Raw genomic sequence first — 53784 nt, 5'->3', positions numbered from 1 at the left:
CATCACCATGCGGCTCTGCCCCGCCCCCGTGAACCACGGGATCGTCTTCCACCGTACCGATGTCCACGACCACAACCCGGTGATCGCCGCCCGCTACGACAACGTGGTCGACACCCGCCTGTGCACGGTCCTGGGCAACGAGGACGACGTGCGCGTCGGCACCGTCGAACACCTGATGGCCGCCTTCGCCGGCTGCGAGATCGACAACGCCGTGGTGGAACTCGACGGCCCCGAGGTGGCGATCATGGACGGCTCGTCCGAGCCGTTCGTGTTCCTGATCGACTGCGCCGGCATCGCCGAGCAGGACGCGCCGCGCCGCGCCATCGAGATTCGCAAGCCGGTCACCGTCGACATGGACGGCAAGCGCGTGACGCTGAGCCCGGCCGACAGCTACGCCATCGATTTCGAGATCGACTTCACCAGCAAGGCGATCGGCAAGGCCTCGCTCGGCGTCGAGATGGTGAACGGCACCTTCCGCCACGAGATCGCCCAGGCTCGGACCTTCGGCTTCCTGCACGAGGTCGAGTATCTGCAGGCCGCCGGCCTCGCCCGCGGCGGCAGCCTGGACAACGCGGTCGTGGTCGACGGCGACCGGATCATGAACGAGGAAGGCCTGCGCTTCCCGGACGAGTTCGTGCGCCACAAGGTGCTGGACTGCGTCGGCGACCTCTACCTCGCCGGGGCGCCGCTGATCGGCCACGTGGACGCGGTCAAGGCCGGCCACCAGATCAACAACGCCGCGCTGCGCGCGCTGTTCGCCGACCCGAGCGCCTATGCGATCGTCGATTATGACGACGTCTATGCCGGTGAGATGCTGCCGGCGACGGCCTGATCCGCCGCCCCGAGTCTTTTAGACACCCGCCTCCCAATCCGCCAGGAACGCCGCGAGCGCTTCGCCGCACGCGTGCCCATGCGAGAACGGCAGCCCGTGGCGGGCATGCGGGAAGATCTTCAGCCGTGAGTTCGGCAGGCGGCCGTGCAGATCCGCCACCAACGCCGCCGAGACGAACGGACTGGAATCCCCGTGCAACAGCAGAACCGGCAGGTCCAGCTCGGCGACCCGCTCCTTGAGATCCAGGTTCTGAAGCTCGCGCAGGATGCAGACGACCGACTCGCCCGTCGTCGTCGCCTGGCGGTTCAGATACCACTGCGCCATCGGCGCGCTGAGCCCGTCGGGATGGAACCGGTGCGGCATCATCTCCTCCGCCCAGCCCGCCATGCCGACCTCGTCGATCAGCCGCTGCCACCAGTCCACGCTGGCGATCGACGAGCCGACATGGGCCGTCGTGACCGCCGTCAGCGTCAGGATGCGTTCGGGCGCGGTCAGCCCGGCCAGCAGGGCGACCGTGCCGCCATAGGACTCGCCGACCAGATGGAACAGATCGGCCCCGACCGCGTCCGCCAGCGCCAGGATATCCCGCACCCGGGCCTGGGGGCTCCAGTCCTTGGCGGAGCCGTCGGCCTCCGACTCGCCACAGCCGTACATGTCGAAGAGGACCACCCGGTGAGTATTCACCAGCGCGGGCAGCCAGTCGCGCCACATCTGCCGGTCCATGGCGACGCCGTGGTGGAACAGGACCGTGCGCTGCGGGCCGGACCGCCACGGGGCGGTGATGTCGATGACGTCGTAGACGATGCGTCGGTTCTCGACCTCGAGAACCTGCCCCATGCCGGTCATATGCGTCCGCGCTCCCTCGTCTGCCCCGTCGCGCCAGTCGGCGCCGCGGCGGCCGGTTGATCGGTCTCTCTATGGGGACCGTGACCGCCAGCTTGGGCAGCGGTACCGGCCCTGTCCACCCGGATACCGGCGCGGCACCGCGTCGGGACCGTCAGGCGGCCTTGACGATCCGCTCGACCTCGTCCACCGGCATGGAGGTCAGATCCTTGTCGATCTCGCCCACCAGCCGGCGCGAGACCTCGCTGTGGTATTTCGGGCGGATCGTGCCGAGGGTCTTGGGATCGGCGCAGATCAGGAGTTCGGAGAACCGGTTCTTCAGCGCCCAGTTCTTCAGCCGTCCGGCCACGTCGCCGGCGAAGTTGGCCTTCTCCAGGGCGTGCCAGTCGGTCTGCTGCACGGCGCTGCGCCCCAGGCCGGCATCGGCCATGCGGCCCGGCCTCTCGGTGCCCTGATCGTGGGTCGGCGGGTTCTCGATCTCGTCGTGCTCGACCACGCGCAGGTCGAGAATTTCCGCGTCGCCGCGGTTGTGCAGCAGCAGGTACTTCTCGCCGTCGAGAACCATCACCCAGGCTCCATGCGATAGATTCATAGCCGTCTCTCTCCCGTTGCAGGTTCCGCCGGACCACGGACTGTCGCCCGGCATTTGCAGGAGAAACGCATCACCCCCGGCCGCCGTTCCGTCGCCAGACCCGGCCGTCGCAAGCGTGTTCCGGCGTCCGCGCGAAACGAAAACGGCCGCCCGAAGGCGGCCGTGTCGGTTCCCGTTACGGGAAATGGTGCAGCGGTCGGCCCTACTCGGCCGTTGGCTCTACTCGGCTGCCTGGGCCGCCGAGGACGGCCGACGCACCAGGGCGTCGTAATCCTCGACCATATGACGGGTCAGTTCGCCCGGGTTGAACGTGTAGTCGGCCACGGAGCCGACCGGGGTCACCTCGGCCGCCGTACCGGTCAGGAAGCACTCCTCGGCATCGGCCATCTCTTCCGGCATGATGTGCCGCTCGACGACCTCGACGCCGCGCGCCTTCAGCAGGTCGATCACCGTGCGCCGGGTAATGCCGTTCAGGAAGCAGTCCGGGGTCGGGGTGTGGACCCGGCCGTCCTTCATCACGAAGAACACGTTGGCGCCGGTCGCCTCGGCCACGTAGCCGCGGTAGTCCAGCATCATGGCGTCGTGGAACCCGTCCTTCTCGGCGCGGTGCTTGGACAGCGTGCAGATCATGTAGAGCCCGGCCGCCTTGGCATGGACCGGCGCGGTGTCCGGCGCCGGACGGCGCCACGTCGACAGCGCCAGGCGGATGCCCTTCATCTTGGCTTCCGGATCGAAATAGGACGGCCATTCCCAGGCCGCGACCGCCAGATGAATGGTGTTCTGCTGGGCAGACACACCCATCATCTCGCTGCCGCGCCAGGCGACCGGACGGAGATAGCCGTCGACGATTCCCATGGAGTCGAGGACCGCCCGCTTCGCCGTCTCGATCTCGGCGGCCGAGAACGGAATCTCGAAATCCAGGGTGCCCGCCGACTTGATCAGGCGCGCGGTATGCTCCTCGGACTTGAAGATGTTGCCGGCATAAACGCGTTCGCCCTCGAAGACGGAACTGGCATAATGCAGGCCGTGAGTAAGCACGTGCACAGAGGCTTCGCGCCACGGAACCAACTGGCCGTCAAACCAGATCGACCCGTCACGATCGTCGAATGGAATCAAGGACATGGTATCGTTTCCTACCTGAAGCCGAAGGGTTTTCGCCGTTACAAACCATCGCGAAGCCCAGCGGTCGTGTACTTTTGTTACCCCTATCAGGCCGAACGACTAACATTCGGAAGAAAGTAAGTCAACATGGTTGACGTAAAAAGCGTCGCGAATCCGTTGTTCCTGCGGGAAGAGGAATTGCGCCAGGCAATCGAGATGCTGTTCTTCGCCTACCGGGACTTCACCGGCGGACCGGACGAGATGCTGGCGGAGATCGGACTCGGTCGGGCGCACCACCGGGTGATTTATTTCGTCGGTCGCAATCCCGGCATCACCGTCTCCGAACTCCTCAAGATCCTGCGCATCACCAAGCAGAGCCTCAGCCGGGTCCTCAGCCACCTGGTGGAGGAAGAGTTCATCATCCAGACGCCGGGCGAGCGCGACCGCCGACAGCGGCTGCTGACCCTGACCCAGAAGGGTGTCGAGCTGGAGCGCCGCCTGACCGCCGATCAGCGCGAGCGCATCGCCGACGCCTTCCGCAAGGCCGGCGCCGATGCGGTCCAGGGTTTCAAGCTGGTCCTGCACGGCATCATCGACGCGCCGGACCGCGAGCGTTTCGACGTGTCCGGCGGTCCGACCCACGCACCGGCCGCCCGCGTCGGCAATAAGATTGCCGGCGACAAGATGACGGGCACCAAGATCGCCGGCATCAAGCGCTAGGCCGGTGCGCGAGGAAACCCCTCATATCCTGGCGGTCGACGACGATGCCCGCCTGCGCAACCTGCTGCGCCGCTTTCTCATGGAGAACGGCTTCCGGGTCTCCGTCGCGGCCGATGCGGCAGCCGCCCGCGCCCATCTCCAGAACCTGGTCTTCGACCTCATCGTCCTCGACGTGATGATGCCCGGCGAGAACGGCGTGGAGTTGACCCGCTCCCTGCGGGCGGAGTCCCAGGTGCCGATCCTGCTGCTGACGGCGATGGGCGAAGGGTCCGACCGCATCGCCGGGCTGGAGAGCGGTGCGGACGACTATCTCACCAAGCCGTTCGAGCCGCGCGAACTGGTACTGCGGATCCGCACGATCTTGCGCCGCTCCACCCAGCCGCTCCCCCCCGCCCCGGAACCAATGCCGGTAGGCGAGATTACTTTCGGCGAATTCCGCTTCGATCCCGTCCGCAACATGCTGTGGCGCGGCGAGGAGCCGGTGCGGCTCACCGAGTCCGAAGGCGCCCTGCTGGCGGTCTTCGCCGCCTCTCCGGGCACCGTGTTCAGCCGCGAGGACCTGGCCGAGGGTGAAGGGGCGGCCACCGAAAGCAGCGGCAATGCGCGGACCATCGACGTGCAGATCACCCGACTGCGCCGCAAGATAGAGCCGGACCCGAAGTTCCCGCGTTTCCTGCAGACCGTGCGCGGCCGCGGCTACGTCCTGCGGCCGGACAGCTGAGAGCGACCAAAGGTCCCGCCTGCAGGGTCGCCGATTGCGCCGAGGGACAGGGGGCGTCAGACTGCGCTCACCCCTCCTCTTCGAGTTCGGTCGATCCCATGACCGCAGGCACCCAGGCCCCTCACTCCCCGGCAGCTCCCAGCACGCTGGAACTCTTCACGCCGAAACTGTTCACCGTCTTCCGCGAGGGATACGGCGCCGCCCAGTTGCGCCGTGACGCCATCGCCGGTCTGACTGTCGCCATCGTTGCCCTGCCACTCTCCATGGCGATCGCCATCGCCTCGGGCGCGACCCCGGCCCAGGGGCTCTACACCGCCATCGTCGGCGGCTTCCTGGTCTCCGCCTTCGGCGGCAGCCGGTTCCAGATCGGCGGACCGGCCGGCGCCTTCATCGTCCTGGTCGCCGCCACCGTGCAGACCCACGGCATGGACGGCACGATCCTCGCCACCCTGATGGCCGGCGTGATCCTCGCCCTGATCGGGCTGCTGCGGCTCGGCACCTTCATCAAGTTCATCCCGTATCCGGTCACGGTTGGCTTCACCGCCGGGATCGCGGTGATCATCTTCGCCAGCCAGATCCGCCCCCTGCTCGGCCTGACGTTGCCCGGCAGCGAGCCTGGACCGCTGGCGGAGAAACTGCCGGCTCTGGCCGGCGCCATCGGCACCGCCGATGCGGCGGCGATCGCCCTGTCGCTCGGCACCGTCGCGGTGATCGTCGCCCTGAAGCGGTTGCGCCCGGACTGGCCCGGCATGCTGATCGCCGTGGCCGGATCGGCGCTCGCAACCGCGCTCTTCGGCCTGCCGGTGGAAACCATCGGCAGCGTGTTCGGCGGCATCCCCCAGAGCTTCCCCATGCCGTCGCTGCCGGAGGTATCGCTGGAGAAGATGCAGGCCGTGCTGCCCGCCGCCATCGCCTTCGCGCTGCTCGGCTCCATCGAATCCCTGCTCTCCGCCGTCGTGGCCGACGGCATGACCGGCCGCCGCCACCGCTCCAACTGCGAGCTGGTGGCCCAGGGCGTGGCCAATATGGGCTCGGCCCTGTTCGGCGGGATCTGCGTCACCGGCACCATCGCCCGCACCGCGACCAACGTGCGGGCCGGTGCCCACGGACCGGTGTCGGGGATATTGCATGCCGTCTTCCTGCTGGCCTTCGTGCTGATCGCCGCGCCGCTGGCCAGCGACATTCCGCTGGCCGCGCTGGCCGGGGTGCTCGCCTTCGTGGCCTGGAACATGGTGGAGAAACACGCCTTCCTCACCCTGTTGCGGGCCTCGCGCGGCGATGCGGCGGTCCTGCTGGCGACCTTCGGGCTGACCGTGTTCCGCGACCTGACCGAGGCGATCGTCGTCGGCTTCGCGCTCGGTTCGGTGCTGTTCATCCACCGCATGTCCAAGGTGACGGCGGTGGAAAGCGCGGTTCCCTTCGTCTCCGAGGACGAGCGCGACGACCGTCCCGACTATGACGACGCGGCCGCCGCCGACCGGGATACGGTGGTCTATAGGATCAGCGGCGCCTTCTTCTTCGGGGCGGCCGCGTCGATCGGCTCGGTGCTCGACCGGATCGCCGACAGCCACCGCCGGCTGATCGTCGACCTCGCCGCCGTGCCGTTCATCGACAGCACCGCCGCCAACACCATCGAGAGCCTGGTCGCCCGGGCCAAGCGCAACGGGGTCGAGATCGTGCTGACCGGCGCCTCCGACGACATCCGCCGGGCACTCGCAGTCCACGGGATCGCGGCCCCGGCGGTGACCATGGCGCCGACCATCGAGGCCGCGCTCGCCCGCCCGCTGACCGCAAAGGCCGATCCATGACAGACGACGACCTGCCGATCATCGACGCCCATCACCATTTCTGGAAGCTGGGCAGCGGCCACCACCCCTGGCTGGAGGGTGCGCACGACATCCCGTTCCGCTACGGCGACTACAGCGCGATCAAGCGCGACTATCTGGTCGACGATTTCCGCCGCGACCACGGCCGCCACAACGTCGTGAAGTCGGTGCATATGGAGGCGGAATGGGACCCCTCCGACCCGGTCGGCGAGACGCGGTGGCTGCACGAGCTGCACGACCGCACCGGCTGGCCCCATGCGGTGATCGGCCAGGCCTGGTTCGCCCGCGACGACATCGCCGGGGTCCTGGCCGGCCATGCCGCCTTCCCGCTGGTCCGCTCGGTGCGCCAGAAGCCGGCCGCCGCGCCGTCGCCGGACAGGTTTGTCGCCGGCGCGCCCGGGTCGATGGCCGATCCCGCCTTTCGCGCCGGCTACCGGCTGCTGGCCGAGCACGGGCTGCATTACGACCTGCAGACACCCTGGTGGCATCTGGGAGAGGCGGCGGATCTGGCGCGGGACTTCCCGGACACGCAGATCATCCTCAATCACACCGGCCTGCCGTCCGACCGCTCACCGGCGGGAATCGACGGCTGGCGCGAGGGGATGGAGCGTCTGGCCGCACAGCCGAACACGGCGGTGAAGATCTCCGGCATCGGCGTGCCGGGCCAGCGCTGGACGCCCGAGCTGCAGGGCGAGGTGGTGCGCGAGACCCTTCGGATCTTCGGCGCCGGGCGCTGTATGGCGGCAAGCAACTTCCCGGTGGACTCGCTGTGCGCCAGCTACGACGAGATCTTCACCGGGCTGAAGGCGATCACCGCGGACATGCCGCAGGGCGACCGCAGGGCGTTCTTCCACGACAACGCGCTACGGATCTACCAGCCGGCCTGAGCTACCGTCAGTTCAGCAGGGTCTGCGGCAGCCAGGTAATCACCTCCGGCCAGATCATGAAGACGGCGATGGTGATGAAATCGGCCACCACGAACGGCCCGACACCGCGGAACACCGTGGTGATCGGAATGTCCGGGCGCACCGCCGAGACGACGAAGCAGTTCAGGCCGATCGGCGGCGTCACCAGACAGACCTCCGCCATCTTCACCACGATGATGCCGAACCAGATCGGGTCGTAGCCGAGCGCCATGACCGCCGGATAAACCACCGGCAGGGTCAGCAGCAGCATCCCGATCGCATCCATGAACATGCCGAGGATCGCGTAGCCGATCAGGATGAAGATCATCACCACCCAGGGCTCGAACGGCAGCGAGACGATGAAGTTGGTGAACTGCTCCGGCAGCCCGGCGAAGCCCAGGAACCGCACGAAAGCCAGCACGCCCCAGATCAGGCTGAAGATCATCACGGTGAGCTTCGCCGTATCCAGCAGCGACTCCTTGAACGCCCCCCATCGCAACCCGTTGGCCACGGCCATGAGGAACACGACGAAGGCCCCCAGGGCACCGGCTTCGGTCGGGGTCGCCCAGCCGTAGTACATGGCGCTGAAGATGATGATCACGACGGCGATCACCGGGAAAGTCCCCGGCAGCGACCGCACCCGGTCGCTCCAGGTGTACCCGTGGATGCCAGGTCCGATCTTCGGGTCCAGCTTGGCCCAGAGCAGGATGATTGCGACGTAGATCAGGGCGGAGACCAGGCCGGGGATGAAGCCCGCCAGCAGAAGCTGCCCGACCGATTCCTCGACGATGATGGCGTAGATCACCAGGATCGCGCTTGGCGGGATCAGAGTGGCGAGCGTACCGCCCGCGGCCACGACGCCGGCGGCGATCCGGCGCGAATAGCCGGCGGCCAGCATCTCCGGAATGGCGACCCGGGCGAACACGGCGGCGGTCGCCGTCGAGGCACCGGAGACGGCGGCGAAACCGGCCGTGGCCATGACCGAGGCGACGGCAAGGCCGCCGGGCAGCCAGCCCAGCCACTTGCGCGAGGCGTCGAACAGCGCGCGGGTGATGCCGGCATGGAAGGCCAGGAACCCGATCAGAATGAACATCGGCAGGACCGACAGCGTATAGGTCACCGACTTGGAATGCGGGATCGTCCCGATCATCCCTGCCCCGGCATCCCAGCCGAGCAGGGCGATCAGCCCGACCAATCCGACCAGGGCCGCCGCGATATAGACGCGCACGCCGAGAACGACCATGACAAGCAGGGCGGCGACGCCGATCAGGCCCACGGCCTCATTGCTCAACCCGGTCATCGCACGCTCCCGTCGGAAGATTTCTCTGCGGTCTGACCGTCGACCGCCCCAGCGCCCGTGGCCTCCTCCATGGCCTGGCGGCGCACATCCGCGATCAGCGGCACCGCCACCGGCGCCGCCTCACGGTCGATCGCCAGGCGCAGATAGCCGACCAGGTTGAGCAGCAGCCGCAGGAACAGCAGGGCAAAGGCGGCCGGAATCAGCAGTTTCGACGGCCACCACGGGATCTGAGCATCGATCGTTGAGTCGCCGTACTCATAGGCTCGCATCGCGTGCTCCCAGCCGTACCAGATGAGAACCGCGAGCACGAACAGGCCGAGGATCTGGCCAAGCGCCTCCGCGATCCAGAGCGGCCGGCCTCGGAGTTTGCCGATGAGGATCTCCATGCGGACATGGCCGTTCATCCGCTCGCAATAGGCGATCGCCAGGAAAGCGAAGACCGCGATCGACATTTCGACCGCGTCGATATAGCCGAAGATCGGCGCGTTGAAGAGCTTTCGCCCCAGGATCTGGGTCACCCCGACCAGCATCAGGGCGAAGATGAACAGGCCCGAGAACAGGGCCGTGGCGCGTTCCACCGCCCCCAGCATACGGTCCAGCCGGTTGAGCATGCGTCCGCCCGACACCGCCTGATCCGCCGTCAGGGTCGAGAGCTCCGTCATGGTAGCTGCCCCTCTAAATGAATCCCGTCACCCCGTCGACCGACGGCCGGCGGGTGAAGCGGGGCCGCGCACTGCACGGCCCCGCGTCAGAATGCAGGCGGGTCGTCGACCCTACTGACGGGCCTTCTTCGCCTCGGAGAAGATCAGGTCCAGCAGCCCCTGGGCGTCGAAGTCGCCGGAATTCTCCGCGACCCACTCGTCCCAGACGGGCTTGCCCGCCGCCTTGCGGAACTCGTCGAGCTGTTCCTCGGTATAGGTCACCTCGGTCAGGTTCGACTTGAACATCGGCAGGTTCTTCTTGTCGATGTCGACATAGGCGGCGATCTGCGCCTCATACGCGGACGGCTTCAGGTCCATCAGCAGCTTCTGGTACTGCTCCGGCAGTTCCTCGAACGCGGTCTTGTTCAGGACCGTGGCGCATTCCGAGGTGCCCGGGGACAGGTTCGCGGTGAACCAGTCGCTGATCTCGTGGAGCTGATAGGCGGCGTGGGCGTAGGTGAACGGCATCGAGGCCGCGTCCATGGTGCCACGCTCGATACCAGTATAGACCTCCGTGGCCGGCACGGTTGTCCGGGTGGCGCCCAGCTTCTCCATCGCCAGACCGATGCCGCCGCCGGCCCGGACCCGCTTGCCCTGCCAGTCCGCCAGGGACGCCGGCGGTTCGCCCCGGCCGAGGAACTCGTATTGCGGCAGCACCGCCGAGAAGTACGGCATGGCATTCCAGTTGGCCATGTCGGCGACGAAGGCGGGGTGCGCCATCAGCGCCTCGCGCACCTTGACGGAAACCGCCAGATCGCCGATCGGCAGGAACGGCATCGTCAGCACCATCCAGGCCGGATTCTTGCCCGGATGGTAGAAGTTGCAGAACTGAGCCGCCTGGAAGGCGCCGAGACGGATGCCGTCAAGGTTCTCGCGCGCCTTGGACAGCGCCTCGCCGTAATGGATCTTCAGGGTGAACTTGCCGTCGGTCTTCGCCGCGAGCTGCTCGGCGATGTACTCCAGACCGACGGTGAAGGCCCGGGGCTTGCCCCAGGTCGACAGGTTCCACGACACCTCGGGTCCCTCGACCTCGGCGGCATGAGCCGACCCCAATCCAAATGCCATCGCTCCGGCGAGAACCGAGGCGCGCACAAGCGTCCTGATTTTCATGATTTCCTCCGCTGATCATTTTTATGGTTCCACCGCTTTCCCAACCGATCAGCTGGTCCACGGCAGTTTTGCGCACCGTTCTGCGGTGCTTGTTTCTTTGCCGTCTTCACAAGCCCTGGCGACCGCAGCCACCGGCGGCTCGTGTGACGGTTGGGTTTGTATACAAAATAACAATTGCCCTGTACACCTTGATTGCCGCCTTGCGAAGCGGCCCGCTGCTACACCGCTTCCCCGGTGAACAGCTTCAGCACGGCGATGCCGTCCTCCTCCGCGTGCCCCCGCGCCGCCATCAGCCGGAACAGTTCCGCCGCCTGGGTCGACATCGGAATCGACGCCTGCAGGTCGTGGGCGAGGTCGTGGACCATGTCGAGATCCTTCAGTACCTGCCGCAGATAGCCGGCCGGGGCGTAGTCGCGCGACATCATCCGGGGCCACATGGCCGCCATGAGGTTGGACCCGGCATAGCCGGTCTCCAGCGCCGCCTGCAGCCTGCTCGTATCCACGCCGCCGCGCTCGGCCAGGTTCAGGGCCTCCGCCAGCACCACGAAATTGGTCAGCACGCAGACCTGATTGACCATCTTGGTCACCTGCCCGGCGCCCACCGGCCCGAGATGCACCAGGCTCGCCGCCAATTGGTCGAGGACCGGCCGGGCGCGGGCGATATCCGCCTCGTCCCCGCCCATCATGATCGCCAGTTTGCCGTCCCGCGCTGCCGGCGGGCCGCCGGAGACCGGGGCATCGATCCATCCCGCCCCGCGCTCGGCCTTCAGCTGCCCGGCCATGGCCTTGGTGCGGGCCACCACCGTGGTGGAGAAATCCACCAGGACCGCCGCCTCGGACATCGTCCCGGCGCAACCGTCCGTCCCGAACAGCGCCGCTTCCAGGTCGTCGGTGGTGGTCACACAGGTCATGACCAGATCCGCGCCCTCAGCGGCGGCGGCGGGTGTCTCGGCCGGCATCACGCCCCAGGCGGAGGCCGCTAAGCGCCGCTCGGCCACGGGGTCGAAACCGGTCACGTCGTGCCCCAGGTCGATGAGCCGACGGGTAAATCCCTCGCCCATCAGGCCGAGGCCGAGGAAGGCGATGCGCATGGGTGTCCTCCGTCGAACCTTGAGATCAGTGCAGCTGCGGACCCTTCAGCAGGGTGCCGCGGGCAACCGAGGCGATGGTGAGGTCGAGCCGCTCGCCCTCGCGCACCACGGTGATCGGAATGTCGGCACCGGCTGGTCCGACCGACCAGACCCGGCGGAACATCTCCGCCAGGGTGGACACCCGGGTACCGTTGATCTTCTCAACGATGTCGCCGACCTGCACGTCGGCGGCCTCGGAGGGACCGTCATCGGCCAGACCGGCGACCACCAGCCGCTCCTCCACCTCGGTGCAGTACATACCGAGCCACGGCCGCGGGATCCGGCCCGACGTGCCGCTGGTGATCATGGTCTCGTAGATCGGCTTGATGAGGTCGATCGGCACGATCATGTTGCCGTCGATCGGCGTGTCGTCGCCGTGGCTCTGCTGGATGAACAGCGAGCCGATGCCGACCAGGCGTCCGTCCTGGTCGAACATGCCGGTGCCGCCCCAGTTCGGATGGGCCGGCGCGGTGAAGATCGCCTCGTCCAGCAGGTATTCCCAATACCCGGCGAATTCGCGCACCGCGATGATCCGGGCGTTGATCGCCGAGCGACGGCCGCCATGGCCGACCACGATGACCGAATCGCCTTCCAGCATATTGGAGGACACGCCCAATTCGACGGCCGGCAGATCGGCGCGGCCCAGGGTCTGGATCAGACCGAGCCCGGTCTCCTGATCATAGGCCAGCACCGTGCCGGGAAAGGCCCGGCCCTGGTTGTCGGTGATCCAGATCGTCTCGGCCTCGGTGACCAGATAGCCGATGGTCAGGACGAGGCCGTCGCTGCGGATAACCACGCCGTTTCCCGAGCGCTCGGTACCGAGAACCGAGGCCGTGAAAGCGTCCTCGGGGATGTGGCAGCGGACGCCCACCACGGCGGAGAGGATGTGGTTCAGGTCAAAGCCCAAATGCTCCTGACGGGGATGTTCGGGCTGTGGCGCTTCCTCGGGCATGTCTCATCCGTTTTGGGTGATGCTGTCGATGGTCAATCTAACACGCATCGAGGACATTTCAGCCCGGCCGTGACGTCGTCTATCTCGATCGGTACAAGAGAATTAGTCTGACCGCGTGGCGCAATCCGCTGGAGGTGGGGATCCGAGATGGCTGAGAACACGGTACTGATCACCGGCGGCAGCGGGCGCCTCGGGCAGTTCGTCGTCGAGGCGATGCTCCCCGACCATCGGGTGGAGGTGCTGGACGTCAGCGCGCCGGGTCAGGACGTGATCTACCGGGAGGTCGATATCCGCGACGTCGCCGCGGTCCGCAGCGCGGTGCGCGGGCACGATCGGATCATCCATCTGGCCGGAATCGACGACGGCGTCGAGGTGCCCGATCACACCTATTTCGAGGTCAACGTCCAGGGCACCTGGAACCTGCTGCGCGCCGCCGAGGAAGAAGGCGTGAAAAAGGTCGTCGTCGCCTCCTCCGCCGCCTCCTACGGCTTCAACACCGGCGATGCGCCCGACTATCTCCCGGTCGACGAAGCGCATGCCCAGCGTCCGCGGCGGACCTACGACCTCACCAAGCAGCTCATGGAGCGCACCGCGGAGAGCTTCGCGCGGCGCCATGCCGCGAGCGGCACCGGGATCGCCTCCATCGTCTGCCTGCGCCCGACCCTGGTCGCCCGACCGGTGAAGACACCGCAGATGCTGGCGGAGCTGGCAACCCTGCCGGCGGAGGACGGCAATCCGGGGATCGCCTTCGACGGACCGATCTACGGCGGGCTGCCGGCGCTGCGGACCTATGTGACCTCCCGCGACGCGGCCGCCGCGTTCCGGGCCGCCCTGCTGGCCGACACGGCCCCGTTCTCGGTCTACCTGATCGCGGCCCGTGACACGCTCGGCAGCGTCGATACCCTGGACTTCCTCGCCCGCAACCGGGGCATGCATCCCCCGCTCTACGACGAGGGCTGGTTCTCGCGCGCCGACGCGAGCCCCTTTGACACCCGGGCGGCCGAACGCGACCTGGGATGGGTGGCGCAGGACGACTGGCCGGCGGTGATCCGCAGCGTTACGGAGACCAACTCATGATCAGGCAAGATACCCCCACACGATCCGCAGCCAAGCCCGTGGAGCGGCTCCGCGATCGGGAATGCCGCGGATGAGCATCGCGAGCGGCAGAGAGACCCCGGTCCTCTCAGACGAGGCGATACGGGCGGTCGCGCTGGAGATCGTGAAGCTGGCCATACCCGAACTCGCACCCGGCGGGAGGACCTTGGCCTAGATCCTGCCGCAGACGGCACGAATCGGGCATTTCGGCTTCGAGACCCAGATCATCTCCACGCTGTTCGAAGACGACTACGATCGTATCCTGATCTTCACGGACCTGATGTCGTGGTCGGGGACGAACCCCTGGATCCGAAACTGCACCAGTCCGAAGATCCGGTTTATCGAAATCGACAATTTCGACGCCCTCGTGTTCGGCACGAAGGATGCGGGCTTCCATCGTATCGGTAACCTCGACTGCCTGTTCGCCGGCCCGCGCAGCATCTTCATCCGGTTCTATCGCCATGTTCTGGCCGGAGGGGCGGTGAAGTTCCTGGAACTGCCGGAAGAGGCGGAATCCATCGCCCGCGAAATCCTGAGCGCCCATGAGATCGACCCTGACGCGCCGTTCGTCTTCTTCCACAACCGAACGCTCGCCTACGTGCGGGCATGACGTACCACGCCTACCGCACGCCGAAGGTCGAAACCTATCAGCCGTCGATCCGCCGGCTGATCGAGGCCGGCTACCGGGTCATCAGGATCGGCGAGCCCGGACTGGACACGATGGGCTTTCCCCCCGACGCATATGTCAATTTTCCGGACTGGGGGGAGGTTGATCGCGCGGTTGATCTCTTCGTTCTCGCCCGAAACGCATTCGGTCTGGCGCAGAACTCAGGACCGATCTGGGTCGCCGGCTCAGCCGAGCCGATGCGGTATCGTCAGATTCTCGATGCCGGCATTCCTGCCATCCTCTTCAGCGATAAGATCGCCGAGGCGGGATACGAGGTGCGCGACACCTCTCCGGACGAGCTTCTCGCCGCCACCGAGGAGATGCTGGACTGCATGGCCGGCACGTGGCAGCGGGATGTCGAGACCGATACCGCGTTCCGGGCGCTGAGGGCGGAGTACGAAGCCCGCATCGCGGCCGATCCCGACATGCAGGCGAGCAATTTCGCGTTCTACGGATACGCCCACCCATTCGGGTCGATCGCCCGGGTCACGCTGAAGGCGCAACCCGGGTTTCTCGACTGATCGTCGCCGCTGATCGTCGCCGCGTCGCTCAGGCCGACCGGCGAGCCACCGACAGGAACTCCTGCACCTCGCTGCGCAGCGTCTTGGCCTGCTCGGCCAGGTCGCTGGAGGCCGAGCTGAGGTCCGAGGCGGCCCCGTCGGTCTCCCGGGCGGACTGCGCCACGGTTTCCGTGCTGCGGGCGACCTCCCGCGTTCCGGCCGAGGCTTCCTGAACGTTGCGGGAGATCTCGTTGGTCGCCGAGGACTGCTGCTCCACCGCGGCGGCGATGGAGCCGGTGACCGAGGACACTTCGGCGATCGACGACACGATGGTCTGGATCGCCTGCACCACGTTGGCCGTTGCCTCGCGGATCGCGCCGACCTGTTCCTGGATCCGCTGGGTCGCGCTCGAGGTCTCGTTGGCGAGCGACTTCACCTCGCTGGCGACGACGGCGAAGCCCTTTCCGGCCTCCCCTGCCCGTGCCGCCTCGATGGTCGCGTTCAAGGCCAGCAGGTTGGTCTGTTCGGCGATATCGGTGATCAGGGAGCCGACCGTACCGATCTCCTCCGCCGCCTGAGACAGGGTCCCCACCAGCTTGTCGGCGGCCTCCGCCTCCTTGCTGGCGGCGGTCGTGACGCGGCTGCCTTCCCGGACCTGCCGGGTGATCTCCATGATCGACGCCGACAGCTCCTCCGCCGCCGAGGCCACCGTCTCCACGTTGGAGGAGGCCTCCTCGGTCGCAGCCGACACGCCGGCGACCTGGCGCGTGGTCTCGCCCGCCTGAGTCTTCAGCGTCCCGGAGGTGGTCCGAAGTTTCTCGGCCGCGGCGGAGACGCCGTCGACCACCGACCAGACCTTGCCCTCGAAACGATCGGTCAATTCCGCGAAGGCGTCCAGACGCGTGCCCATGCTGGCCGTCGCGTCGTTGATCTGCTGTGCATTCCGCAGATAGAGGCCGTTCAGGCCTTCCGGGCGGATCAGGCGGAAGAACTTGCCCTGCTCGACGGCTTCCATGGCGGCACCGGCCTCGCGCACGAAGGCGTCGGCCATGTCCACCATGTCGTTGACCGACCACAGCATCCGCCCCAACGCGCCGGTCTCCTCGATCATGACCAGACGCTGTTCGAAATCGCCCTTGGCAACACCCTTGGCGACAGAGGCCGTTCGGTCGATCCACCGCTGGATCCGGGCCAGGTACACGAAGGCGAGGACCGCGCCGAGCGCCGCCAGCACCGCGCAGGCCGACGCCGCCAGACCGGCATACGGCACTGGCAGGAACGGCAGGGCCGCGCTCGCCACCGAGGCGACCACTGCGACCGTCAGGGTCGCCTTCGTCCTAGAGAGAGAGCACGAAGCGGTCATAGCCGATCTCCTTCTTGGCGAGGATGCTGAGAAGCTCTTCGGTGGCGGCCTGCATGCCGTCCTTGCGGTTCGAGGGCGCGTCCTCGATGGCCTTGAGCTGCTTGTACAGGCCGCTGGCCGCGGCCACGGCGTCGGCACGTGGCTTGCGGCGGTTCGAATGGTAGCTGACGATCCGGCCCGAACTGTCGTAGCTCGGCGTGACATGGGCGAAGACCCAGTAATGATCGCCGTTCCTGGCCATGTTGATCACATAGGCGAAGATCTCGTTGCCGGCGCCGATCGTGTCCCACAGCAGCTTGAACACCGACCGCGGCATATCCGGATGACGGATGATGCTGTGCGGGGCGCCGATCAGCTCCTGCTCCTGGAATCCCGCCACCCGCAGGAATACGTCGTTGCAGTATGTGATCCGGCCTTTGAGGTCGGTCTTCGACACGATCAACTCGCCGTCATGGAACGGCGCTTCGCGTCCCGTGGGCGTCACCTTCACCTTGGCCATGGCCTCCTCCTCCCCAGTCCGATCCAGGTCGACGGGGCTCAGACTAACAGCCTTCAGGTAAACAAGAACTGAACAATTCGGGTTTTGATCTGAGTCAAAACATTGATTTTCATATACTTACAATGCTTTTAGAGGATCCGCGGCACGGCAGAGAACCCGGGCGGGACAGCGCCGAACAAACCGCTAGACTGTGGGCTGGACGAGCGTCAGGCCACGAGGGAGAAGACCCGACATGCCGGCATCCAAATCCCGCTGCGCAGCCCGGCTTTACGGAGCCCGGTCGTACGGGCCCCGGTCGTACGGGCCCCGGTCGTACGGGACCCCGCCATACCCAGCCGGGGCCCACAGGGCGCCGCCATGATCGACCACATCTCCATCCCGGTCAGTGATCTGCTCCGGTCTGCCGCGTTCTGGGAAGGGGTTCTCGCCCCGCTCGGACTGACCCGGCTGGTGGAACGGGAGCGGACCGTGGGGTTCGGCAAACGGTATCCGGAGTTCTGGGTGAACCTGCGCGAGAATCTGGCGCCCGCCCCGCCGGATACCGGGGCACATGTCTGCCTGCGCGCCCCGGACAGAGCGGCGGTGGACGCCTTTCACAGCGCCGCGGTTGCCCTTGGCGGGCGCAGCGACGGCGCGCCCGGCCCGAGGCAGGCATCGATGACCGCCTATTACGGGGCCTTCATCCGCGATCCGGACGGCAACAAGGTCGAGGCCGTCACCTTCCCCCGGAGCGAGAGACAATAGGATAGAGCGGATTCAGGCACGCTGACACGATCACGACGTGATCCGGTCAGCGCACGATCTGCTCTAACGCTCCAGGGACGGGATATCCAGGGACGCGATCCCCCGGCGTTCGACTCGCCAGGTCGACAGCATCAGCCGGCCGGTCAGGACGGCCATACCCAGCGCGGTCAGCCCGGCGGCGCCCCAGAGCACCGCCGTCGGCAGATCGGCCAGGGAGAGGGCGACCCAGACGGTCGCCACGCCATCCACGCCGATCGTGCCGGCGAACAGCAGCCCAACCAGGGCCGCTGTCGCCAAAGACACACCTCTGGACGCCATGGTCACGCGCCGGCCGGACGGGCGCCGGGGACCATGGGGACAACATGCTGGTGCGGGCCAAGCGCCTTCCAGGTGAACCGTCCGACCACGAACATGACGATGACATAGGCCGGAATCAGGACCATGGCCGCGGTACTCCCCATCCCGGCGATCCAGATGATCGAACTGATCGCGCCACCGCCGAAAGCGGATGTGATCAGCAGCGCCATCAGGGTGGTCGAGAAGTAGCCGGAATCCGGGTCGGGCATGCGATGGGTCAGCCGCGCGGCCAGCGGCGTGGCGACCAGCGCCAAGGCGGACAGGCCGACGCCCAGCAGAAGGGTGATCAGGGTGGTGGTCATGAAAATAGGAACCAGGGCTCAGTGCATGGGCCGGCCACCGAGCACGAGCCGGCCGGCAGTCAGAACTATCGCGCCGTTTCCGACCCACGATCAGCGCAGATATCGCATGCCGCGATCCGCGTATTTCGCATGGCTCGACGGGCGGCGCGGTCCCCGCGGCGAATGACGATCTTCAATGCGCTAGCGCAGGCCCACCAGGGTCATCGGCGCCTGGGCGACATAGCGGTTCACCGAGGTCAGGTCGGGCATCGGCTCGGTCCAGTCGATCAGGTCCCGCCCGGCCTGCAGGTCCGCCTCGCTGACCGTATAGGAGTAGCGCTTGCCCGGGCGCTCCCACTCGCAGCGGGTCCCCGCCGGCAGGTCCGGGTCGGTCAGCATCGCCACGGTCGGCACCGGCGGTGAGCCGGTCGCGTAGAGGGTCAGCGCGTCGTAGTCGTCGTCGACCAGGGCCAGTTTGGCGCCCCGGGCTCTGGCCTGCTCCAGGCGCAGGCGATGGGAGATGTGGTCGTCGAAGACGCAGAGCGTACCTTCCGGCACGGTCTCAAGGTCCTTGGCGTCGCTCCAGTCGCCGAGCCGGTACTCGATCCGCTTGTCGCGCAGCCTTCCGTCCTCGCGCATCACGTCGAAGGTGATGATCCGGGTCTCCGGCGACGCCTCGGCCATCAGCCAGGACGAGTGCCCCTTGAAGGTCCCGCACTCGACGATCGCCGGCGGCCGCAGCAGGGCGGCGACGGCGAAGAGCCAGGTCGAGGAGTTGCGCATGGTGCCGCCGGCATTGTCGCGCAGGGGCCGGCGGGCGTAGCTGCGTTCGAAGGCCGCCACGACGGTGGCGCCGTCGGGCGCGTCGGCCGGCAGAGCCCCCCGGGCCGCCAGGTTCTGCCGCAGCAGGTCGACGCGGGCGGCCACGGCGGCACTCGCCCGGCGGACCAGCGCCTCGGTGATCAGCGATCGGCCGACCTCCCGCGCTGCCTTGCCGCCGGCACGGGGCTCGGAGTCGACACCCTGGACTGAATAGATCTGACGGGCCTTGGGCATTGAGTTCACGCGTCTCCAGGTCGGTCGATGCCGCACAACAGGTCGGATTCGGCACTGATGGTCTCCACCAGCGCCTCCATATCCTTGCGGCCGAAGCGTTCCACGTCTTCGATGGCCGGCATGAAGCGGATGATGACCTCCCCCGGGTACCGTAGCAGCGATTTCCGCGGCCAGTAGAGGCCGGAATTGAGGGTCACCGGTACCACCGGCAGTTTCAGGCTGCGCACCAGCGCGATCAGGCCCGCATGGGCCACGCCGCGCTCGCCGACCGCCACCCGCGTCCCTTCCGGGAAGATCAGCACGCAGCGTCCCTTGCTGGCCTCCGCCTTGGCCCGCTCCAGCATGTCCCGCAGCGCCGAGGCGCCGCCGCCGCGCTCGACCGAGACCATCCTCGAGCGCCGCAGGAACCAGCCGAACAGCGGGATCGCGTCCAGCTCGCGTTTGTAGATGATGCAGAGATCCGGGACGACGGCGTTCATCACGAAGGTCTCGAACGCCGACTGGTGCTTGCAGGCGAGGAAGGCCGGGCCGTCGGGAAGGTGCTCGCGCCCCTCCACCCGATAATGCAGCCCGCAGATCGACGCCAGCAGCCAGGTCGTGCCCCGCGACCACACGCGGCTGACCCTGCGCACGAAGCGTCCGTCGTCGCCGCGGTGGAACAGCAGGTTGATGGGGACCGTCGCCGCCATCAGGAGCGACCACACCATCCAGACCACGTTGAACAGGGAGGACCGTAGATAGATCACGCAGGCACCGTCTCGAAATGCTCGGTTCGTCTTACGCAGTTCGTGGAGGATTGCAAACACCCCAGCGTCCGCCCGCGCCGGAGAAAGCCGGTTCCAAGATGTCGATACTTGGGGGCGTGACCCGTGGCGCGCTATAGCTGGCGCCTTCGAGACTTGGCAGGACACGCCGCCATGAACAGACCCGTCGCCGCCATCGCCGCCCTTTCCCTCAGCCTGGCGGTCGCGCTGGGAGCCGTCGGCGCCCACGCGATCGGCTCCGAGCCGGCCGCCCGGGAGCTCTGGCGCACCGCCTCGTTCTGGCATACGGCCAACAGCCTGGGCTTGCTTGCGATCGCCGCGCTCTGGCCGCATATCGGCGGACGTCTCGGGCTCGCCGGCGTGCTGGCGGTCGGCTTCGGCGCCCTGGCGTTCTGCGGCTCCGTCTATATCCAGGCGGTCCGGGGCAGCGCGCCGGTGCCGATGCTCGCACCGGTCGGTGGCACGCTGCAGATCCTCGGCTGGCTGCTGGTGGCGGTGGCCTGCCTGCGCGGTCGCGCGCCCTGACGACGGGCCGGATCAGACCGGCGCCGACGCCAGCCGGATCCCCGGCACGTCGTGGAGCTCGGTCTCGGTGGGTGTGCGGCCGTGGGCCATATGCCCGATCAGGTCCACCGTCGTCGTCGGGCGGGTGAGCATCAGGCAGGTCGAGCCCGTGCTGCGGGTGGCGTGCCAGACCTCCGGCTTCATGCATATCCCCATGCCCGGCGGCACGCTGAACGCCCGCAGGCAGTCGAGATCCGGCGTGCCGTCGGGCAGCGAGGTCGCCAGGATCTGGACGATGCCGCCGACCAGCGGCACCACCGCCTGCTGGGTCAGCAGGTGGCGCTCAAGCGTATCGACCGTCGGGTCGGCGTTACGGTAGCTCACCCACAGCACCTCGACCTCGCCCCCCTCGCCCGGGTGAAAGAGGTGCTCCCGGCGGAAATCCGTCGCCGCATTGGTGAAAGCCACCGCATTGGCGGCTTCGGGATACGGCTTGCCGAGCAGCCAGCCGAAGGGGGCGACGGCCTCTGGCGTCAGGGTATCGACGGGAAGGGTCACGGCACGGTTCCTTTGGCGGCGGAGACGGGCGGGTCCCGGAACGCTAGCACCGGCACGCGCCGGGTGGCGATAGCGCCTCGCCCTACCAGCCGCCGATTGGGTATGAATCGTGGTTCATGAAAAAACCAACGACGAGGAAACGGGCATGGTCGATCGGATGAAGGACAAGGTGGTGGTGGTCGCGGGCGCCGGCTCGGTCGCCCCGGGCTGGGGCAACGGCAAGGCGTGCGCGGTGCTCTACGCCCGCGAAGGCGCCACGCTCTATCTGATCGACCGCGACAAGGCGGCGGTGGAGGAGACCGCCCGACTGGTGGCGCAGGAAGGGGCGAAGGTCCATGCCGAGGCGGGCGACCTCACCAACGACGACACGGTGGAGCGGCTGCTGGCCGACTGCGTCGACCGGTTCGGCCGGCTCGACGTGATGCACAACAATGTGGGCGGCTCCCATCCCGGCACGGTGGAGGAGATGGACGTCGCCACCTGGGACGCTCAGATGGACCACAATCTGAAGACCGTCTATCTCGGCTGCCACCACGCGATCCCGCACATGCGCAAGGGCGGCGGCGGGGCGATCATCAACGTCGCCTCGGTCGCCGGCTACCGCCATATCGGCACGCCGATCCACGCCTATGCCGCCGCCAAGGCCGGGGTGGTGCAGCTCTCCCGCGCCATCGGCGTGAGCTATGCCAAGGAGAAGATCCGCTGCAACACGGTGGTCCCCGGGCTCATGCACACCCCGCTGGTGGAGGCGCGGCTCGCCGGCCAGCGCGGCAACAACGACGCCCAGGCGCTGATCGCCAAACGGAACGCCCAGGTGCCGATGGGCCATATGGGTGACGCCTGGGACATCGCCTACGCGGCGCTGTTCCTGGCCAGCGACGAGGCGAAATACGTGACGGCGACGGAGATCGTGGTCGATGGCGGCCTGGTCATGAGCGCGCCGGTGTAAGCGGCGAGTTGCCCGCCCTCTCCCACTCCCCGGACGTGTTCCGGGGAGTGGGGGAAGGGGAACCCCCCCTCACCGCCGATCACGTTCGCCTGAAAGGCGCGCGAGGCCGTTTCCTGCCGCTCGGGCGAGGCCTACCTTGAGACTGTCAGCGTCCTGAGGAGGCCGGAATGGGTGAGGTCATCGCGTTCCAACACCGACCGCGCGCACGCGCCTGGAGCCCGACCGATCTTCGCGCCCTGGACCGCCTCGTCGCCCGGCTGCCCGCGGCGACCGGCTGGGAACTGGACCCCGGGACCTGCCGCGCCTTCATCACCGGGGCCGAGGACGAGACCCTGCTGATCGTCAGCCGCGAGGCCGACGGGCTCGCCGTCGCCTGCGGCTGGGAGCGCGCGCCGCACTGGCACGGCCGCTCGCTGGAGCGCTACGGCTGAGCTTGACGCCGGGCCGGCGCCGCGTACGGTGGGTGCGAGATCCGGACAGGATCGGCCGGCAGGCGGAGGATCCCATGGCGTTCGACATTTTCGGTGAAGCGCGCGAGGACGGCGACGGCGCGGCGCCGCGCTACCAGGCGGTCTCCCGCCTGGACAAGGTTGCCATCCTGGTGGGCCTGCTCGACGCCACCATCGACCACGAGCGCAACAAGGACACGCCGTTCGAGGCCGCGGAATGGCTGGTCAAGCACTACCCCCATGTCCACCCGAACGATCTCGACCATGTGCTCGACGCCGGCCGCCACGCGCTGACCCGGCTGGTCGGATAGCGCCCGCCGGTCAGGCCGGGGGAAGCTGGCCCAGGAACTTGCCGAAGGTCATCAGCCCCTCCGGCCAGGGTCCGTGTCCGCTGTCCGGGTCCACGTTTCCGCTTTCCCGCAGATCGACCAGCCGGGAGCCCCAGGCGCCGGCCAGATCCTCCGCCACCTCGAAGGCGCAATGCGGATCGTTCCGGCTGGCTAGGACCAGCGACGGGAACGGCAGCGGATCGCGCGGCAGCGGGCGATAGCCCTCGGCCACGCCGTGATCCGCCGTCTCGATATCCGGCACCGCCGCCAGGAAGGCGCCCCGAACCTTGCCGTCCGCCAGATCGGAGGCGGCATGGACGGCGGCCAGGGAGCCGTAGCCGTGACCGACCAGCACGACCGGTCGGTCGGCACCGGCAACGGCGTCGAGGATCGATTGCACATAGGCGTCGCGGGCCGGGCTGGACCAGTCGTCCAGCGCCACCCATTCGGCCGTCTTCAGTCCGGCCTGCCAGCGTGCGTACCAATGCCCGTCCGTCCCGCCGCCGAGGCCCGGCAGAACCAGAATTGTCGCCTCCGAAGATTTCATGCCGTGTCGTCCAGTCTGATGCGGCCGGACGGGTCCTCTCAGGCTCCGCCCAGCGCCGATTTCGGGAGCACCACGTGGATGCCCTTCTCCTGGTTCACCAGTTGGGTCACCCGCACGTCGGCCGCAAGGCTCATCAGCATGAAAGCCTGACTGCGCGACAGGTTGGTGGTGTCGACGATCCAGTCGATCATCTGGCGTAGCGCATGACTGGCCGCGTTGTCCAAATCCGCGTTCATGCCCATGGTGATCCGCGCGTCCGGGGTCTCGGCCCGGGGATAGTCCAGGGACAGATCCTTGCGCAGATGCACCTCGATCTCGCCTTCCAGGGCGGTCTCGATGGCGGTCACGCAGACCTCGCCGTCGCCCTGCACGCCATGGCCGTCGCCGAGGGACAGCTTGCCGCCCTTGGTCCAGACCGGCAGGTAGAGCGTGGTGCCGGCGATCAGTTCCTTGTTGTCCAGATTGCCGCCGTTCTTGCGCGGCTGGATCGTGGAAATCGCCCCCCAGCCGGCCGGCGGCGCCACGCCGATCACGCCGAAGAACGGGCGCAGCGGCAGCTCGGTGCCCCAGGGCAGGCGACCGACATTGCGCTCGGCATCGAGATCCACGGTCATGCGGTCCGGCTCGTCGAAATCCTCCGGCAGCGCGCCCGCCAGCGGCCGCACCTTCGTGTAGCCCCAGTCCTGGCGCAGCTTGATGTCGAGCAGGCGGATCTCCAGCACGTCGCCCGGCTCCGCCCCCTCGACCGCGATCGGCCCGGTCAGCAGGTGCCCCGGCATCCGGCGCTCGGAGCGCTTGTGGATGTCGAGCAGTTCCGGCGGGATGTGGTAACCGTCGCCCGGCAGGTCCTCGGGCGCGCCGGACACGGTCTCGACCGTCACACGGTCGCCGCTGGCGATGGTCATGGCGGGCGCCATTCCCGCGTCGAACCAGCCCCAGTGGCAGGTCTCCGGCGAAGCCTTCAGATGATGATGGGCCATTCAGTCCCCCGTCGCTCGACATTGCAGATGTTCCGACGATGATGCGACGGACGATGCTGCACTGCAATCGATGGCGCGCGGATCGGAGCGATCCGCGAAGTGCCGGTTGTAATCGGGGTTTGAAGGCCGGGCGTCCGGCGGGGTCAGAAACGACCGCTGCGCAGGCTCCAGGGCGTGACCGACGGACGGGCCATGGCATCGACCGCCGCGACACCGTCGTCGACGCCGATCCGGCGGCAGATCTCGGGCCAGAGCGCGCGTGGATCCCGGCGCAGCTCGTCCTCGTCGACGGTATGGATGCGCTCCGCTCCGACACCGAAACCCGTGACCCGCCGTTCGAACGACTCAAGGGCCTTGCGGGCCGCCTCGACGACACGGGTGATCGCGCCGGCGCCCACGGTCCGGGCCGCCGACTCCGCATCGCGTGTCAGGACCAGCAGATCGATGTCGGGTGGGTTGAGAAACGGGAACATCGGCCCGCTCGGATCGTGCAGGACAATCGCGGACTTGCCGGTCGAGGCCCGCAGCGTGGTGAAATAGGAGGCCAGGGCGGCGCCCCCCTCCTCGCGCGCGAGGGTCAGCAGCGCGTCGCCCGACCGGTCGCCGGCGGAGGCCGCACTCACGGCCCGGCGCGCCACGGCATGGAGTGTGTTTCCAAGCGTCACCGGCGGCAGCGCGGCGATGTCGGGATGGCAACCGAGTTCGGCCATGAACCGCCTGGGGTCGGTCACCGGTCCGGCAATCAAAAGTATGTTACGCATCCGCTAATCCCGTGGAGTCCAATGAGGCCAAACAACCAGAGGCATGCCGCGCTTTTCCTGTCGCGGAGAGTTTCAACCGTTTCGCGTCGGACTGCAAGCCTTGGTGGAAAGTCGCCCGCGAATCGGCTGTTTGCCTAAATGTTCATCACAACGACCTTGACCAAAACCGCATACAAGCGATGATATGACGGGACGTAGGTCAGGGTTGGGGCAATGATCAATAGTAGCCGCACAACGGGCTTGATCGGCATCACCACTCAGTGGATCGACGAGAGTGGGCGGGTGGCCGACCTTGCCGCGAAACTGGGCAGACTGGGCGAAGACGTCAGCGAGTTCGCCATCCACACGATGGGATGGATCCGCTGCACGTCCATCGGCGCGTTCGAGGAGTATTCCTTCGATGCACGGTCCGTGCACACCCAGGCGCTGACCACGCTTCTGGATCGGCTGGTGAGCGATACCACGCCGTCGACGACCCGCCTGCGCTGCATCGAGGTCACCACCGCCCGGGGCACCACCAAGATCTCCGACGACCGGCCGGACCGCATGGTCAGCCTGGTGCTGAAATGCATGGAGATCGTCAATCCGCGCGCGCCGAAGGACTCCATCCGCCGGGGCCGTATGGACAGTTCCGGCATCGCCGCGCTCGACGATCCGGTGGCCGCCCGGCTCATCGCCGCGTGGAAGGCGTCCGGTGCGACACTGCGCGCGCCGATCCTGGACCTGATGACCGATCCGAGCATCAACCGCGGCATCAAGGTCATGGTTCCCCATGGCGAGACGTTCCGGCTGATGCGTTATCACGGCTCGCCGAACGCGCCCTGGGATCCGGCGACCTGGCGCGCCTTCGAGGGCGGCACCCTCGACCAGGTGGTTCCCGACCGCGGCATGATCGAATCCGTCAAGGCCTCGACCCGCACCGCACTGGCCATCCGCGAGCCGCTGGTGGAGTTCTGCGAAGGCGTCATCCTCGCGAGCCAGGGGCTCAAGGAATTCCAGTGGTACCGGATCTCGCTTCCGGTCGATGTCCCGACCAATACCGCCGGGTTCGGCGATGCCGGCCAGGGCGTCCTGGTCCTGCTGTCGCCCGTGCCGCAGACCCGACAGGCGGCGTAGGCCGGCGCACCGGCGCCACGCCGCCCGCAACGGTCACGCGATCCGCCGGTTCTCGTCCACGCGATAGATCAACGGAACCTCGCCCGCACTATGGGTCAGGGTCTGCCGCGCGATGTAGTCCGCGTCCTTGGCCAGCAGCACCCATTCCTTCTTCTCAGGCCGGGCCGGATGGGTCCAGATGATGCTGTCGAGAACGTGCTGCATGTCGTAGCTCTTCGACACCAGCCCGCGCTCCGCCATCACCTTTTCGGTGACGCTGACCATCCCGACCCGGCCCCATCGCGCATGGGCCATGGACCCGGCGGCGATGCCGAGAAGTTTGGGGAAATTGGTCTGGCGGCCGCGCAGGTCCGGGCGCACCCACAGCCCACCCGTCCAGTACACCTTGTCCTGAAGGCGCGAGGCATAGGCGTCGGCATCGCCCTGAATGCTGAGCCGCTCGCCCGGGATCATCTGCTCGGCCGGGTTGCTGTAGAACAGACTGAGCGTCTCCAGGTGATCGGCCATGGATGTGACCGTGAAGCGGTAGAGCCGCACGCCCAGCGTCGCGGCGATGCCGGCGTCGTCCCGCACGGTGAGGCCGATGCAGTCGCCCGTCCGCGCCGGCTTGAACCGGCTGTCGAAGGCGCTCGGCACATACTTGCCGACCTCCCGCAACCGATCCTTGAAGGTGTCGATGTCGTCGCAGGCCTGCAGATCGAGCTTGGCCTGGTGGAAGTCGCGATCGATCCGGATCAACGATTCCTGGATTTCACTGCGTCTGGACTCGCATTCGGCATGGATCGGGCCGATTCCTGCGAGAAAAGGTCTCTCAGCCATCGTGATGTCCCCCACTGAAGCTGATACTGGGAAATCAACCCTAAGGAGACAATTGTATGCGGACGATGGGCAGCCCGCGACTCGCGGGTCGCGTTGATTTCTCTTCGGCAGGAAAATCACTGCGCGACGGGCGACTCGGGAAAGGTCGCATCGTTACGGCCAAGACCGCTAAAATGCGGTATATCCGGCGGAACCAGGGAGAAGACGATGAGCGAGACACCGAAGACCGGGCCGGAGGCCATCGAGAGCTGGCATGCGCATGTCTATTTCGACGCGCAGACCGCCGCGCCGGCCAGAGACCTGTACGCCCGGATCCAGGCCGCGTTTCCGGCGGCGGAGATGGGCCGGTTCCACGAGAAGCCGGTCGGTCCGCACCCGATGTGGAGCTATCAGGTCGCCTTCGCGCCCGATCTGCTGGCGAGCCTCCTGCCGTGGCTGACCCTGAACCGCGACGGGCTCGACGTCTTCATGCACCCCAATACCGGCGACGGCATGGCCGATCACCGGGACCACGTTGTGTTCCTGGGCAAGTCGTATGCGCTGAAGCTGTCGATCTTCGACGGTTAGAGCAGATCGTGCGGTGACGGGATCACTGCGTGATCGCGCCCGCGTGCGTGAATCTGCTCTATCTCATTGTTTTAGAGACAAATTCACCGACCATATTGAATCATGAAATGATTCAATATGGTCGGATTTGGCTCTAGCGGATGTCAGGCGGTCTGGCGGCTGTCGGCGGCGGCGTGCCGGTTGCGATGGGTCACCATGCGGCCATGCAGCTCGGTGACGATCCGGCTGCCGGTCTTGGTGAACAGGAACGGCAGGATGCCGTGTACCAGGCAGGCCAGCCCGCCGAGGATCATGCGGAACCCGAAACCGCTCGCCATGCCGAGATGCTCGCCATAGGTCTCGCCGACGCTGGCGGGGTGGTCGGTGAACATGCGCATGCTGGCCTCCTCTTCAATCAGGTAAGCCAAGTGTGCCCTCGTTCCGGGCGAAACGGTTTGCTTTGATTGCAATGCAGAAGCCGATCTGTAGAATATTTTTCTATGGATCATGTGGACCGTAAAATCCTGGACCTGCTGCAGCGGGATGCGGGGCTGGCGTTGGCGGACATCGCCGAGGCGGTCGGCCTGTCGACCACGCCCTGCTGGCGGCGCATCCAGCGGCTGGAGAAGGACGGGGTGATCCGCCGGCGGGTGGCGCTGCTGGACCGCGAGAAGATCGCCCTGGGCGTGACGGTGATCGTCCGGGTGCGGACCAACCGCCACGACATGGACTGGCTGGAGCAGTTCGCCCGCACGGTCGACGACATCGACGAGATCGTCGAGGTCTACCGCATGAGCGGCGACATCGACTACATCCTGAAGGTCGTGGTCCCCGACATCGCGACCTACGACGCGATCTACAAGCGGCTGATCACGGCGGTGCCGCTGATGGACGTGAGTTCAAATTTCGCGATGGAGGAGATCAAGTTCTCCACCCGGCTACCCCTCAGCTACGCGCCTTAGCCGCCGAGGACAGCGACGTCAGGTCGACGACCTTGCCGGGGGTCGGCTGTCCCTGGCCCTCGATCTCGTCCAGGTCGGAATAGGCGCGCACCTGGTTCCGGCCGGCCTTCTTGGCGGCGTAGAGCGCCGCATCGGCCATGGCGATCAGGGTGGCCTCGTCCTCGTCCGGGCTGTTTCCGACCCGCACGAGACCGGCGCTCAGCGTGTGGCCGATCTTGAATCCGTCATACCGCGTCGGCGTGTCGGCGAAGCGCTGGCGCACCCGGTCGGCGGCCGACCGGGCGGCCTCCTCGGTCTCGGCCTCGAACAGCAGGATGAACTCCTCGCCGCCGAACCGGGCGGTCACGTCGTTGGCCCGGAACTCCCGGCGCAGCATGCTGGCGAAATGGGTCAGCACGCCGTCGCCGGCGGCATGGCTGTAGGTGTCGTTGATGTCCTTGAAGCGGTCGAGGTCGATGAGCACCAGCCACAGCTTCCCGGGCCACAGTCCGGTGCGCTTCAGGTGATGCACATGGGCCTCGAAGCCCCGACGGTTCAGCAGACCGGTCAGGGAATCCCGGCTGGCGGCGGTTTCCGCAGCGATCCGCCGAACCTCCTGGCCGCGCAGCCACTGGGCCAGCGATGCGCTGAGCAGCAGACTCTCGATCACGATGCCGATAAAGACCAGCCGCACGAGTATGATGTGCGAGATCGCGAGGTACGGCACGAAGTACGCGGTGACGCTGGCGGTCAGCAGGGTGGAGAGCGAGACCAGCCCCCACCCGAACGCCATCCAGGAGGCGTATTTGAGTCCGTCGCTCCGCCAGGCAATCCAGCTCAGCCAGGTCAGGTGGAACGGCATCGTCATCAACGCGAAGAAGGTCAACGGCGTCTCAATGACCGGGGCCTGGGCCGGCAGCGCCAAGAGGGCCGCCGTCGCGTAGAAGCCGACCGCGACCCGCAGAACGGTGTTGTGCCGGGGATGCAGGCGCTCGAGATCCAGATGGCGTCGGACGAACTCGTAGGCGGCCGCCGTCAGCATAAACACCGACCAGTCGAAGCCGAGATGCTGCAACCAGGAATTCCCGGGGAACAGGAGCTGAAGCCCGACACCGGAGAAGATCACATAGGTCGAGGCGACGGCGCTCATGTAGACCGCATAGACGACCATGCGGGCCTGGCGCATGAAAATGCCGTAGAGCAGCCAGAACGACGCCGCCGTCGCCAGGCAGCCGATCCAGAACACGAAGAATGCCGTGCTGGTCACCGAGTGGTGTTCGAACCCCCGCTCGCTCCACAGCATCAGATTCAGATGGATCGGGATCGCATGGTCGTTGCCGAACCGCGCCACCACCTCGCGACGCTCGCCCGCCGGCACGGTGAACGCCACCGCCGCTCCCGCATAGGCCAGCGGCCGGTCCTCGTAGGCCTGCATCGCGTCGAAGGCTCTGCGGTCTACCTGACCGTCCGGAGAGATGGTGAAGATGGCGAAATCGGTCAATCGGCCGACGTCATGGGTCACCACGAGTTCCCGTGGCACCGCCGTGTCGTTCACCACCGCGAAGCGCATCCAGAACTTGGCGCTGGTCAGGCCACGCTTCCGCGACGCCTCGGTCGCCGGCTCCCAGCCGTCCGATCGCAGTGCTGCGTCGAGGGACAGCACGCCCTCCGGGTCCACCAGGAAGCTCGAGCGACCGAGAAGGCTCAGATCGTCGCGCTGCGACGAAAGGGGGATCTCCGGCAGATCCTGGAAATCGACGGCGCGGCTGGGCGAAGCGATCAGGACGAGGCAGAAGACCAGAACGAATATCGGGAGGCGAGCAGTCATGCCGTTTCCATCAGGCCACGATCCATCCGCGGCCCGATCCGAGCGGCTAGCCGGTGATCCTGGGCATTATCATCAAAACCGAATGATCGGAAAGGTCCATCGCACGGCCGACGGTCTCCGGCCGTGGCCTTCAGTTCCGTGCCGTTGCCGTCTCGATAAGGGGCGACAGCTCGGCGGACCCGCCCGGAGCCGGCCGCTGCGCGATCTCTGGATCGGTCAGTTCGGAAGAGGCCCGGACGATATTGCGCCCGGCTTTTTTCGCCCCATACAGCGCCGCGTCCGCCATGGCGATCAGGGTCGCCTCGTCCCCGTCGGGTCCGTCGGCTACCGGCACCAGCCCGGCGCTCAGGGTATGGCCGATCATCGACCCCTCGTAGCGGGTCGGCGTGCCGGCGAAGCGTCGACGCACCCGGTCCACCGCCGAGCAGGCGGCCTCCTCCGACTCCGCTTCAAACAGCAGGATGAACTCCTCGCCGCCGAAGCGCACGGTCACATCGTTGGCCCGAAACTCCCGGCGCAGCATGGTTGCGAAATGGGTCAGGACCGCATCGCCCGCCGCATGGCTGTAGGTATCGTTGATCTCCTTGAACCGGTCGAGGTCGATGAGCGCCAGCCAAAGCCGGCCCGGCCACAGACCCGCCTGTTTCAGGTGCAGGACTTGGGCGTCGAATCCCCGACGGTTCAGGAGCCCGGTGAGGGAATCCCGACTGGCCTCGGCTTCCGCGGCGATCCGCCTGACCTCCTGGCCCCGGAGCCATTGCCCCAGAGAGGCACTGAACAACAGGCTCTCGACCACCGTGCAAGCGAAGACCAGACGCGTGAACTCCGCCTGGGAGAGGTCGAGGTAGGGCAGGTTCAGTTCGCTGCCGAAGACGCCCATCACGGACGACGCCGTCACACCGCCCCAACCGATCACCATCCAGCTGGCATAGGAAATCCCGTCCCGGCGCCAGGCGATCCAGCTCCGCCAGGTGACGTAAAGCGGGGCTCCCGTCATGGCGACGAAGGTGAGCGGCGCCTCGATTTCGGGATAGCGGCTCGGGAACGAAACGACGGCCATGCAGAGGCAGGCCGCCGCGCCCAGCCGCATGAAACGGTCGTGGCCGGGATGCAGCCGCGCGATGTCGAGATGTCGGCGCGCGAACTCCAGACAAGCGGCGCCGACGCAGAACATGGCCCAGTGGAAACCGAGCCCCCGCAACCAGACGGTCGAGGGGAAGAGAATCTGTTCCCCCACGCCGGTGAAGCTCAGGTAGACCGCGACCAGCCCCGTCATGTACAGCGCATAGACGACCATGCGGCCCTGGCGCATGAACGCCCCGTACAGCAGCCAGAACGCTGCCGCCGTCGTCAGACAGCCGACCAGAAAGACGATGAATGTCGTCAGAAGCAGGGTGTGACGGTCGAAGCCGGCGGCACTCCACAGGTTTATGTCCGTGTTCATCGGGACCGGGAACGCGTTGCCGAAGGCGACGGTCACGTCCCGCTCCTCGCCCGCCGGCAGCAGGATCGACACAGCCGGCAGCGGCGAGGCGACGGCACGCTGATCGTACGGCAGGCCCGGATCGACGTCGGTGCGCGTCAGGCTACCGTCCGGGGCCCGCACATAGGCGGTGAATGCCGTCAGGTTGGCGATGTCGTAGCTGGCCACCACCTCTTGCGCGGTCCCGGTGTCGTTGCGCAGACGGAAGCGGATCCAGAACAGGTCGTCAGTGATCCCGGCATTGCGTCTGTCGGGTCCCAGCCATTGCCAGTCCCGCGAGGTCAGCGCCTGGTCGAGATCGAGAACCGCGCCCGGATCCCGCAGGATCAGGGCATGGTTGATCAGTTCGATACCGTCGCCGATCGTCGACAGGGCAATGGTCGGGACAGCGTGCGGCGATCCGGCCTGGCTCAGGGCCGGGCGCGCCCACACGCCCAGAGCGCCGCACAGGCAGATCAGCAGCAGAAACAAGCGGATGGGCATGCGATTTCCATAAGACCCGGAACGTTCGGCACCCATCTGCTCAACCGGCTCGCAACCTAATCCTCAGCCATTTTAGGGAATGTGCGACAGAATCCCAGCGACCTGATCGGCCGCAGAGGATTATCCCGCATAGGCCGCCGGCTTGAGCGCACCCTTCACCTGAGTTCGGCGCATCAGCCGGCGCGATGCCGCGTCGAACGGGTCGCGGCGGTGCATGGTGGCCCGATTGTCCCACATCAGCACGTCACCGATCCGCCAATGGTGCCGGTAGGCGTTCTCCTCGCGGGTGGCGTAGGACCACAGCTCGTCAAGCAGCGCCTCCGACTCCGCCAGGTCCAGCCCCTCGATATGGGCCATCCGGCGGCGGCCGAGATAGAGCAGAGGTTGGCCGGTGTTCGGATGGGCGATGACCACCGGATGATAGGTTCCGGGGCTCTCGCGCGGGTCATCGGTCGGGGTCACGCCCTGGCGCACATAGCCGCCGGAATTGTAGGTGCCGTCATGCTTGATCCGCAGTCCCTTCACCCGACGCTTCAGCTCCTCGGGCAGGGCGTTGTAGGCGGCGTTCATGCCGCACAACCAGGTATCGCCACCGGCCGGTGGCACCTCGATCGCATGCAGCATGGAGATGTCCGGCGGAGCGGCGAGATAGGACATGTCGGTATGCCAGACCGCCTCCCCCGCTCCCAGGCTGCCGATTTCCTTGCCGTCCGGCCCCTTGATGTTGGAGACGAGATAGACCTCCGGCAGGCCTGGCACCGCGGTCTGCCCGTTCTCCATGATCGGCGCATGGTCGAGATCGCCGAACCGGCGGCTGAAGGCCACGAGCTGCTCCGGCGACAGGTCCTGGCCGCGGAACAGCAGCCCGGCATGACGATCGAAGGCCTGGCGAATGAAGGCGAACTGGGCGTCGTCGACATTGCCCAGGTCGACCCCTAGGATCTCGGCGCCAACGACCGGGGTCAGCGGGCGGGCATCCATGCCCATGCTCGCGGATTGTGCGGTATCGCTCATCATATCCTCCCGTATTCCCTGTTTTTTCCAAGGCTACACCCGACCATGCCCCGCCTGCTAGCGTTGCTGGCGAAACAGGAAATCGGGAGAGACGCATGGAACAGCGCAATCTCGGGCCCTTCGGTCCGGTCAGCGCCCTCACACTCGGCGGCGGCGGGATCGGCCATCTCTGGGGCAAGACGACGCGCGAGGAGTGCCTTGCGACCGTGAAGGCGGCGGTGGATGGCGGCATCACCCTGCTCGACATGGCGCCACGCTACGGCGACGGCGAGGCGGAGTCGGTGATCGGCGAGGCGTTCGGCGGCAGGCTGCCGGCGGGGGTGCGGGTGACGACGAAATGCCTGCTCGGCGGCACGCCCCCGGCGGAGATCGAGGCCCGCCTGCGCAGCTCCATCGCCACCAGCCTGAAGCTGATGAAGCTTGAGAAGATCGATCTGTTCTTCCTGCATTCCAACGTCGCCCCCGACGACCACCCGATGCGCGGCCATCCGGACGCCGCCGTGCGGGTTACCCCCTACTCCGTGTTCTGCGAGCATGTGCGTCCGCTGTTCGAGACCTTCGTGGCCGAGGGCCTGATCGGCGCCTGGGGCCTGACCGGCATCGGCCAGCCGGACGCGATCATCCGGCTGCTGGGCGAGAGCCCCGCCCCGGCCGCCGTACAGGCCATCAGCAACCCGATCGACAGCCCCGGCGCGCTGAAATTCTATGACGGCCCTACCAGGCAGCGCGACGTGATTGCCACGGCCAAGGCCAACGGTGTGGGCGTGCTCGGCATCAAGGCGGTGCAGGCCGGCGCGCTGTCGGCCGAGATCGACCGCCCCCTGCCCGACGATCACCCGGAAATGCTGGACTACAAACGGGCCGGCCGCTGGCGCACACTGGCGGCGGAGATCGGCGAGGATCCGGCCGACCTCGCCCACCGCTATGCGCTGACCATGGACGGCGTCGACACCGTCGTCCTCGGGGTGAAGAACCGCCGGGAACTGGCGATGTGCCTGGCGGCGGAAGCCCGGGGACCGTTGGATGCTGATCTGGTCCGGCGCATCGACGAGAGTTTCGACTGACCGGATCAGCCGATAAAGCTGCGCGCCGCGATCGCACTGATTGCGATCAGAACGGAGAACCCGAACAGGCCGGCAATCCCGGCGGCGAGTTGCCGATCGCCCAACGCCGCGACCAGCGCCGCCTTGGAGATCATGTTGGCGATCACGGCCACGCAGATGACATCAGCAATCGGAAGGCCGTCGGGGGCGGAAGCCGCTGTGTCTCCGACGGTCTGCGCAAGTCGCGCCATGGTGATGGTCAGCGCGTCCACATCGGCCAGACCGGTGATCGCAGCCACCACAATCAGGCCCGCGCCCGAAAAAAGCGAACGGCCGATACTGGCGGCCAGCGAGACGAGACCGACCAGCAGCGCCATCAGCACGCTTTCGCCGATCGGCACCGGTGCGTCGATCATCTCGGCAAGCCCGCCCGGGCCGACCGGCGCCGCCGGGTGCAGCAGCCTCCAGAGCATCCAGCCGAGGGACAGCAGACCGATCGGCGCCAGCACGGAGACCAGATCGGTCAGGAGCGCCGGGGCCATCAGACCGGCCACGGCGCCGACGCGCACCACCATCACCGCGTTGGCCGCAGCGATCGCACTTGCCAGGGCCGGGGCCAGGCTCGGCTGAGCCCGACTCAGCCGGGCGGAGGCCAGGGTGACCGCCGTCGACGAAACCAAGCCGCCGGCCAGCCCGAACAGCAACGGACCCGCCCGTGACCCCATCAGTTTCACCAGCCAGTAGCCGACGAACGAGATCGTGGCGAGGGCCACCGCGATGATTCCGATCTGGCGTGGGTTCACGAGCCCGTCGGGGCCCAGGTCGGCATCCGGCAGGACCGGCAGCACGACCACGGCGAGCAGGAGCAGCTTGATCGCCGCCTCGAGCTCGCGTTCGGCCAGCCCCTTGAGAAACCGGTGCAGAGGCGCCTTCGCCTCAAGCACGGCGGCCACCACCGCGCCACCTGCCGCCGCATAGGTCGGATAGCCCCAGCCGGAAAAGACGGCGAGCAGGAAGGTGGTCAGTGCCGACACTTCCGTGGTCAGGCCCAGATCGCGGTCATCGGCACGCAGGTATGACACCACGAGCAGCGACGCCAGCGCGACCAGTCCGGCTCCGACCAGCAGTTCGTTGCCGACAATCCCGAGGATGCCTCCCGCCATGCCGATCAAGGTGAAGGTCCGCAGGCCCATGGTGCGTGCGCCGGCCTCCAGGGCGCGCTGGCTCCAACCACGCTCGATACCGACGATCACCCCGACCGCGACTGCCACCGCGAAACGCAGGAGCATCGCCTCATCGACAAGCCAAACCGTGTCCATGGCGACAGCGTACCGCAGATCAAACCGCTTCGGGGGGCGTCGCAGTGTCTCGTTCCGACATGCCTGACCGGCTAACATGCGCCCATCGTTTCAATGGCTCACGTCGGAGACCCCCATGGCCCGCAATTCCATCGCCATCGACGGCGCGCGGTTCTGGTCGACCATCGAGGCATCGGCGGAGATCGGCAAGGGACCGCGCGGCGGCCTCGCCCGGCTCACCCTGAGCCCGGCCGATGGCGAGGTGCGCGATCTGTTCGCCGAATGGTGCACCGATGCGGGCTATGCCCTCACCGTCGACAAGCTCGGCAACATGTTCGCCCGGCGGCGCGGCACACACGACAACCTTCCGCCGGTGGTGATCGGCAGCCATCTGGACACCCAGGCGGCCGGCGGCCGGTTCGACGGCATCGTCGGCGTGCTGGCCGGCCTGGAGATCCTGCGGGCGCTCGACGATCAGGGGATCGAGACCAGGCGGCCGATCGAGGTGGTGAACTGGACCAACGAGGAAGGCGGCCGATTTCCACCGCCGATGCTGTGCTCCGGCGTCTTCGCCGGCATCCACGAGCTGGACTGGGCGCTGGAACGGGCCGACGAGGACGGCACCACCGTGGCCGACGCGCTGACCGCCATCGGTTATGCCGGAGACGCGCCGGTCGGCGGGCGGGCGTTCGACAGCTATTTCGAGATCCATATCGAGCAGGGCCCGGCGCTGTACGAGGCCGGGGTGAAGCTCGGCCTGGTGACCGGCACCTATGTCGCCCGCGGCATGCGGATCGAGGTGACCGGCGTGAACGCCCATAGCGGGCCGACCCCGATGGACCGGCGGCGCAACGCCATCGTCGGCGCCGCGTCCGTCGCGCTGGAGGTCGACCGCATCGGCCTGAAATACGCAGACCGGGAGGCGAAATCGACCGTCGCCCGGCTTGAGGCCTGGCCGAACAAGCCGGGCATCATCTCCGACCGGGCGACCCTGTTCGTCGATTTCCGCTCGCCGGAGAAGGAACTCACCGAGACCATGGAGGCGGAGATCCGCCACGCCCTGGTCGACTGCGCCCAGCGCTCGCGTACGGACATCGCCGTCGGCGACGCCTGGAGCTTCAACACCCCGGTGTTCGACGCGGAGTTGCAGGACCTGATCCGCGGCGCCGCCGCCGGCCAGGGCGTGGAGCTGATGGAACTGCGCAGCCAGGCCGGACACGACGCCTACAACATCGCCAAGATCGCCCCGTCGGTGCTGATCTTCACGCCCTGCGACGAGGGCATCAGCCATAACGAGGCGGAGAACACCTGCCTGGAGGACCAGCTTCCCGGCATCCAGGTGCTGGCGGAAGCGGTGGTAGCCCGAGCCAACCGGTAACCGGCTACCCAAAGAAAATCCCCCTCCCGGAGGCCGGAAGGGGGATCGCGTTCGTTTCAGATCGTCAGGTCAGGCTGCCTGGATCAGGCGGCAAGGCGCTCGTGCCGCCCCTCCTGGACCTCCTCGATGATCTTCTCGCAGAAGGCCTTGAGGTCGCCCGGCTTGCGCGAGGTGATCAGGCCCTGGTCGACCACGACCTCGGAATCCTCCCACAGGCCGCCGGCGTTCTTCACGTCGGTCTGGATCGAGCCGTAGGACGTCACGTTGCGGCCCTTGACCACGCCGGCCTCGACCAGCAGCCAGGGGCCGTGGCAGATCGCGGCGACGGTCTTGCCGGCATCGAAGAACGACTTCACCAGCGCAACCGCACTGGGGTTGGCGCGCAGGATGTCCGGGTTGATCTGACCGCCCGGCAGAACCAGCGCGTCGAAATCACCCGCCTTGGCGTCGGCGAGATCCATGTCGACATCGACACTCTCGCCCCAGTCCTTCTCGTCCCAGCTCTTGATCGCGCCGGTTTCGGGCGACACGACGGTCACCTTGGCGCCCGCCTCCTCAAGCCGGCGTTTCGGCTCGAACAGCTCGGACTTCTCGAACCCGTGGGTGGCGAGGATCGCGATCTTGGCGTCGGCGATATTGGGCATTGTCGTCTCCATTCATCTCGGGGATCCGCCCCCTTCGTCATGGTCGCCGATCCGCCGTGTCGCGGCGGTCGCGCGCCCATGGAACTCATGTCGGGAAACGTGCCTCGTCGCCGGTCGTTCCAAGAATTGCCGACCTGTGCGGCGCACGGTCGCGCCGGCCCCGGACCTCGGTCCAGGGGGCTCAGATCACACGGATGGCGGCAGCCCCGCCGAAATTGCCCGTCAGCAGGGTCTTGGCGTGGCGGATCATCTTCGGACCAGCCGGCGCGCGGATGGTGAAGATGCTGCGGTCACCGACCCTGTCATGGGTGACGTAGGAGTGGAGGCCATAGGTGATCAGGAAGCTGTCTTCGTTCTTCATGGGATATCCTTGGGTTCGATGCGCGAAATCGACCGGCGCTTCCAGGCAATGCCGAGCGCGTCGTTCGCTGAAATGTGTGTGTCGATTTGGGGTGTCGGCTGGCCGTCCGCTTGGACGTCCGGATGCGGACGGCGCCCGGCCTAGGGCTGTTCCCCGTAGATGCCGGCAGGTCCGCCGGACTGATCCGGGGTCTCGTCGACCGACCCCTCTGAAGCGCGCCTCCGGTTGCCCGGGCGCGCGGTGTCTTCGTCCTTCGCAGGATCCGCTCCGGACAGGGTCCGGAGCGGTTCGTGTGCTGTCGGTCGGTATCAGTCGATCAGCGACAGGTTCTCGGCAGCCGGCTTGCCGTCACGGCCAGCCTGAAGCTCGAAGGAAACCTTCTGACCCTCATTCAGGGTGTGCAGGCCGGCACGCTCGACGGCGGAGATGTGAACGAAAGCGTCGTTCCCACCGTTCTCCGGCTCGATGAAGCCAAAGCCCTTGGTCGAATTGAACCACTTAACAGTACCAGTAGCCATGGGAGTGTCCTCTAACAGGCGTTACGATTCCGCGGTCACGGCACAGCCGTCGCGGAAAATATAGCGATAACATTGTCAGGGGATATCTAAGCTAAACGGTGTACCGTCGGTCCAGGCAGCACCAAACAAGTGTATCAACTACGCCTTATAGCTAGTCTTTTCTGCACGGATGTCAAGACGAATCGCCGATCGCCCCGCAGAACTTTTTGGCAAGAGACCTGATCTCTAAGGACTTTCCGGCCGAATACCGGCCGTTTTTTTGATGAAATTTCTGTGAATGGCGACTCCCGGCGAGGAAAAGACCCTACTTTAAGCCGCTAATGCGAGTGCTACTAAGAATCGTTTGCAATAAGATCCGCACCACCACATACTCCGCGCGCCTCGGGTGGGAGCGGGGCGCATACGCAACCTTGACCGGGGGGTCACCGGAGCATGTCGGCACGCACGCTCGCAGGCGCACTTGGTGCGCTGAGCCTTTCACTGATGAGTACGACCGCGATCGCGGAAGTCTTCGATCTCAAGCCGGTGGTGGTCACCGGCACGAACGTTCACGAATCCCAGCAGATCCGCTCCAAGGTGGACGGCGCCTACAACAGCAGCCGATCCGCATCCGAGGTCGATGGCAGCGTGATCCAGAATGTCAATCCGGTGAACAAGTATGACGCACTGCGCTACAATGCCACCGGTCTGATCAATCAGCCGGGCACCGGAGACCGGTTCGGCGGTGGCACCAAGATCCGCACCTTCGGCGACTGGGGCGCGTCCCAATCGATCGACGGCCTGCCCGGAATCAAGTTCCAGGGCACCGATGGCGGCGGCTACGGCAACACCAGCATCCCCACCATCGCCGTGGATAAGATGACGGTGCAAAAGGGTGGCCGCGCGGTGCAATACGGCAACGGCAGCGACGGCGGCGTGCTCGAGACCCGAATCAAGTCGGGCCGGGACTACAAGAACCACCAGGCGATCAGCCTGGACGCCAGTAGCGCCCGCGAGGGCCTGATGCAGGGCGAGATCGCCGACAGCACGGAGCAGTGGGACTACTACGCCGCCGCCAGCGGGTTCTACGGCGACTACAACGGCGACCCGGAAAACCTGGAGCAGCAGTCGGTCATCGGCGGACTGGCCAAGGTCGGCTGGAACTTCAGTCCCGACACCCGGGCCGAGTTCCTGGCATCCGTCGACCGCAACCAGCCGGACATCATCCGCAACGGCGAGGTCAACGAGATCACCGGCGAGACCATGATCGGCGCCGCCACCCTCGATCACCGTCTGAACGACAGCCAAAGCCTGCAGTTCGGTCTGCTGGCGACGAGCAGCGAGATGCAATGGCCGGCCCGGTCGCGCGACCGCAGTGTCGACAACCAGATCGGTTTCATGAACCACTTCATGACCGCCCCGGTGGCCGACGGCATCGTGTGGGACGGATCGGTCGGCGCCGAGGTCGCACGCATCCACACCGAACGTGACGGGCTCTGGGACAATTCCTTCGTCGACTACGCGCTGAAGACGACCAATGCCGTGACATTCAACGACAATCTCCAGATCACCGGCGGCCTGCGCCATACGTGGTTCACCAACGACATCGTCTATGACGGCGCGGAGCAGCCGGACAACCTTGAGAACGACGGCCTGTTCTCCTACCAGTTCGGCGCATCCTACAGCGTGCTGGAGAAGACCCGGGTTCGCGCGTCCTACGCAACCGGCTTCAACCGCTATGTCGGCAAGTATGGTAATTTCGGCACCGATGCGCTGAACCCGTCAGGCGCCGGCGACGAGATCGTCGAGTCCCGGACCGTCGAGGTTGGCCTGAACCAGGGCTGGGACGGCGGCTATGTCGATTTCGCCCTGTACAACATCGTTCAGGAGAACGTGCCGCGGCGGAACAACGGGGCGATCGAGAGCGTCGAGGTCGACCAGTCCGGCTTCGAAGCGGAGATCTTCGCCACGATCACCGACCGGCTGACCGCGTCGGCCGGGTACATGCGGGTGATCGACGTGGAGGCGACCCGCGCCGACGGGACCGAGGTCAACAACAATATCTTCTGGTCCGGACAGACCACCTCCGTCCCGGAGAACCAGTTCAGTCTGCGCCTCGACTATCGGGTCACCGACGAGATCGGCCTTTGGACGGCGGCCTACCACTCCACCGGTTACGAAGCGGTCGATGCGGACGGCGAGGTCACCAAGCGAGACGGGTTCACCCGCCTCGACCTCGGGGCGAGTTGGTGGGCGACCGCCAACTGGGCTCTGCGCGCACGGGTCGAGAACGTGCTGGACGAGCGCGACTTCGGCACGGCCGTTCAAGGCACGACCGTGAACGACGAAGGCAAGCTCGGCCGCGTGTTCTGGCTCGGCACGGACATCATCTTCTAAAGCGACGAGAAATCCGATGCGGTATCGAAACCTGCGACGACTGCACCTCTGGGTGTCGCTGCTGACGGCGGTACCGCTTCTTGTTCTGAGCCTCTCCGGCGCGCTGTTGGTGTACGCACCCGAGTTGCAGCAAGCCCTCGATGGCGAGGTTCGGAACGCCGGCCCGGTTGGCGCATCGCTGTCTCCCACCGCGATCGTCGACCGGGTCGCCCAACAACGGCCGGAGCTCGACATCTGGTCGATCTCCGTCGCCAAACAGGATGTCTGGACCGCCTGGCTCTCCGGCGGAGCCGGCGTCCTGCGGATCGATCCGACCTCGGGCGACATCCTGGAGCATTTCCATCCCAAGGACCGGTTCGAGGGCTGGCTGACCGCCCTGCACCGCCGCTATCTGGTGGACGGACCGACGGCGAAATGGGTCCGGCACGGGGTGTCGGCCGTGGCCCTGCTGCTGATCGTGCAGTGCGCGATCGGCCTGTGGCTCTGGCTCAAGCCGCCCATGCCGTTCCGCCGGCTCTCGGTGAGCTTCCGGCAAGGTACCCGCTTCGGCATCCTGCGCCTGCACCAGGCTACCGGGATCGCCACCTTCCTGATCCTGACGGCCGTGGCGCTGACCGGCATGGCCATGTACTGGCACGATCCGATGCGCGTGGCCCTGGAATGGGCGACCTTCTCCAAGGTGGAGGAGCCGCAGCCGCCGAAGGACCAGACCCTCGCCCCGCTAAAGGACCTGGACGCCGGCATCGCCGCGGCGACGGTTGCGGTACCCGACGCCAGGCTCAGTCACTTCCGCCTGCCCCGCAACCCGACGGATTCTATGGTCGTCGGCCTGATGCCGGAGGGGGCCGGCGACGGCCAGGCGACGCGGGTCTGGGTCGGCGACGACCCGGCACGCGTGCTCTACGTCTACGCCGCCAGCGAGGCCAACCTCGCCACCACCATCTGGCACATGCGCTACATCATCCATGTGGGCAAGTTCGGCCTGGGCACGTCTTGGGGTCCGATCGTCCGCGCCCTCTGGGTGATCGTCGCCCTGGTGCCGGCGGCCTTCGTGATCTCCGGCCTGTGGCTCTATCTCGGCCGCCGCAGCCGCGAGCAGCGCTCGCGCGCCCGCAACCGGTCGTTCGCGCCGGCCGAATAAGACGCCAGTTAACGGATTGCCCGGCACCGCCCTGCCGTGGTGCTGTTGCCCCATCGCATTGCCAGACAGGGGAGCAGAGCATGGCGGGTGATCCGAGGTTTCAGCCGGTGGACGCGGCGGTGGTGCCGCGCTTCGCCGATGTCGCAACCTTCCTGCGCACCAAGCGTCACGAGGTGCACAGCGACGTCGATATCGGCCTGGTCGGCGTGCCCTTCGACCTCGGGGTGAACTACCGCACCGGTGCGCGTCAGGGACCGGCCGGCGTGCGCGAGGCATCCCGCCTGATCCGCAAGGTGCACCCGACCCTGGGCACAAGGCCGTTCGATACCTGCAACGTGGCCGATCTGGGCGACGCGCCGGTCAACCCGCTGGACAAGGTCAAGTCCATCGACCTGATCCAGAAGTTCTTCGAGGAGCTGCGCGAGAACGCCATCACCCCGATCTCCATCGGCGGCGACCACACGATCCCGACGCCGATCCTGCGTGGGCTGGTCAAGGACGGGCCGGTCGGCATCCTGCAGATCGACAGCCATCCGGACACCCTGCCCGAGCTGTGCGGCGACACCCTCAACCACGCCACCTTCATGCGGCTCGGCATCGACGAGGGCTGGATCGACCCCAAGCGGGTGGTGCAGCTCGGCCTGCGCGGCAGCCGGTTCGGCGACGACATCCAGTACGGCCTGGACCAGGGCTTCACCGTCATCACCATCGACGATTACGAGGAGCTGGGCCGGGCGGAGACGATCAAGCGCATCCACGGCGCCCTGGGCGACCAGCCGTTCTACCTGACCCTGGATATCGACGGGGTGGACCCGGCCTATTGCCCGGGCACGGCGGTGCCGGAGATCGGCGGCCTGATCCCGCGCGACCTGCAGGTCATCATCCGCAGCCTCGCCGGCAAGCCGATCATCGGCGCCGACATCAGCGAGATCGCCCCGTGCTTCGACCCCACCGGCATCACCTGCGTGACGGCGGCCAACCTGATGTTCGAGATGCTGTGCGCCATTGCGGAGGGTCGGAGATAGAGCCTCAGGGTGGTTCAAACCCGTTCGTCTTCCCGGACCTGATCCGGGATACAGCCTTCCACGTGCTGGATCGCCAACGGCAAACCGGCCATGCCTCAGCACGCACCTTCGATAGGCCCCGGCGCAGGGCCCGGGAGACGGAGAGGATTAAATCTACGCCGCACTCTGTCGCCCCAGATCCGCCGCCAGCGCCGCCGCGATCTCCTGCAGCGGTTCCACCAGGGCGGCCGCCGCGTCCTGCGCGCTCAACGCCGAGCGCAGGTAAAGCACGTTGATGCAGGCGAAGATCGTCTCGCCGTCGCGGATCGGCACGCCGACGCTGGAGATCCGGTTCTCGTATTCCCGCGCCATATAGGCCGGGTTCATGGTGGCGTAGCCGGCCGAGCGGATGGCGCCGAACACCGCGTCGGCCTGTGCCCGGTTTCGGGCCACGTCGTTCCAGGGGGCGGGGTCCTGCGCCGCCGTCTCCAGGATCGCCGCCCGCTCCGCCGCACTGCTGAACGCCGTATAGGCAAGCCCCAGGCTCGCCGCCAGCATCGGCGCCCGGTAGCCCGGGCCGCGGTTGACGAAGATCGGCCCGGCCTCGCGCGAGGTCTCCACCACGATCATCGCATCTCCGTCGCGGATCGCCACGTCGGAGGGCCAGCCGATCCGCCGCCGGAATGCCCCCAGGCGCGGCGCGACGGCCGCACCGATGGCGTTGTGGGCCCGGTACCCGGCACTGAGCTGCAGGGTCTTGCCGGCGGCGTGATACAGCCGCGTGTCGTCGTCGCGCACCACGTAGCCCGCGTGCACCAGCGTCTCCAGCATCCGCAGGATCGTCGCCTTGTCGAGATCCACCACCCGGTGGATCTCCGCCAGGCTGGCGCGGCCCGACAGCCGGTTCACCGCCGCCAGAACGTCCAGGCAGCGCAGCACCGATATCACCGGGCGATATGATGCCACTCCCGCCTCCCCGAGCCGCACGGCTGCAATTTCAACTGTTGAAATTCTATTTCATTTACAGCCTAACAGCCGGAAGACCAAAGTGCCAACCGACTTCACAGACACGCCAACGAAGAAGCGGAGGAAACACCGGTGGACTTCAGACTGACCGAGGAACAGCAGGCTCTGCGCGACACCGCGCGCCAGTTCGCCCAGACCGAGATGCCGGCCGTGGCCAAGGAGCTGGAGGAGAATGACGAGGCGATCTCCAAGGCGTGGCTCAAGCGCTACGCCGAGATGGGCTTCCTCGGCATCAACGTGGCGCCGGAGCTCGGCGGCCTCGGCCTCGGCAACCTGGAGGCGCTGATCGTGCTGGAGGAGTTCGCCAAGGTCTCCCCCGCCGTCGCCTTCCCGATCTTCGAAAGCTCCGTCGGTCCGATCCGCGCGGTCGAGCATTTCGCCGGGTCCGACCTTGCCAAGTCGGTCGTCCCCAAGGTCTGCGCCGGCGAGATCGTCTGCGCCGTCGCCATGTCGGAACCCGATGCCGGCACCGCGCTCACCGACCTGAAGACCCGCGCCGTGCTGGACGGCGACCACTACATCCTCAACGGCCAGAAGCGCTGGTGCTCCGGCGGCGGCCATTCCGACAGCTACGTGGTCTACACCAAGCTCTCCGACGAGCCGGGTGCCAAGGGCATCGGCGCGCTCTACGTTGAGAAGGACCGCGACGGCGTGTCCTTCGGCCCGCGCGAGCGGCTGATGGGATTCCGCGGCATCCCGTCCGCCGACATCTTCTTCGAAGACGTGCGGGTGCCGAAGGAGAACCTGATCGTCCCGGCCGGCGGCTTCCGCAAGCTGATGGAGGCGTTCGACCTGGAACGCTGCGGCAACTCCACCATGTGCCTCGGCATCGCCCAGGCGGCGCTGGATCAGGCGCTCGACTACGTGCAGGAGCGCAAGGCCTTCGGCAAGGAGCTGGTGGAGTTTCAGGCGGTGCAGATGAAGCTGGCCGAGATGGCGCTGAAAGTGGAAGCCTCGCGCCTGCTGATCTGGCGTGCCGCCCAGAACGCGGAAGACGGATTGCCCAGCATTCTCGACAGCTCGCTCGCCAAGTGCTTCTCCAACGAGATGGTCCGCGAGGTCACCGGCGCCGCCTTGCAGGTCATGGGCGGGTACGGGTATGCCAAGGAATATGGTATGGAGCAGCGGATGCGGGATGGCTGGGGCTGGGGTATCGCCGGCGGCGCCATCGACATCCAAAAGATCAACATCGCCAGTGCCCTAGTGGGAAGGCGGTTCAACCAACGCGCATGACCCATCGGCGGAGAGGCCGGACTGAATGGATAGACGCGGCCTTCTGCGCCAACACATCGACCTCGAGACGGCGCGGGTACTGGAAATCGGCGCCCTCGCCGTCCCCCTCGTCGCCCCCCACGAAGCCAGGGTCGAGTATGTCGATCATCTGGATACCGAAGGGCTGCGGCGCGAGTATCGCGGCCATCCCGGCGTCGATGTCGATAAGCTCGTGGACGTGACCTATGTCTGGAACGGCGGCACCTTCGCCGAGGCGGTCGGCGCCGCGGAACCGTTCGACGCCATCGTCTCCAGCCACGTCTTCGAGCATTTCCCCAACCCGGTGCAGTGGCTGGCCGACGCCTACAGCCTGCTCGCGCCCGGCGGGCAGATCTACATGGTCGTGCCCGACATGCGCTTCACCTTCGACCGCCACAGGGCCAAGACCCGGACGGCCGACTGGATCGAGTGGTATCTGGAGAAGCCGTCGCGGCCGAGCACCGGGCAGGTCTACGACTACCATTCAAAGGTGGTCGACGTGCCGCCCGGTTATGGCTGGGCTCAGGAACCGGCCGGGGGATTCGCCAATATCTACGACCCGAGCACCGCGCTGGAGCAGGCCCGGTCCGCCTTTGAGACCGGCCGGTACATCGACGCCCATTGCAGCGTCTTCACGCCGGTCAGCCTGCTGACGCTGTTCCGCGAGATCGACGACCTCAACCTGTTCCCGTTCGACGTGACGGCGGTCTATCCGACCGAGGTCGACGATATCGAGTTCGCCCTGGTCCTGAAACGCAGCGACGTCCCGCCCCGTCCGCAGCTCAGCCGGGAGATCGACCAGCAATTGGCGCGGGAAGCCGGCTATACCGGCGACTTCGGCGCCGGTGGCTTTGCCGCCGCCCTGGCGGCGGATCCGGAATTGCAGAAGCGGCACAACGCCCTGAAGCGGCAATGGGCGGCCGAGGCGATCCGCAACCGCAAACGCGCCGCCCTGCCGGAACTCGATCCAACCCGGCATGACGCGTTCCCGCCTCGCGACGACCCCCGCTTGGCGCGCCGGACGTCCTGGTTTCAGCGCCTGCGCAGGTAGTCGCCACCACCTGAACCGACAGGGTCAGTCGGAGGAGCGCCCACGGGCCGGCAGATCGAAGTAATTCGACGCGTCCATCTCATGCTCCTGCGCGGAGCCGTTTGCAGCCGTCTCGGGGCCAAGGTCCTCTTCGGGCGACGCCGCATAGCCGAGGCTCTCCGCCCAGGCCGCCGACATCCGCGTCTCCATCTCCTGCATCGCCTCGAACTTCTCCAGCTCCCCGCGCCACTGGTCGGCGGAGACGAGCTTCTTGTCGAGCGGAAAGATCGCCAGGAGAATCCGTCGGACCTCAGAAGCCTGGAGCCGCATGGGCAGGATCAGCCGATCGTAGCCGAAGGACTTCCTCAGGATCTGGAACTCGCGCCGGTAGTACAGCGGCCGCTGGGTGTCCATCGACTTGAACAGGGCGCCGCCAACCTCCTGGGCCACGTCCCTGCTGTACACCTCGTTGATCAGCATGCCGGTCGGGTTTTCGCCGAGCAGCCGGGTCAGCGCCTCGCCGACCAGAAGGTAGCGTGCCCGTAACGGGAAACCGGGCGGAAGATCCTTGTCCTCCCGCGTCGGCCGGGCGACATCGATCAGGGCGATATTGGATAGACAGTCCGGCATGTCGTGGAGCGCCAGATCCTTTTGGCGGGGCGGAACCCCATTGACGGACAGGTCGCGCCAGTACCGGTACAGGTCGGCCAGTACCGGGCGGTCGATCGCTGAAAGCGACAGATATTCGGCCGTGTTGGACCAGATGCGGAATCGAGCCATCGCTAGGTGTTTCCCGTAGACCCGAGCAGAACTAGGGCGCTGTTCGGGTTTCGCAATACATCGTCCGCCATCGAGACCGCCACGTGGCCTTCCTATCACTTAAAGCGACATGGCGAAACGCCGCGCCCCGCCGATCAAAACGACCGCGCTCGATAATTCCCTTTGATGGATGAATAACTATTGACTCACAATCATACAGTGTTGCGACATATGCATAATTGGCAGTGACGGGCGCCGTGAGTGACTAATTATGCGGCACCCGAAACAGTCTCCGAATAGATGCAACTTGCACTGGCAGGGATGACAAGGTGTCCATGACCGATCTGAATGAGATGACGTCCTCGCTGCTTGATGGCGATTTTTTCTATTTAGATAATATTTTTAGAAATATTGGATCCGACAGCCCGCTCATCCGACTGAACCCGACGGCCGACGATGTCGAAAGCGCCCGCCTGAAGTCCCTATTTAAATACTGGATACACCTGCCCCGTGGCCAGCGTCTTCCGCTTACCCAGGCGATCGACGCGGTCGAGATCGGTCCGGCTCTCGGCATCGTCATGCTGTTGGAGACCACCGACGACCCTTACGAGTTTATCTACCGTTTGTATGGCAGCGAGATCGCCACCATCAGCGGATTGGAACTGACCGGCAAAACCACCGCGGCCATCTCCTCGCCGGAGATGCGCACGTATTTCCGGATCACCTATGCCGCGGCGGTGCGGTCGGGCGCTCCCCTGTTCTGCCATCACCGGCCGCCGCCGGCCCACGGCATGACCTGCTGGGCGCGGCTGATCCTGCCCTGCGAAGACGGCACCGGCCGCATCGACCGCCTGCTGGTCGGCAACGAGCCCGGCTTCCCGAAGCTGCTCGGCCGCAGGCCCTGGCCCGATGGCTAAGAATCCGGCGCGGGACCGCTCCGAACCACCAGCCAGGCCCGCCAGTAGTTGAACAGCCCGCCGGCGAGGAACAGCACACTCCCCACGAGAAACAGCCAGGCGAGATACGTGTCCAGCAGCAGCCGGTCTGCCTCGGCGGTCAGCTCCCACAGGAACGGGATGGACGCGACGCAGAACAGCGTGGAGCCGACGATGAAGCTGATCGCCGTCAGGTTCAGAAGCTGCAGGGTCTTCAGCGTGGCGGCGAAGATGATCTCCAGCACGTTGACCACCGCCCCGAACAGGAACAGCACCGATCCGATCAGAAAGCACCACGCCCCCGGGCCGATCCAGTCGAAGGCGGAAAAGAAGAACACGCTGCCGGCCACGAACAGCAGCGTACCGACCAGGTAGGCGACCGCCGCCCAGAACTCCAGCACCCGCCAGACCGCGCGCCGACGCCTCCGGTCCCGGTGGTTGGCCAGCACTTCGAACATGTCGTGCCCGGTGACCAGAAGGTACAGCAGCGACCCGACGAGGAAGGCCCCGGCCCCGACATTCTCCCAGGCGGACAGGCCGGGGAGGAACAGGACGCTGCCCACCATGAAGAGGACGCCTCCGACCGTGTAGAGCGTCGCGTTCACGGTCTCCCAGCGGAAATGCAGCACCCTGTTCCCGGCACGACGCACCAGGGCATGCACGCGCGGACGGTTCGAAAAGAAGTGCGGCATCGCTCCGCCCACGGAATGCGTCAAGGGATGGACGGAGTCACCACCGATGCCGGGTGGCGTCAACCCGCGCGGGGCGGCTCTAATCAGTCGCGCATCAACGACACAAAGAAGAGAGGCGGAGGACATGCCCGAGATCGACACGCTGAAGAGCACCATCAAGGCCTGCATGCTCGACCAGTACGGCACGGTCGTCGACATGCAGGGCGGACTGACCAAGATCGCGACCCCCTATCTCAAGGCGAAGGGCTGGACCGGCAACCCGAACTCCTTCGTGACCTGGTGGCGGCGGACCCATTTCGAGAACTCGATGATCGACGCGCTGCTGCATAGGGAGCACACGCCCTATCGCGAGATCGGGTTCCGGGCGGTCGATCAGGTGCTGAACCGGGCCGGCATAGAGCACACCGACGAGGAGGTGCGCGACCTGGTCGCGGAGATCGAGAAGCTGGAATGCTTCCCCGAAGTGCCGGCCGCGCTGGCGAAGCTGCAGACCCGCTACCAGCTCGTGGTTCTGTCGAACGGCGATCCGGACATGCTGGAGGCCGCCAAGCGGTACCACAAGGTGCCGTTCGACCGGGTCATCTCGGTGGCCGAAGCCAACTCCTTCAAGCCCCATGTCGCCACCTACACCAAGGCGGCGGAGCTGATCGGCCTACCGATGGAGCAGGTGCTGTTCGTCGCCAACCACGCTTTCGACGTCATCGGCGCCAAGGCGGCCGGCATGAAGACCGCCTTCATCAACCGCCGGGAGCGGCCGTTCGAACGGACCCCCTACCAGCCGGACATCACCGTACGGACGATGCAGGACCTGGCCGACCTGATCGCCTGACGCCGAGCAGCACCGGCAGGCGCGACCCTGGCAGCGAGCACGTGGCCCTGACCGGGGTCTCCCGCACAAGGCGGGTGGCCCGGGTCATGGCTTTGTCAGGGTCATCAGGATGTCCGCATACCAGGTGCAGTTGAGCCCCAACGCCTCGTCCAGATCCAGGTCGCGGGACCCGAGATCGAGACGAGACGAATGCACGCCGAGGAGCAGCCACGGCACCTCCTTCAACGCGGATCTGCGCGCGGTGTGCCGGCGATCGATCGGCATCACCACGGGCGCGCCGCTGGTCCCGCGATGGGTCCGCGCGTCGGTGAGGAAGTAGCCCTTGCCCTGGAACCGCAGCCCGAACGATGAGGCCAGCGCGGCATGGCGCACGACCGGCATCCGGTGCAGCGTGTCCTGAAACCCCAACGGATAACCGACCACCAGAAGCGGAGAGCCGATCTCGATCTCGTCCCGCTCGCAGGCCAGGTTGTCGGCACAGAAGGCCCTGTACAGGCTCGGTTCCGGAAGGGCGTCCCGATCGATGGGGATCACGGCCACGTCGACCCCGCCTCCCCCGTCCGTGCCGTCCCGCCAGAGCGGACACCGGTCGCGATAGAGCGGGATGGAGAACCCCGTCGATCTGGCGAGGTTCTCCGGGTCCGTATGCAACTCGATCGAGATGCGGTCGGGGGTGTGGTCGTTTTCTCGGTCGAGAACGACATGGCGGCTGGTGACCAGGAAGAGGCTGGTATCGCGCTCGAAGAAGAACCCGCTCGCATTGGTGAGATGCATCTGTCCAGCGAAGGTGTGCAGCCGTACCGTCGTCAGCAGGATCGCGTCTCTGGCCACGACTCCCGTTGGGAGGCCTTCGTTAGGGTCCAACAGGCGATCCATCGGTCATCCCTTCGGGTCGGCGGCAAAGCGCCGGAAGCGGTCCTCCGCGGGTGACGCGGCATGGTTCCGGGCGGCGGCCGGTCAAAGGTCTTCCGCTGTCAGTACGTAGGCGAAACAGCGGTCGCGGGCATATGCCGCCCGCGCCGCCTCATGTATTCGGTCGATGAGTCGATCGAAGGCGAGAAGCAGGTCCGCTTCCCGATGTTCGGTGTCGGGGGCCGATTTGAGCAACGCGGACGCCTCGACGAAGAAAGAGACCTCCAGAGCACGATCGTAGCCCCAGAAGCGAACCCGATCATGCGTCGGATCGAAGCTGCGTGACGCGTTCGGAAAGTTCAGGGTCATCGCACGCCCCCGTGGGATCGCGGTCGAGCACGTCGGCTCGCGCGCGATCCGGTTCAGACTTTCGGCGGAACCTTGTTCGCCGGGCCGGCGACGTCCTTCTCAGGAGACACGGACGCCGGTGCCTTCACAGCCCCCGCGTCCGTGACCGCCTCCGTCGAAGCGTTCGGCTTTCCGATGTCGCCAGAGCTTTTCCAAAAAGACTTGAAAGACATTTTATCACCTACATGACAATTACTTAATTATACAGACTACAGCCGTATGATTTTATAATCAATCAAATACACAGGCGGAATATATTATAATACCCCCAGACAACACGCTTGGCTTTATTTCGCCCACGCGCAACCAGGCCGAAGGGCGATGCCCGGCGGCCGCGCGCCCATTGATCGGCTCGAATGCCGAGACCGGGTTCAGACGTTTGTCGCCGGCGGCTGGCCGATGGGAGCGGCGTCCGGATCGATGGCATCGGCGTCGAAGGTCCAAACCCGGAAATCGGACAGCACGCCGGGGCCGAAGATCTGTGTCAACGGCACGTCCGCCGCGTCCCTGCCCTGACCGATCAGGATACGGCCGACGCGGGGGGAGTTGTTGCGTGGATCGAACGCCCACCACCGTCCGCCAAGATAAACCTCCATCCAGGCGGCGAAATCCGGAACGCCGTGCGGCTCGGGCGTGCCGATATCGCTCAGATACCCGGTGCAATAGCGCGCCGGGATGTTGAGGCACCGGCAAAAGGCGACAGCCAGGTGCGCGTAGTCGCGGCATACCCCCTGGCGCTCGGCAAAGGCTTCCGAGGCGGTCCGGGTGGCCCGCGCCGTTTCGTATCCGAACGCGATGTGGCCGTGCACGAAGTCGCAGATCGCTTGCACACGTGCGGCGCCCAGCGGGGTCGATCCGAACCGGCGCCACGCCTCGTCCGACAGATGGTCGGTGTCGCAGTATCGGCTTCCCTGCAGGTACACGAGGGTCTCCGCGGGAAGGTCCTGCACCATGTGCTGAACGGCATCGGCCGGGACGGCGGGGTCGGCCGCCCCATCGTCGCGGATGACCGTCGCCGCGCCGAGGGTGAAGCGGCCGGCCGGCGCGACCAGACGGCTGCACCAGTTTCCGAACAGGTCGCGGTATCCGGTCACCTGAACCGAGGGGTCGGTCAGCAGAATGTCCGGTTGTTCAAGGTCGCTGGCCCGCGAGTAGTGGACGTTCAGCAGCGTGACCATCGGCGTCACCTGAGGCAGGTCGAAGGTCATGCTGCATCCGATGCTGATCCGCATTTCTTTTCCCGGTTTGGTGTCCATCAAGACGATGTGTCGGGGTCGGGCGGGTCAGTGCCCGCTGGGTCGATCCCCGTCGTTTGCCGCGTCGCGCCGCTTCGCCGCCGCGACCGCGTCCTGCAGATTGGTGTATTTGTAGCCTCCCACGGAGAAGTTCGTGACCGTGACGGCCGTAATATTGTGGCTTCTCAAGAGATCGGCCTCGGCGTCGGTGAGCGTCGCGTATTCCATGCCACGGTTATCCTTCTTCACGATTTTTCTCCTTGAACCGGATGGTCGGATGAAACGACACGGAGACTGCCGCGTATTGGCCGCCGCGTATTGGCCGGCCGTATTGACTGGATGACGGGAAGCCGCGCCGACCCGGATGGGGATCGGCGCGGCGCCCATCGCATCCCGAGCCGGGCGCGGCATAGGCCGACACGTCAGCTCGGTGCGGGTTCTGCAGGCAAGATACAACCGACCACCGCAGCAAGGACGGCACAAATCGAAATACCGCCGAGAACGGAGGCGATCCATTCCGACTTGCTCGCGAGACCCCTTAAAATTCGAGCCCCGAATATTATTTTTAATTATTACTTATATTAGTATATTTTGTATCGGCGATTGTCAATTTTTAAACCGGTTTTCCATATTTATTTTTCTCCATTTTTTCATCCACTTGAATTTGCTGATGCTTTGTTAGAGAGCCAAGGCTCTGTCGACGCCGCGACGGCGGGGTGGTGCCGGATCTCCGGTCCGTCAAAGCGGCTCCAGTTGACTTTACCGTGCACCTATCCTATGTATGGGCTCGTGATTCATCGTTTGGTGCTGCCTGACATACCGGTACGCCGCTACGTTCTGCCTTCCCCGACAATGTGATCGCTACCCGTCCGCGCCGGCACGTGCCGTGACGCGTTGTTATGTAATGCCCTGTTGGAGGAAGCTTCCATGGCTAAAGGTACTGTTAAGTGGTTCAATTCGACCAAAGGTTTCGGCTTCATCGAGCCTGAGAACGGTGGCGCCGACGCCTTCGTTCACATCTCCGCCGTCGAGCGGGCCGGCCTGCAGACGCTGAACGAAGGCCAGAAGGTCTCGTTCGAGCTCGAGACCGGCCGCAACGGCAAGGCTGCCGCCGAGAACCTGTCGCTGATCAACTGATCACGCTGGGACCGCCCCCGATTTCGGTCGGGGGCGGTTTCCGACCCGCTCCCTATCGAACGCGCACTCGCGGAGCCACGCGTTGCCCGAAACGGGTACACGCCCATAAGACTGGAACCCGATGGCACGGCAACCCAACTACAACTTCGAACGCAAAGAACGCGAGCGCGTGAAGGCTGAGAAGAAAGCCAAACGCGCCGCCGCGAAGAAGGATTCCCGGCAGGACAGCGTCGGCGACGCCGACGTTCCGAACGAAAGCGACGACAACGGGTCCGACGCGCCCGGTTCTGGCGAGCCCGGTTCCAGCTAGAGCGCGATCGGTTCAGATCGAAACGATCTGTACCGTGAATCGCCCTCTAACTCGTTAAAGATGGCGCAAAATTCACACGAGCAGATGTTTCCATCTGATCGTGATTTGCTCTCGGACCGTTCAGACACGCCCCGTTGCGCCGATGTCGGTCGCCTACCGATACCGCTATTTCCGCCTCGATTCCACGATGC

General features: G+C 66.4%; 61 protein-coding genes (1 of these 61 only partly in view). 27 read left to right on the top strand and 34 right to left on the bottom strand.

The features are described from left to right. A protein-coding gene (lpxC, locus tag G578_RS0109720) for a UDP-3-O-acyl-N-acetylglucosamine deacetylase (protein WP_051244868.1) crosses the window boundary here: on the top strand, positions 1–832 show its 3' portion. 98 nt of this gene lie to the left of the window's left edge; 832 of the gene's 930 nt are visible here — the last part of the coding sequence; the start codon falls outside the window, past its left edge; the stop codon is at positions 830–832. 18 nt (positions 833–850) lie between these two features. Here the strand turns inward: lpxC and G578_RS0109715 are convergent, their stop codons facing one another. The 3 genes from G578_RS0109715 to G578_RS0109705 all read right to left on the bottom strand — a co-directional run bounded on the left by G578_RS0109715 (position 851) and on the right by G578_RS0109705 (position 3389). Beyond that, positions 851–1678 carry an alpha/beta fold hydrolase gene (locus G578_RS0109715; RefSeq protein ID WP_028794071.1) on the bottom strand — a complete coding sequence of 276 codons (828 nt, stop codon included), beginning with the start codon at positions 1676–1678 and terminating at the stop codon, positions 851–853. A 151-nt stretch (positions 1679–1829) separates the two neighbouring features. Beyond that, positions 1830–2267, bottom strand: coding sequence for a baeRF12 domain-containing protein (locus G578_RS0109710; protein ID WP_028794070.1), 438 nt, complete (start codon positions 2265–2267; stop codon positions 1830–1832). Between the two features lie 219 nt (positions 2268–2486). Next, positions 2487–3389 (bottom strand): branched-chain amino acid aminotransferase, encoded by a 903-nt coding sequence (locus G578_RS0109705; protein WP_028794069.1) that lies wholly within the window; start codon positions 3387–3389, stop codon positions 2487–2489. A gap of 126 nt (positions 3390–3515) precedes the next feature. Between G578_RS0109705 and G578_RS25630 the strand changes: the two genes are divergently transcribed. The 4 genes from G578_RS25630 to G578_RS0109685 all read left to right on the top strand — a co-directional run bounded on the left by G578_RS25630 (position 3516) and on the right by G578_RS0109685 (position 7522). Further along, a complete protein-coding gene (locus G578_RS25630; protein WP_051244473.1) occupies positions 3516–4088 on the top strand; it encodes a MarR family winged helix-turn-helix transcriptional regulator in 573 nt (190 codons plus the stop codon). Between the two features lie 4 nt (positions 4089–4092). Continuing rightward, positions 4093–4809: a response regulator gene (locus G578_RS0109695; RefSeq protein WP_028794068.1), complete on the top strand. Its 717-nt coding sequence runs from the start codon at positions 4093–4095 to the stop codon at positions 4807–4809. Between the two features lie 98 nt (positions 4810–4907). Next, positions 4908–6617 (top strand): SulP family inorganic anion transporter, encoded by a 1710-nt coding sequence (locus G578_RS0109690; RefSeq protein ID WP_028794067.1) that lies wholly within the window; start codon positions 4908–4910, stop codon positions 6615–6617. Next, positions 6614–7522 (top strand): amidohydrolase family protein, encoded by a 909-nt coding sequence (locus G578_RS0109685; protein ID WP_028794066.1) that lies wholly within the window; start codon positions 6614–6616, stop codon positions 7520–7522. Before G578_RS0109690 ends, G578_RS0109685 begins: the two co-directional genes overlap by 4 nt. 7 nt (positions 7523–7529) lie before the next feature. Here the strand turns inward: G578_RS0109685 and G578_RS0109680 are convergent, their stop codons facing one another. From G578_RS0109680 to G578_RS0109660, 5 genes are all read right to left on the bottom strand, one after another. Beyond that, entirely contained in the window at positions 7530–8840 is a 1311-nt protein-coding gene (locus G578_RS0109680) for a TRAP transporter large permease (RefSeq protein ID WP_175474211.1), read from the bottom strand. Further along, the gene (locus tag G578_RS25625; protein ID WP_051244467.1) at positions 8837–9502 is read right to left on the bottom strand and encodes a TRAP transporter small permease subunit; all 666 of its coding nucleotides are present in this window, start codon (positions 9500–9502) and stop codon (positions 8837–8839) included. The genes G578_RS0109680 and G578_RS25625 overlap by 4 nt, the downstream gene beginning before the upstream one ends. Positions 9503–9613: 111 nt before the next feature. Beyond that, the gene (locus tag G578_RS0109670; protein WP_028794064.1) at positions 9614–10651 is read right to left on the bottom strand and encodes a C4-dicarboxylate TRAP transporter substrate-binding protein; all 1038 of its coding nucleotides are present in this window, start codon (positions 10649–10651) and stop codon (positions 9614–9616) included. 218 nt (positions 10652–10869) lie between these two features. Further along, the gene (locus G578_RS0109665; RefSeq protein WP_028794063.1) at positions 10870–11742 is read right to left on the bottom strand and encodes an NAD(P)-dependent oxidoreductase; all 873 of its coding nucleotides are present in this window, start codon (positions 11740–11742) and stop codon (positions 10870–10872) included. Between the two features lie 25 nt (positions 11743–11767). After that, positions 11768–12733 carry a S1C family serine protease gene (locus tag G578_RS0109660; RefSeq protein ID WP_028794062.1) on the bottom strand — a complete coding sequence of 322 codons (966 nt, stop codon included), beginning with the start codon at positions 12731–12733 and terminating at the stop codon, positions 11768–11770. A gap of 147 nt (positions 12734–12880) precedes the next feature. Between G578_RS0109660 and G578_RS28320 the strand changes: the two genes are divergently transcribed. From G578_RS28320 to G578_RS0109640, 3 genes are all read left to right on the top strand, one after another. Then, the gene (locus tag G578_RS28320) at positions 12881–13810 is read left to right on the top strand and encodes an NAD-dependent epimerase/dehydratase family protein (protein ID WP_028794061.1); all 930 of its coding nucleotides are present in this window, start codon (positions 12881–12883) and stop codon (positions 13808–13810) included. Between the two features lie 385 nt (positions 13811–14195). Continuing rightward, the gene (locus G578_RS0109645) at positions 14196–14438 is read left to right on the top strand and encodes a hypothetical protein (RefSeq protein WP_156907250.1); all 243 of its coding nucleotides are present in this window, start codon (positions 14196–14198) and stop codon (positions 14436–14438) included. Then, positions 14435–15016 carry a TIGR04372 family glycosyltransferase gene (locus G578_RS0109640; protein WP_028794059.1) on the top strand — a complete coding sequence of 194 codons (582 nt, stop codon included), beginning with the start codon at positions 14435–14437 and terminating at the stop codon, positions 15014–15016. The genes G578_RS0109645 and G578_RS0109640 overlap by 4 nt, the downstream gene beginning before the upstream one ends. A 28-nt stretch (positions 15017–15044) precedes the next feature. On the opposite strand, the gene G578_RS0109635 is transcribed toward G578_RS0109640, so the two are convergent. Both G578_RS0109635 and G578_RS0109630 read right to left on the bottom strand, forming a co-directional pair. Next, entirely contained in the window at positions 15045–16358 is a 1314-nt protein-coding gene (locus G578_RS0109635; RefSeq protein ID WP_028794058.1) for a methyl-accepting chemotaxis protein, read from the bottom strand. Next, the gene (locus G578_RS0109630; RefSeq protein ID WP_028794057.1) at positions 16333–16857 is read right to left on the bottom strand and encodes a PAS domain-containing protein; all 525 of its coding nucleotides are present in this window, start codon (positions 16855–16857) and stop codon (positions 16333–16335) included. The genes G578_RS0109635 and G578_RS0109630 overlap by 26 nt, the downstream gene beginning before the upstream one ends. A gap of 357 nt (positions 16858–17214) precedes the next feature. On the opposite strand from G578_RS0109630, the gene G578_RS0109625 reads away from it, so the two are divergent. Then, positions 17215–17601: a VOC family protein gene (locus tag G578_RS0109625; protein ID WP_028794056.1), complete on the top strand. Its 387-nt coding sequence runs from the start codon at positions 17215–17217 to the stop codon at positions 17599–17601. Between the two features lie 63 nt (positions 17602–17664). Here G578_RS0109625 and G578_RS0109620 read toward each other — a convergent pair whose 3' ends face one another. From G578_RS0109620 to G578_RS25610, 4 genes are all read right to left on the bottom strand, one after another. Next, complete coding sequence (locus tag G578_RS0109620) at positions 17665–17898, bottom strand: hypothetical protein (protein WP_028794055.1); 234 nt, start codon at positions 17896–17898, stop codon at positions 17665–17667. 23 nt (positions 17899–17921) lie between these two features. Further along, the gene (locus G578_RS0109615) at positions 17922–18260 is read right to left on the bottom strand and encodes a hypothetical protein (protein ID WP_028794054.1); all 339 of its coding nucleotides are present in this window, start codon (positions 18258–18260) and stop codon (positions 17922–17924) included. A 180-nt stretch (positions 18261–18440) separates the two neighbouring features. Beyond that, positions 18441–19295 (bottom strand): O-methyltransferase, encoded by an 855-nt coding sequence (locus tag G578_RS25615; protein WP_051244464.1) that lies wholly within the window; start codon positions 19293–19295, stop codon positions 18441–18443. A 5-nt stretch (positions 19296–19300) separates the two neighbouring features. Beyond that, positions 19301–20041 carry a lysophospholipid acyltransferase family protein gene (locus G578_RS25610; RefSeq protein ID WP_038013963.1) on the bottom strand — a complete coding sequence of 247 codons (741 nt, stop codon included), beginning with the start codon at positions 20039–20041 and terminating at the stop codon, positions 19301–19303. A 171-nt stretch (positions 20042–20212) separates the two neighbouring features. Here G578_RS25610 and G578_RS0109600 point away from each other — a divergent pair, with 171 nt between their 5' ends. After that, positions 20213–20584, top strand: a complete 372-nt coding sequence (locus G578_RS0109600; RefSeq protein WP_028794053.1) for a DUF423 domain-containing protein — start codon at positions 20213–20215, stop codon at positions 20582–20584. Between the two features lie 12 nt (positions 20585–20596). On the opposite strand, the gene G578_RS0109595 is transcribed toward G578_RS0109600, so the two are convergent. Then, positions 20597–21121, bottom strand: a complete 525-nt coding sequence (locus tag G578_RS0109595) for an ureidoglycolate lyase (RefSeq protein ID WP_028794052.1) — start codon at positions 21119–21121, stop codon at positions 20597–20599. A 109-nt stretch (positions 21122–21230) separates the two neighbouring features. Here G578_RS0109595 and G578_RS0109590 point away from each other — a divergent pair, with 109 nt between their 5' ends. From G578_RS0109590 to G578_RS0109580, 3 genes are all read left to right on the top strand, one after another. Next, complete coding sequence (locus G578_RS0109590; protein WP_245565585.1) at positions 21231–22070, top strand: SDR family NAD(P)-dependent oxidoreductase; 840 nt, start codon at positions 21231–21233, stop codon at positions 22068–22070. Between the two features lie 167 nt (positions 22071–22237). Beyond that, positions 22238–22501, top strand: coding sequence for a hypothetical protein (locus G578_RS25605; protein ID WP_038013961.1), 264 nt, complete (start codon positions 22238–22240; stop codon positions 22499–22501). A gap of 74 nt (positions 22502–22575) precedes the next feature. Beyond that, positions 22576–22830, top strand: coding sequence for a hypothetical protein (locus tag G578_RS0109580; protein ID WP_028794050.1), 255 nt, complete (start codon positions 22576–22578; stop codon positions 22828–22830). 10 nt (positions 22831–22840) lie between these two features. Here G578_RS0109580 and G578_RS0109575 read toward each other — a convergent pair whose 3' ends face one another. From G578_RS0109575 to G578_RS0109565, 3 genes are all read right to left on the bottom strand, one after another. After that, on the bottom strand, positions 22841–23395 hold the full coding sequence (locus tag G578_RS0109575) for an RBBP9/YdeN family alpha/beta hydrolase (protein WP_028794049.1): 555 nt from the start codon (positions 23393–23395) through the stop codon (positions 22841–22843). A gap of 38 nt (positions 23396–23433) precedes the next feature. After that, complete coding sequence (locus G578_RS0109570) at positions 23434–24375, bottom strand: acetamidase/formamidase family protein (protein ID WP_028794048.1); 942 nt, start codon at positions 24373–24375, stop codon at positions 23434–23436. 143 nt (positions 24376–24518) lie between these two features. After that, positions 24519–25136 carry a hypothetical protein gene (locus G578_RS0109565; RefSeq protein ID WP_139189298.1) on the bottom strand — a complete coding sequence of 206 codons (618 nt, stop codon included), beginning with the start codon at positions 25134–25136 and terminating at the stop codon, positions 24519–24521. Positions 25137–25349: 213 nt separating this feature from the next. On the opposite strand from G578_RS0109565, the gene G578_RS0109560 reads away from it, so the two are divergent. Continuing rightward, positions 25350–26252, top strand: coding sequence for a hypothetical protein (locus tag G578_RS0109560; RefSeq protein WP_156907249.1), 903 nt, complete (start codon positions 25350–25352; stop codon positions 26250–26252). 33 nt (positions 26253–26285) lie between these two features. Here the strand turns inward: G578_RS0109560 and G578_RS0109555 are convergent, their stop codons facing one another. After that, positions 26286–27071, bottom strand: coding sequence for a hypothetical protein (locus G578_RS0109555; protein ID WP_139189294.1), 786 nt, complete (start codon positions 27069–27071; stop codon positions 26286–26288). A gap of 207 nt (positions 27072–27278) precedes the next feature. On the opposite strand from G578_RS0109555, the gene G578_RS0109550 reads away from it, so the two are divergent. Beyond that, positions 27279–27638, top strand: coding sequence for a DOPA 4,5-dioxygenase family protein (locus G578_RS0109550; protein WP_028794044.1), 360 nt, complete (start codon positions 27279–27281; stop codon positions 27636–27638). 143 nt (positions 27639–27781) lie between these two features. On the opposite strand, the gene G578_RS0109545 is transcribed toward G578_RS0109550, so the two are convergent. Continuing rightward, a complete protein-coding gene (locus G578_RS0109545; protein WP_028794043.1) occupies positions 27782–28015 on the bottom strand; it encodes a DUF6356 family protein in 234 nt (77 codons plus the stop codon). 102 nt (positions 28016–28117) lie between these two features. Here G578_RS0109545 and G578_RS0109540 point away from each other — a divergent pair, with 102 nt between their 5' ends. After that, positions 28118–28579, top strand: coding sequence for an Lrp/AsnC family transcriptional regulator (locus G578_RS0109540; RefSeq protein WP_028794042.1), 462 nt, complete (start codon positions 28118–28120; stop codon positions 28577–28579). On the opposite strand, the gene G578_RS0109535 is transcribed toward G578_RS0109540, so the two are convergent. The 3 genes from G578_RS0109535 to G578_RS0109525 all read right to left on the bottom strand — a co-directional run bounded on the left by G578_RS0109535 (position 28563) and on the right by G578_RS0109525 (position 33366). Continuing rightward, positions 28563–30386, bottom strand: coding sequence for a sensor domain-containing diguanylate cyclase (locus G578_RS0109535; protein ID WP_028794041.1), 1824 nt, complete (start codon positions 30384–30386; stop codon positions 28563–28565). The genes G578_RS0109540 and G578_RS0109535 overlap by 17 nt on opposite strands. Positions 30387–30516: 130 nt before the next feature. Further along, positions 30517–32352 carry a sensor domain-containing diguanylate cyclase gene (locus G578_RS0109530; protein ID WP_028794040.1) on the bottom strand — a complete coding sequence of 612 codons (1836 nt, stop codon included), beginning with the start codon at positions 32350–32352 and terminating at the stop codon, positions 30517–30519. A 120-nt stretch (positions 32353–32472) separates the two neighbouring features. Further along, positions 32473–33366 carry a TauD/TfdA dioxygenase family protein gene (locus G578_RS0109525; protein WP_211228882.1) on the bottom strand — a complete coding sequence of 298 codons (894 nt, stop codon included), beginning with the start codon at positions 33364–33366 and terminating at the stop codon, positions 32473–32475. Positions 33367–33461: 95 nt separating this feature from the next. Here G578_RS0109525 and G578_RS0109520 point away from each other — a divergent pair, with 95 nt between their 5' ends. Continuing rightward, on the top strand, positions 33462–34430 hold the full coding sequence (locus tag G578_RS0109520; protein ID WP_028794038.1) for an aldo/keto reductase: 969 nt from the start codon (positions 33462–33464) through the stop codon (positions 34428–34430). Between the two features lie 5 nt (positions 34431–34435). Here G578_RS0109520 and G578_RS0109515 read toward each other — a convergent pair whose 3' ends face one another. After that, positions 34436–35728: an MgtC/SapB family protein gene (locus G578_RS0109515; protein ID WP_169400845.1), complete on the bottom strand. Its 1293-nt coding sequence runs from the start codon at positions 35726–35728 to the stop codon at positions 34436–34438. 115 nt (positions 35729–35843) lie between these two features. On the opposite strand from G578_RS0109515, the gene G578_RS0109510 reads away from it, so the two are divergent. Next, positions 35844–37085, top strand: coding sequence for a Zn-dependent hydrolase (locus G578_RS0109510; RefSeq protein ID WP_028794036.1), 1242 nt, complete (start codon positions 35844–35846; stop codon positions 37083–37085). 83 nt (positions 37086–37168) lie between these two features. Here G578_RS0109510 and G578_RS0109505 read toward each other — a convergent pair whose 3' ends face one another. The 3 genes from G578_RS0109505 to G578_RS0109495 form a co-directional block, all read right to left on the bottom strand. Then, positions 37169–37729, bottom strand: coding sequence for a type 1 glutamine amidotransferase domain-containing protein (locus G578_RS0109505; RefSeq protein ID WP_028794035.1), 561 nt, complete (start codon positions 37727–37729; stop codon positions 37169–37171). A gap of 181 nt (positions 37730–37910) precedes the next feature. Further along, positions 37911–38090: a hypothetical protein gene (locus G578_RS0109500; protein WP_028794034.1), complete on the bottom strand. Its 180-nt coding sequence runs from the start codon at positions 38088–38090 to the stop codon at positions 37911–37913. Between the two features lie 308 nt (positions 38091–38398). Continuing rightward, positions 38399–38608, bottom strand: a complete 210-nt coding sequence (locus G578_RS0109495; protein ID WP_028794033.1) for a cold-shock protein — start codon at positions 38606–38608, stop codon at positions 38399–38401. Positions 38609–39091: 483 nt separating this feature from the next. Between G578_RS0109495 and G578_RS0109490 the strand changes: the two genes are divergently transcribed. The 3 genes from G578_RS0109490 (at position 39092) to speB (ending at position 43150) form a co-directional block, all read left to right on the top strand. Next, positions 39092–40984 carry a TonB-dependent receptor domain-containing protein gene (locus G578_RS0109490; RefSeq protein ID WP_245565584.1) on the top strand — a complete coding sequence of 631 codons (1893 nt, stop codon included), beginning with the start codon at positions 39092–39094 and terminating at the stop codon, positions 40982–40984. A gap of 16 nt (positions 40985–41000) precedes the next feature. After that, entirely contained in the window at positions 41001–42125 is a 1125-nt protein-coding gene (locus G578_RS0109485; RefSeq protein ID WP_028794031.1) for a PepSY-associated TM helix domain-containing protein, read from the top strand. A gap of 80 nt (positions 42126–42205) precedes the next feature. Next, a complete protein-coding gene (gene speB, locus G578_RS0109480) occupies positions 42206–43150 on the top strand; it encodes an agmatinase (protein WP_028794030.1) in 945 nt (314 codons plus the stop codon). Between the two features lie 153 nt (positions 43151–43303). Here speB and G578_RS25600 read toward each other — a convergent pair whose 3' ends face one another. Then, positions 43304–44095, bottom strand: a complete 792-nt coding sequence (locus G578_RS25600; RefSeq protein WP_038013958.1) for a helix-turn-helix domain-containing protein — start codon at positions 44093–44095, stop codon at positions 43304–43306. A gap of 132 nt (positions 44096–44227) precedes the next feature. On the opposite strand from G578_RS25600, the gene G578_RS0109470 reads away from it, so the two are divergent. Beyond that, the gene (locus tag G578_RS0109470) at positions 44228–45388 is read left to right on the top strand and encodes an acyl-CoA dehydrogenase family protein (RefSeq protein WP_028794029.1); all 1161 of its coding nucleotides are present in this window, start codon (positions 44228–44230) and stop codon (positions 45386–45388) included. Between the two features lie 25 nt (positions 45389–45413). Next, positions 45414–46457, top strand: coding sequence for a class I SAM-dependent methyltransferase (locus G578_RS0109465; RefSeq protein ID WP_028794028.1), 1044 nt, complete (start codon positions 45414–45416; stop codon positions 46455–46457). Positions 46458–46481: 24 nt separating this feature from the next. Here G578_RS0109465 and G578_RS0109460 read toward each other — a convergent pair whose 3' ends face one another. Further along, positions 46482–47216 (bottom strand): PAS domain-containing protein, encoded by a 735-nt coding sequence (locus G578_RS0109460; RefSeq protein WP_028794027.1) that lies wholly within the window; start codon positions 47214–47216, stop codon positions 46482–46484. A gap of 314 nt (positions 47217–47530) precedes the next feature. Here G578_RS0109460 and G578_RS0109455 point away from each other — a divergent pair, with 314 nt between their 5' ends. Beyond that, positions 47531–48112 (top strand): PAS domain-containing protein, encoded by a 582-nt coding sequence (locus G578_RS0109455; protein WP_028794026.1) that lies wholly within the window; start codon positions 47531–47533, stop codon positions 48110–48112. Here the strand turns inward: G578_RS0109455 and G578_RS0109450 are convergent. After that, positions 48109–48822 carry a YrhK family protein gene (locus G578_RS0109450; RefSeq protein WP_028794025.1) on the bottom strand — a complete coding sequence of 238 codons (714 nt, stop codon included), beginning with the start codon at positions 48820–48822 and terminating at the stop codon, positions 48109–48111. The two genes, G578_RS0109455 and G578_RS0109450, sit on opposite strands and share 4 nt — an antisense overlap. Positions 48823–48946: 124 nt before the next feature. Between G578_RS0109450 and G578_RS0109445 the strand changes: the two genes are divergently transcribed. Continuing rightward, on the top strand, positions 48947–49651 hold the full coding sequence (locus G578_RS0109445) for a haloacid dehalogenase type II (RefSeq protein ID WP_028794024.1): 705 nt from the start codon (positions 48947–48949) through the stop codon (positions 49649–49651). An 84-nt stretch (positions 49652–49735) separates the two neighbouring features. Here the strand turns inward: G578_RS0109445 and G578_RS0109440 are convergent, their stop codons facing one another. From G578_RS0109440 to G578_RS0109425, 4 genes are all read right to left on the bottom strand, one after another. Further along, on the bottom strand, positions 49736–50527 hold the full coding sequence (locus G578_RS0109440; RefSeq protein WP_051244452.1) for a trypsin-like peptidase domain-containing protein: 792 nt from the start codon (positions 50525–50527) through the stop codon (positions 49736–49738). A gap of 81 nt (positions 50528–50608) precedes the next feature. Then, positions 50609–50872, bottom strand: coding sequence for a DUF1488 family protein (locus tag G578_RS29055; RefSeq protein ID WP_084618785.1), 264 nt, complete (start codon positions 50870–50872; stop codon positions 50609–50611). 410 nt (positions 50873–51282) lie between these two features. Continuing rightward, positions 51283–52119, bottom strand: a complete 837-nt coding sequence (locus tag G578_RS0109430; protein WP_342664896.1) for a transglutaminase-like domain-containing protein — start codon at positions 52117–52119, stop codon at positions 51283–51285. A 75-nt stretch (positions 52120–52194) separates the two neighbouring features. Continuing rightward, positions 52195–52395 carry a hypothetical protein gene (locus G578_RS0109425; protein WP_156907248.1) on the bottom strand — a complete coding sequence of 67 codons (201 nt, stop codon included), beginning with the start codon at positions 52393–52395 and terminating at the stop codon, positions 52195–52197. Positions 52396–53073: 678 nt separating this feature from the next. Here G578_RS0109425 and G578_RS0109420 point away from each other — a divergent pair. Both G578_RS0109420 and G578_RS25595 read left to right on the top strand, forming a co-directional pair. Then, a complete protein-coding gene (locus G578_RS0109420) occupies positions 53074–53283 on the top strand; it encodes a cold-shock protein (protein ID WP_028794019.1) in 210 nt (69 codons plus the stop codon). Positions 53284–53404: 121 nt separating this feature from the next. Then, complete coding sequence (locus tag G578_RS25595) at positions 53405–53593, top strand: hypothetical protein (protein ID WP_038013956.1); 189 nt, start codon at positions 53405–53407, stop codon at positions 53591–53593. The last annotated feature ends 191 nt before the right edge of the window (positions 53594–53784 follow it).

The sequence above is a fragment of the Thalassobaculum salexigens DSM 19539 genome (assembly GCF_000423805.1).
Taxonomy (GTDB): Bacteria; Pseudomonadota; Alphaproteobacteria; order Thalassobaculales; family Thalassobaculaceae; genus Thalassobaculum; species Thalassobaculum litoreum.
Note: the sequence above shows the minus strand (reverse complement) of the source record. Positions and strands in the feature narration are given on the sequence as shown.

What these genes read in the sequence shown, in the direction of transcription:
- G578_RS0109715 (WP_028794071.1), bottom strand. Translation starts at nt 1,678, where the DNA reads ATGACCGGCATGGGGCAGGTTCTCGAGGTCGAGAACCGACGCATCGTC.
- G578_RS0109710 (WP_028794070.1), bottom strand. Translation starts at nt 2,267, where the DNA reads ATGAATCTATCGCATGGAGCCTGGGTGATGGTTCTCGACGGCGAGAAG.
- G578_RS0109705 (WP_028794069.1), bottom strand. Translation starts at nt 3,389, where the DNA reads ATGTCCTTGATTCCATTCGACGATCGTGACGGGTCGATCTGGTTTGAC.
- G578_RS25630 (WP_051244473.1), top strand. Translation starts at nt 3,516, where the DNA reads ATGGTTGACGTAAAAAGCGTCGCGAATCCGTTGTTCCTGCGGGAAGAG.
- G578_RS0109690 (WP_028794067.1), top strand. Translation starts at nt 4,908, where the DNA reads ATGACCGCAGGCACCCAGGCCCCTCACTCCCCGGCAGCTCCCAGCACG.
- G578_RS0109685 (WP_028794066.1), top strand. Translation starts at nt 6,614, where the DNA reads ATGACAGACGACGACCTGCCGATCATCGACGCCCATCACCATTTCTGG.
- G578_RS0109680 (WP_175474211.1), bottom strand. Translation starts at nt 8,840, where the DNA reads ATGACCGGGTTGAGCAATGAGGCCGTGGGCCTGATCGGCGTCGCCGCC.
- G578_RS25625 (WP_051244467.1), bottom strand. Translation starts at nt 9,502, where the DNA reads ATGACGGAGCTCTCGACCCTGACGGCGGATCAGGCGGTGTCGGGCGGA.
- G578_RS0109670 (WP_028794064.1), bottom strand. Translation starts at nt 10,651, where the DNA reads ATGAAAATCAGGACGCTTGTGCGCGCCTCGGTTCTCGCCGGAGCGATG.
- G578_RS0109665 (WP_028794063.1), bottom strand. Translation starts at nt 11,742, where the DNA reads ATGCGCATCGCCTTCCTCGGCCTCGGCCTGATGGGCGAGGGATTTACC.
- G578_RS0109660 (WP_028794062.1), bottom strand. Translation starts at nt 12,733, where the DNA reads ATGCCCGAGGAAGCGCCACAGCCCGAACATCCCCGTCAGGAGCATTTG.
- G578_RS28320 (WP_028794061.1), top strand. Translation starts at nt 12,881, where the DNA reads ATGGCTGAGAACACGGTACTGATCACCGGCGGCAGCGGGCGCCTCGGG.
- G578_RS0109640 (WP_028794059.1), top strand. Translation starts at nt 14,435, where the DNA reads ATGACGTACCACGCCTACCGCACGCCGAAGGTCGAAACCTATCAGCCG.
- G578_RS0109635 (WP_028794058.1), bottom strand. Translation starts at nt 16,358, where the DNA reads ATGACCGCTTCGTGCTCTCTCTCTAGGACGAAGGCGACCCTGACGGTC.
- G578_RS0109630 (WP_028794057.1), bottom strand. Translation starts at nt 16,857, where the DNA reads ATGGCCAAGGTGAAGGTGACGCCCACGGGACGCGAAGCGCCGTTCCAT.
- G578_RS0109625 (WP_028794056.1), top strand. Translation starts at nt 17,215, where the DNA reads ATGATCGACCACATCTCCATCCCGGTCAGTGATCTGCTCCGGTCTGCC.
- G578_RS0109615 (WP_028794054.1), bottom strand. Translation starts at nt 18,260, where the DNA reads ATGACCACCACCCTGATCACCCTTCTGCTGGGCGTCGGCCTGTCCGCC.
- G578_RS25615 (WP_051244464.1), bottom strand. Translation starts at nt 19,295, where the DNA reads ATGCCCAAGGCCCGTCAGATCTATTCAGTCCAGGGTGTCGACTCCGAG.
- G578_RS0109600 (WP_028794053.1), top strand. Translation starts at nt 20,213, where the DNA reads ATGAACAGACCCGTCGCCGCCATCGCCGCCCTTTCCCTCAGCCTGGCG.
- G578_RS25605 (WP_038013961.1), top strand. Translation starts at nt 22,238, where the DNA reads ATGGGTGAGGTCATCGCGTTCCAACACCGACCGCGCGCACGCGCCTGG.
- G578_RS0109580 (WP_028794050.1), top strand. Translation starts at nt 22,576, where the DNA reads ATGGCGTTCGACATTTTCGGTGAAGCGCGCGAGGACGGCGACGGCGCG.
- G578_RS0109575 (WP_028794049.1), bottom strand. Translation starts at nt 23,395, where the DNA reads ATGAAATCTTCGGAGGCGACAATTCTGGTTCTGCCGGGCCTCGGCGGC.
- G578_RS0109570 (WP_028794048.1), bottom strand. Translation starts at nt 24,375, where the DNA reads ATGGCCCATCATCATCTGAAGGCTTCGCCGGAGACCTGCCACTGGGGC.
- G578_RS0109565 (WP_139189298.1), bottom strand. Translation starts at nt 25,136, where the DNA reads ATGCGTAACATACTTTTGATTGCCGGACCGGTGACCGACCCCAGGCGG.
- G578_RS0109560 (WP_156907249.1), top strand. Translation starts at nt 25,350, where the DNA reads ATGATCAATAGTAGCCGCACAACGGGCTTGATCGGCATCACCACTCAG.
- G578_RS0109555 (WP_139189294.1), bottom strand. Translation starts at nt 27,071, where the DNA reads ATGGCTGAGAGACCTTTTCTCGCAGGAATCGGCCCGATCCATGCCGAA.
- G578_RS0109550 (WP_028794044.1), top strand. Translation starts at nt 27,279, where the DNA reads ATGAGCGAGACACCGAAGACCGGGCCGGAGGCCATCGAGAGCTGGCAT.
- G578_RS0109545 (WP_028794043.1), bottom strand. Translation starts at nt 28,015, where the DNA reads ATGCGCATGTTCACCGACCACCCCGCCAGCGTCGGCGAGACCTATGGC.
- G578_RS0109540 (WP_028794042.1), top strand. Translation starts at nt 28,118, where the DNA reads ATGGATCATGTGGACCGTAAAATCCTGGACCTGCTGCAGCGGGATGCG.
- G578_RS0109535 (WP_028794041.1), bottom strand. Translation starts at nt 30,386, where the DNA reads ATGACTGCTCGCCTCCCGATATTCGTTCTGGTCTTCTGCCTCGTCCTG.
- G578_RS0109530 (WP_028794040.1), bottom strand. Translation starts at nt 32,352, where the DNA reads ATGCCCATCCGCTTGTTTCTGCTGCTGATCTGCCTGTGCGGCGCTCTG.
- G578_RS0109525 (WP_211228882.1), bottom strand. Translation starts at nt 33,366, where the DNA reads ATGAGCGATACCGCACAATCCGCGAGCATGGGCATGGATGCCCGCCCG.
- G578_RS0109520 (WP_028794038.1), top strand. Translation starts at nt 33,462, where the DNA reads ATGGAACAGCGCAATCTCGGGCCCTTCGGTCCGGTCAGCGCCCTCACA.
- G578_RS0109515 (WP_169400845.1), bottom strand. Translation starts at nt 35,728, where the DNA reads ATGGACACGGTTTGGCTTGTCGATGAGGCGATGCTCCTGCGTTTCGCG.
- G578_RS0109510 (WP_028794036.1), top strand. Translation starts at nt 35,844, where the DNA reads ATGGCCCGCAATTCCATCGCCATCGACGGCGCGCGGTTCTGGTCGACC.
- G578_RS0109505 (WP_028794035.1), bottom strand. Translation starts at nt 37,729, where the DNA reads ATGCCCAATATCGCCGACGCCAAGATCGCGATCCTCGCCACCCACGGG.
- G578_RS0109500 (WP_028794034.1), bottom strand. Translation starts at nt 38,090, where the DNA reads ATGAAGAACGAAGACAGCTTCCTGATCACCTATGGCCTCCACTCCTAC.
- G578_RS0109495 (WP_028794033.1), bottom strand. Translation starts at nt 38,608, where the DNA reads ATGGCTACTGGTACTGTTAAGTGGTTCAATTCGACCAAGGGCTTTGGC.
- G578_RS0109490 (WP_245565584.1), top strand. Translation starts at nt 39,092, where the DNA reads ATGAGTACGACCGCGATCGCGGAAGTCTTCGATCTCAAGCCGGTGGTG.
- G578_RS0109485 (WP_028794031.1), top strand. Translation starts at nt 41,001, where the DNA reads ATGCGGTATCGAAACCTGCGACGACTGCACCTCTGGGTGTCGCTGCTG.
- speB (WP_028794030.1), top strand. Translation starts at nt 42,206, where the DNA reads ATGGCGGGTGATCCGAGGTTTCAGCCGGTGGACGCGGCGGTGGTGCCG.
- G578_RS0109465 (WP_028794028.1), top strand. Translation starts at nt 45,414, where the DNA reads ATGGATAGACGCGGCCTTCTGCGCCAACACATCGACCTCGAGACGGCG.
- G578_RS0109460 (WP_028794027.1), bottom strand. Translation starts at nt 47,216, where the DNA reads ATGGCTCGATTCCGCATCTGGTCCAACACGGCCGAATATCTGTCGCTT.
- G578_RS0109455 (WP_028794026.1), top strand. Translation starts at nt 47,531, where the DNA reads ATGACCGATCTGAATGAGATGACGTCCTCGCTGCTTGATGGCGATTTT.
- G578_RS0109450 (WP_028794025.1), bottom strand. Translation starts at nt 48,822, where the DNA reads ATGCCGCACTTCTTTTCGAACCGTCCGCGCGTGCATGCCCTGGTGCGT.
- G578_RS0109445 (WP_028794024.1), top strand. Translation starts at nt 48,947, where the DNA reads ATGCCCGAGATCGACACGCTGAAGAGCACCATCAAGGCCTGCATGCTC.
- G578_RS0109440 (WP_051244452.1), bottom strand. Translation starts at nt 50,527, where the DNA reads ATGGATCGCCTGTTGGACCCTAACGAAGGCCTCCCAACGGGAGTCGTG.
- G578_RS29055 (WP_084618785.1), bottom strand. Translation starts at nt 50,872, where the DNA reads ATGACCCTGAACTTTCCGAACGCGTCACGCAGCTTCGATCCGACGCAT.
- G578_RS0109430 (WP_342664896.1), bottom strand. Translation starts at nt 52,119, where the DNA reads ATGACCTTCGACCTGCCTCAGGTGACGCCGATGGTCACGCTGCTGAAC.
- G578_RS0109420 (WP_028794019.1), top strand. Translation starts at nt 53,074, where the DNA reads ATGGCTAAAGGTACTGTTAAGTGGTTCAATTCGACCAAAGGTTTCGGC.
- G578_RS25595 (WP_038013956.1), top strand. Translation starts at nt 53,405, where the DNA reads ATGGCACGGCAACCCAACTACAACTTCGAACGCAAAGAACGCGAGCGC.